Raw genomic sequence first — 56,233 nt, 5'->3', positions numbered from 1 at the left:
GGCAAGGCGATCTACACGCACGGGCCGCAGTCGGTGGAGGCGGCAGGCACGAAACCGGCGCTGCTGGAAAAGCTCAAGGAGATCGCGGGCGCGGGCGGCCTGGCGCTGGAGTCGCGGCCGGTGGACTGGTCGATCTCCGGCCCCGAGGGGGACGCGGTGGCGATGGACCTCTCGGCCGACCCGGGCCCGTGGCTGCTGCGGACGCTGCTGGGCACGAACGCCCGGCGCCTGGCCCTGCTCGTGCCGAACGCGCACCCGGACCTGGCCGACCAGACGTCCCAGGAGGCGCTCGCGTCACTCGTCCAGGGGAAGTACGCGCTGCGGTACCTGCGGAGCACGCCGGACAACCGGCACGCGGTGGTGGTCGCGGAGGCGGTGGCGCACCAGGACGAGGTCCTCACCCGGGCCCACGCCCGCCTGGCGAACGTCTCCCTCGACGTCCCGGCCGACCTGGTGGACCTGCGCCTGGTCGACGTCCCCCGCCACCGCCTGGCGGAACTGCTCTGAACCCGCCGAAGGCGGCCCTCCCAGCAGGAAGGGCCGCCTTCGCGAACCGGGCTCAGTCGGTGACGCCGTCGGCTTCGGCCGCTTTCGCCACCGCGGCCGCGACCTCCGGGGCCACCCGCGGGTCGAGCGGCGACGGGACGATCCGGTCCGGGCCCAGGTCGTCCATCGCCACCGAGACGATCGCCTCGGCCGCCGCCAGCTTCATGTTCTCCGTGATCGCCCGCGCGCCCGAGTCGAGCGCACCGCGGAAGACGCCCGGGAACGCCAGCACGTTGTTGATCTGGTTCGGGAAGTCGCTGCGCCCGGTGGCCACGATCGACGCGTACCGCGCGGCCACCTCCGGGTGAACTTCCGGGTCCGGGTTGGACAGCGCGAACACGATGCCGCCGCCCGCCATGCGGCCCAGCAGCGACTCGTCGATCGTCGCGCCCGACAGGCCCAGGAACACGTCCGCGCCTTCCAGCGCCTCGGCCAGCCCGCCGCGCAGGCCGGCCTTGTTCGTCGTCGCGGCCAGCCGCTCCTTGACCGGGTTCAAGCCCTCGCGGCCGGCGTGGATGATGCCGCGGGAGTCGAGCACCGTGACGTCGCCGATGCCGGCCTCCTGGAGGATCTTCGCGCAGGCCACGCCCGCCGCGCCGGCGCCGGAGACGACCACGCGCTGGTCGGCGATCGCCCGGTCGAGGACCAGGTTGGCGCCGCGCAGCGCGGCCAGCGTCACGATCGCCGTGCCGTGCTGGTCGTCGTGCATGACCGGGCAGTCCAGCGCTTCCTTGAGCTTGTCCTCCAGCTCGAAGCACCGCGGCGCGGAGACGTCCTCCAGGTTGACCGCACCGAACGACGGCCGCAGCCGGACCAGCGTCTCGACGATCTCGTCGACGTCGGTCGTGTCCAGCACGAGCGGGATCGAGTCGAGCCCCCCGAAGGTCTTGAAGAGCACCGACTTGCCCTCCATGACCGGCAGCGACGCGCTGGCGCCGATGTCGCCGAGGCCGAGCACCGCCGTCCCGTCGCTCACCACGACGACCAGCCTGTCCGCCCACGTGTAGCGCTTGGCCTTGGCCGCGTCCTCGGCGATCGCTCGGCTCACCTTCGCCACACCAGGGGTGTACGCGATCGAAAGGTCACGCGGGCTGGAAATCGGGCGGGTGGCCGCCACCGAGAGCTTGCCGCCCTCGTGCCCGGTGAAGATCTCTTCGTCGGTGACCGGCGCAACACCGCCGGTGGGGTCGGTCATGGGGTTTCCTGTCGTCGTTTCCGTCATTCCCCCAGTGGGAATGACGGAACTCGCGGTTCGGACTTGGCTCACTGGAATTTCTCCTGGGCATGCGGCTGGGACCACGGCTTGCAGGGGAAACCGTGGGGGATCCCGGCACGGCAGCCCAGCGCGGTAGCGCCGGCCTGTCGGCGAGGCGTCACGTCGGCCATCGGTGCCGTGGGTCTGGCGATGGCCGCGGACGCGGCGGTTCGTTCATTGTGACAGGTCCCCCGCCGCCGGTGACCCCTCGGTGCGGTTCATGTCACACCGGCGCCGAATTTCCCGGCAATTCCCAAGACGTCCGTCCGGTTTTGTTGGCGCCCGATAAGGTGATGACATGCAATTCCGCCGGCTGAGCGTCCCGGACGCCTACGAGTTCTCGCCCCGGGCGTTCCCCGACGACCGGGGCCTGTTCGTCGCCCCCTTCCAGGAGGAAGCCTTCCGCGAAGCCGTCGGCCACCCGCTGCGGCTCGGCCAGTCGAACCACAGCGTGTCCCGGCGCGGCACCATCCGCGGCATCCACTTCGCCGACACCCCGCCCGGCCAGGCCAAGTACGTCTACTGCCCGCGCGGCTCGCTGCTCGACGTCGTCGTCGACATCCGCGTCGGGTCGCCGACCTTCGGCCAGTGGGACGCAGTCGTGCTCGACTCGCGCGAGTTCCGCGCCATGTACCTCGCCGAAGGCCTCGGCCACGGCTTCGTCGCCCTCGAGGACGACACCGTGATGACCTACTTCTGCTCCGAGCCGTACAACCCGGCGGGCGAGCACGGCATCACCCCGCTGGACCCCGCGCTGGACCTGCCGTGGCCCGCGGACATCGAGCAGGTCCTGTCCGGCAAGGACCGCACCGCGCCGACCCTGGCCGAGGCCGAGCAACAGGGCCTGCTCCCGGTGTACGCCGACTGCGTCGCCTACTACGACAAGCTGCGCTCGGCCGGCTGACCACCACTCCGGCCTCCGGGCCGCTTGCGCATTTAATAAGCGCGCATATAGTCTGCTCGCATGGCACTTTACGAGTACGAGCACAGCGAGACCGCCACCGCCCCGGCCACCGCGATCTGGCCGCTCTGGGCCGACACCGGCCGCTGGCCGGAGTGGGACGACGGCGTCCGGTCGGTGGTCCTCGACGGCCCCTTCGCGGTCGGGACGGGCGGCACGATGACGATGGACGGCATGCCGCCGATCCCGTTCACCCTGACCGAGGTCACCGAGGGCCGGAGCTTCACCGACGAGACCCGGCTGCCGGACGCGTTCCTGCGGTTCGAGCACGTCCTGACCGAGGTCGACGGCGGCACGCGGATCACCTACCGCGTCACCGTCGACGGCCCCGAGGGCTTCGGCCCGCAGGTCACCGAAGACACGCCGGACGCGATGCGCGCGCTGGCCCGCCTCGCCGAAGCTGAGGCAAGCTCACGCGTATGACCGCCCCGGAGTCCCGCCTGCCCGGCCCCGAGCGCAGCCCCGGCTTCCTGCTGTGGCGCGTGACACTGGCCTGGCAGCGGGCGATGCGGGCCGCACTGGCCCCGCACGACCTCACGCACGTCCAGTTCGTGCTGCTGACGACGACGTGGTGGCTCACCCGCGCGGGCGAGCCGCCCACCCAGCGGCAGCTCGCCGACCAGGCGGGCACCGACACGATGATGACCAGCCAGGTCGTCCGCAAGCTCGCCGACCGCGGCCTGCTCGCCCGCGCCGACGACCCGGCCGACGCCCGCGCGAAGCGCCTGGAAGTCACCCCGGCCGGCCTCGAACTGGTCGCGAAGGCGCTGAAGGACGTCGAAGCCGCGGACGCCGAATTCTTCGCGGCCACCGACGACGGCTTCGTCGACGCACTGGCCCGGCTCGGCCCCTGACGAATCCCGGGGCCTCCCTGGGGACGATCCCGGATGTCCGGGACGCGCGGACCGAGCAGGCTCACCGCCATGAAACTTCTCGCTCTGGGGGCGGCCGCGGCCGCACTGGCCCTGCTGCCGGGCACCGCGTCCGCGGACGAACTCCCGACGTTCGACTTCACCGACTGCCCGGCACCGCCCGCGAACGCCGACCCGGGCACGTGGCGCTGCGAAGCCTTTGTCTCCGAAGGAAAGCTGACGATCGGCGGCCAGGAGGTCCCGCTCGGGGAAATGCGGCTGACGTTCAGCGAAGGCCGCGTGAACGGCCAGTACGCGCAGGTGTTCGGCGCGCTGCGGCACGAGCCGGTGCGCGTGCCCGGCCTGGCCGGCACGACGCTCCAGCTGCGCTACGGCGGCTACTCGGACTTCCAGGGCAACGACGAACGCCGCGGCGAGCTGGACCTCTACGCGGTGCTGCGGCACCCGCTGCTGCGCCAGGGATGCAGCATCGGAACGGCGGCCGCGCCGCTGCACTCGGTGGTCCACGACGACCCGGCGCTGCCGCCGACGGTGCTGTCGAAGAACCCGCCGACCTTCCACTTCGGCGTCGTCGACCCGGATCTCGCGCTCCCGGCGACGCAGGGCTGCGGCCCGCTCGGCAAGCTCGTCGACCGGAAGCTGGGCCTGCCGTCACCGGCTGGGCAGAACACGTTCCACCAGACGACGTACGTGCAGTACAAGCAGCTCTAACGCTTCTTCGGCGTCACCCAGATGGTGATCGTCCCGGTGACCACGGGCTTGCCGTGCTGGTCCGAAATGGTCACCGGGACCTCGAGGTCGAAGCCGTCGTCGCCGAACTCCGGCAGCTCCGGCAGCGCGGCGACCGCGCGCAGGCCCGTCTCGGCCTTGGCGACGTACTGGACGTTCATGCCCTTCGGCAGCCAGCGGTGCGTGGTGGGGACGGTCGCCTCGGCGAGCATGCCCATCGCGATCTCGGCGAGGTTGCAGGCGGCGATGGCGTGGAACGTGCCGATGTGGTTGTGGACACCCCACCACTTCGGCGCGGTCACCTCGCAGTGGCCGGGCCGCAGCTCGCGCACCGAGGGCAGCACCGTGCGGAAGTACGGCACCCGCAGGCACATCGCGGCACTGAACAGCTGTTTTCCGCCCGGTTTCCCGGCCAGCCGGTGCCACATCGCGAACGTCGGCGTCTCGGGCATGGGCGCCTCCTCGAACTAAGCTACTGTTCAGTAGCTAAGCAGACGGCCAGCCGCCGCGCAAACGGCCGGGTATGTTCGGCCGCGTGGCGAACCGTCTCTTCCTCCTCCGGCACGGGCAGACCGAATGGTCGCTGAACGGGCGGCACACCGGCCGCACGGACATCCCGCTGACGCCGGCGGGCGAAGGCCAGGCGCGCGCCGCGGGCGGCACCCTCCGCAGCCTGGTGGGCGGCCCGTCGCTGGTGCTCTCAAGCCCGCGCGCCCGGGCCCTGCGCACGGCCGCGCTGGCCGGGCTGCGCGTCGACGAAGTCACCGAGGACCTGGCCGAATGGGACTACGGCGACTACGAGGGCGTCACCACGCCGAAGATCCGAGAGACCGTGCCGGGCTGGACGGTGTGGACCCACCCGATCCCCGGCGGCGAAAGCGCTTCGGAGGTTTCCGCCCGCGCGGATCGCGTGCTGGAGCGCGCCCGGCAGGCCTGCGAGGCCGGCGACGTGATCCTGGTGGGACACGGGCACTTCAGCCGCGTGCTGGTGGCCCGCTGGCTCGGCCTGCCCGCCACCGCCGGCGTCCACTTCGGACTCGACGCGGCCGGCATCGCGGTGCTCGGCGACGAGCGCGGCGAACCCCAGATCGAACACCTCAACCTGCTGCCCGCGGAGGACTGACGTGCCCGACGACCGCATCCGCCGGATCCGCCCCGAAGACGTCGAAGCGGCCGTCGGCCTGGCCCACGAGCTGGCGGACTACGAGCGCGCGCCGGACGAGTGCCACCTGACGCCGGCGCAGCTGCACGAAGCGCTGTTCGGCGCGGAGCCGAAGCTGTTCGGGCACGTGGCCGAAGTGGACGGCGAGGTCGTCGGCTTCGCGGTCTGGTTCCTCAACTTCTCGACCTGGCGCGGGGTGCACGGGATCTACCTGGAGGACCTGTACGTCCGGGAGTCCCAGCGCGGTTCGGGCCTGGGCAAGGCCCTGCTGGCGGCCTTGGCGGCCGAGTGCGTCGCGAACGGCTACGCGCGGCTCGAGTGGTCGGTGCTGGACTGGAACCCCGCGACGGAGTTCTACAAGGCACTGGGCGCGGTCCCGATGGACGAGTGGACGGTCAACCGCCTCACCGACGGGCCCCTGACGGCCTTGGCCGCCCAGGCCTAGTCCTCTTCGTGGCCCTCGCGCTCGGCGCGGCGGCCGGCGAGTCCGCCGCGTTCGGCCGCCTCCGTCTCCGTCTCGCCCTCGCGCAGGCCCAGTGCCCAGGCCCGTGACGGCCGCCGGAACAGCAGGACCAGGGCCACGATGCCGAGCAGCGCGATCGGGACGCCCCACAGCGGCTCGCCGGACGGGCCGAGGAGGTACCAGCCGAGCCCGATCACGATCAGCGCGATCACCACGCCCGGCGAACGCGCCCACGTCTGCCCGAGGACCAGCCCCGCCGACGCGGCCAGGAACGCCAGCGCCACCACGATGAACGTGCCCGACTCGACGAAGACGTTGTTGCCCGGCTGCGCGGGCGCGCCCAGGCCGTTCACCAGCACGACCGCCCCGAACACCAGCAGGGCGAGCGACGGAACCGCGGTGACCACGCCGGCCAGCCGGACCTCACGGGGAGCGGGCGAGAGCTTCACTGCGGCGGCCTTCCGGGGATCTCGGCGGGGTCCTTTGCGGGAGCACAGCGAGCTCGACCAGGGCGAGTCACCGTGCGTGAGGCTCCTGCGATCGTATGCCACCCGGTCGGCCGTTTTCGCGGGGCCGCCCGCGCGTCGAAAATCAAGATGTCGTCGATGAGCGGGCGGTCGGCCCGGGTGCACTTGTCACGACGAGCGGACACTCGCACGTGAAGGAGGACCGCCCGGCACAGGGTCTCGCAGGTGCTGTTCCCCGGGGTTGCGCCCGTCACCATGCGGCGCCGGAAGGTTCTCGGGCCGCCGGAAGTCACTTACTCTGCGGTAATGCGCGCAATCCTCGTCGTGAACCCCCAGGCCACCTCGACCACCGCGGGTGGCCGGGACGTGCTGGCGCACGCGCTCGCCAGCCAGGTCAAGCTGGACGTGGTCGAGACGGACTACCGCGGCCACGCGATGGCCGTCGCGCGCTCGGCGGCGCGGGACGGCATCGACCTGGTGGTGGCGCACGGCGGTGACGGCACGGTCAACGAGGTCGTCAACGGCCTGCTGGCGGATTCCGTGCCATCCGGGGCCGCGCCCCGGGCCGGGGGCTCCGCCACCCGGACCCCCCGAAGCGGTGGTGGCGATCCCTCCGAAATCGGCCAGATCCCCGCGCTCGGCGTGGTGCCCGGCGGCTCGGCCAACGTCTTCGCGCGCGCCCTCGGCATCTCCGCGGACTCCTTCGAGGCCACCCACCAGCTGCTCAACGCGCTGGAGAACGACCGCTCGCGCCGGGTCGGGCTCGGCCTGGCCGACGGCCACTGGTTCACCTTCAACGCCGGCCTGGGCTGGGACGCCGACGTCGTCGGCCGGGTCGCCAAGCGCCGCGGCAAGCAGACCACCGCCGGGCTCTACCTGCGGGCCGCCATCCGCTCCTACTTCCGGCCGCCGCTGGGCCGGCCGCCCCTCACGATCCGCATCCCGGGCGAGGAACCCGCCGAGGCGTTGACCGCTTTCGTGTCGAACACCGATCCGTGGAGCTACCTGGGCGAGCGCGCCATCCACCTCAACCCGGGTTGCTCGTTCGAGACGGGATTGGGTTTGTTCGCGCTGAACGGTCTGGGGTTGCCCACCGTGTTCAAGCATGTACGCCAAGCTTTGGCTACGAAGAGCAACCAGCGCGGCCGGCGTCTCGTGCGTCACGATGACCTGCCGATGATCCGCATCGACGCAGCTGAACCGGTAAACTTCCAGGTGGACGGCGACCTCGTCGGCCAGCGGACTCGGGTGGAATTCTTCAGTGTCCCGAATGCACTCACGGTAATCGTGTGACGACGGGACCGCTGATCGCCTGCGGATAAGTGCAGGATGCCGTTCGTCGACGGAGAAGCTCCACTCAGCGCATCAGCCTTCCCTTCCGGCGGCTGTTTCAGAGAGAAACCGCAGGTCAGAGGGGTCGCTCGGCCGGGTGACCTGACTCACCGATGTTGCGGAAACCCTTGTCGAAAGCGGTGCTTCGTGAAAGCATTCACAAGCACCCAAGAACACGACCGCCATTGACGACTGTGGCGCGGCCCTCCCGCGCCATATGAAGGAGCTCACGAACATGGACTGGCGCCACGACGCGGCCTGCCGAGACGAGGACCCCGAGCTGTTCTTCCCGGTGGGAACCAGCGGTCCTGCTCTGTCGCAGGTTGCTCAGGCGAAGGCCGTGTGCCACCGCTGCCCCTCCGCTTCCGACTGCCTGGCCTGGGCTCTGGCCAGCGGCCAGGACGCGGGCGTGTGGGGCGGTATGAGCGAGGACGAGCGACGCGCTCTCAAGCGCCGCCGTACGCACATCGGCACGCGTACCAACGCCTGAGTTTCTCGAGATCCACCCAAGCCGAACAGGAATTTCACCCGGCGGGCATTCGTCGTGCCCACGCCGTCTGGGGTGATACCTACCCGGCTTGAGCTTAACAACCGAGGCGAAACCACCTGGCGACGGGTGCGGTGAAACCTCACCGGGACTTCAAGTCCTCCCGCGAAGCGCTGAACGGCCCGGCACCACGCACCTGGTGCCGGGCCTTCATCGTGTCGCCCCTCCAATCACGCGAGATACCTCCCCAATCACGCGAGATGCCCCACCAATCACGCGAGTCACGCGCCCAATCACGCGAGTTCCGCCTCCAAGCACGCGAGATCCGTGCGCACTTGACGCGCCGCCGGGCCTAACCCGTGCGCAAACGGGCAGCACCTGTGATTGAGCGGGCATCAAGCGTGATTGCACGGGCATCACGCTGAACGGGAGCTGTCAGAGGCGGCGGGACAGCGGGATGCGCAGCGCGGCTTCCGTCCCCGAAACGCGGGTCGACGACGTCTCCGCCCGCACCTTCCGCAGCGACAGCGAGCCCCGCAGCTCGGACTCCACCAGCGTCCGCACGATCTGCAGCCCCAGCCCGTCCGACCGCTCCAGCGAGAACCCCGACGGGAGCCCCCGCCCGTTGTCGCGGATCACGACGTCCAGCCACCGCGCCGAGCGCTCCACGATCAGCTCGACCTTGCCCGGCCGGCCCGCCGGGAAGGCGTGCTCGATCGCGTTCTGCACCAGCTCGGCCAGCACCATCACCAGCGGCGTCGCGATCTCCGCGACCACCACCCCGAACGAGCCCTTCCGCGACAGCCCGACCTGCGACTCCGCCGTGGCGACCTCGCCGACCATCGGCAGCACGTTGTCGAGCAGCTTGTCGAGGTCGACGCGCTCGTCCACCGAGATCGACAGCGCCTCGTGCACCAGCGCGATCGACGTCACCCGGCGCACGGACTCCGCCAGGGCGAGCCGCGCCTCCTCCGACGACGTCCGGCGCGACTGCAGCCGCAGCAGCGCGGCCACCGTCTGCAGGTTGTTCTTCACCCGGTGGTGGATCTCACGGATCGTCGCGTCCTTCGACAGCAACGCCCGGTCCCGCCGCTTCACCTCGGTGACGTCGCGGACGAGCACCAACGCGCCCGCCGCCTGGCCGGCCGGCCGCAGCGGCAGCGCACGGAACAGCACCACGGCGCCGCGTCGCGAATCGGCCTCCGTGCGGCTCGACGGCTTCCCGTCGAGGGCCTCGATGATCCGGTGGGACACCTCGGTCGCGTCGAACGGGTCGCGGATCAGCGAGCGCGTCAGCGGCGCCAGCCGCGTGCCGACCAGGTCGGACTCGTGCCCCATCCGGTGGTACGCGGACAACCCGTTCGGGCTGGCGAACACGACCGTGCCGCTCGAGTCGAGGCGGATCAGGCCGTCCCCGACCCGCGGGGACGTGTGCGTGTCGGTCGCGTTGGTCCCGTTCGGCGGGAACGTGCCGTCCACGATCATCTGGCACAGGTCGCCGGCGCTGCCCAGGTACGCGATCTCCAACGGCGAGGGCACCCGCGGCGCGGCCAGGTTCGTCTCCCGGCTCAGCACGGCGATGACCTCGTCGTGGAACCGCACCGGGATCGCCTCGCGCCGCATCGGCAGGTCGCGGTACCAGTGCGGGTCCTCCTCGCGGCAGATCCGCACCTCGCGCATGGCCTTCGCCAGCTGCGGGTGCTCCTGGACGGTGAACCGCGTGCCGACGACGTCCTCGGGGTGCGCGGTGGGCGCCGTCGTCGGCCGAGCGTGCGCGACGCAGACGAAGTCGCCGCCGTCCGGCTGCAGCTCCTCGCTCACCGGGACCCAGAGCAGGAAGTCCGCGAACGACAGGTCGGCCAGCAGCTGCCACTCCGCGACCACGGTCTGCAGGTGGTCCGCGGCCTCCCCGGGGAGGCCGGTGTTGTCGGCGAGCAGTTCGGCGAGCGTGGACACGCACCCCATCCAACCAGAGCCGGACGTCATGACACACTTGAGAGGTTGACCAGCTTTGACGACGAGGAGTGAGCATGTCGAAGCGCGCCCGCAAGCGTCGCGACCGGAAGAAGAACGGCGCGAACCACGGCAAGAAGCCCAACGCCTGAGCGTTCGGCATGACGAAGGCCCCCACACCGCGGTGTGGGGGCCTTCGTAGTGCTCGGGCGCGTTATTCGGAGCGCTGCTCGAGGGTGATCTCGGTGCGTTCCACGGTGACGCCACCGCGGGTGGCGACGGTCTGGCGGATCGACGCGCGCAGCCGGCTCTTCAGCTCGGCCGGGGCGTGGTCGCCGCCGCACTTGCGGGCGAGCAGCTGCTTGATGTGCTCGTCGATGCCGTACTCCTCGAGGCACGGCGGGCAGTCCTCGATGTGGGCGCGCAACGCGGCGTCCCGCTCGGGGCTGCACTCGCGGTCGAGCAGCAGGTAGATGTCGGCGAGCGCCTCTTCGCAGCGGACCTTGTCGGACGCGCCTTCGCACATGTCGTTCATCGCCCGGCCACCTCCTCCTGGGCACCCCGGATGAAACCGCGCTCCCGCGCCACGTCGGCGAGCAGGTCGCGCAGCTGGGCGCGGCCGCGGTGCAGGCGGGACATCACGGTGCCGATGGGCGTGTCCATGATCTCGGCGATCTCCTTGTACGCGAAGCCCTCGACGTCGGCCAGGTACACGGCCAGCCGGAACTCCTCGGGCAGCTTCTGCAGGGCGGCCTTGACGTCGGTGTCGGGCAGGTTGTCCATTGCCTCGACCTCGGCCGACCGGAGCCCGCTCGAGGTGTGGCTCTCCGCCTTGGCGATCTGCCAGTCGGTGATCTCCTCGGTGGGCGCCTGCACCGGCTGCCGCTGGCGCTTGCGGTAGCCGTTGATGTAGGTGTTGGTCAGGATGCGGTACATCCAGGCCTTGAGGTTGGTGCCGGCCTTGAAGGACGCGAAGGCCGCGTACGCCTTCAGGTAGGTCTCCTGGACCAGGTCCTCGGCATCGGCGGGGTTGCGGGTCATCCGCATCGCGGCCGAGTACAGCTGGTCGAGCAGCGGCATCGCGTCCCGCTCGAAGCGCTCGGCGCGCTCGGCCTCGGTCGCTTCTTCCGGCGCTGAGTTCTGCGTGCTCGGCAAACCGTTCCCTTCCCGCTCGGCGTCGATGCGCGTGCGCGCATACGGCGGACCCGAGTTTACGCGGGGACCGGGCACGCCGCGGGTCGCCGGTGCCTCGGGACGGCGGCGGCTGCGAGAGCGTGTGGTGGCGAGCGTTGTTGTCACGTCCCGTACAACCGATCGGGGTGATCGGGCATTCCCTAGACTTCCGCCATGGCTGGCAAGGGCACCCCCGCGACGGCGTTGCTGTCGAAGCAGAAAGTGGCGCACACGCTGCACGCTTACGACCACGACCCGCGCGCGGAATCGTACGGCCTGGAGGCGGTGGAGGCGCTGGGGCTGGACCGGGCGCGCGTGTTCAAGACGCTGGTCGCGGAGGTGGACGGCCGCCTGGTGGTGGGCGTGGTGCCGGTCACGGGCCAGCTGGACCTGAAGGCACTGGCGGCCGCGGCGGGCGGCAAGAAGGCGAAGATGGCCGACCCGGCGGCAGCCCAGCGGGCGACGGGGTACGTCCTGGGCGGGATCTCGCCGCTGGGCCACCGGAGCCGCCTGCCGGTGGTGATCGACGAGTCGGCTTCGAAGTTCGAGACGGTGTTCTGCTCGGCCGGCCGGCGTGGGCTGGAGGTGGAGCTGGCCCCGGCCGAGCTGATCCGGCTCACCGGCGCGGCCGTGGCACCGATCGCGGCCTGATCTGCGGGAATGCCGCCCCGAAGAGGATCCAGACTTCCCCCGCCCATCCCGGCAGGGTTCCGGCAAAGTCGTGGCGACAGCGGGGGTCTGCCGACCGGTGCCGGAAGGTGCAGCTGGCCTGGGCGGGTGGCAGGTCGCTTCAGCGGCAAGTAGACGAGTAGGTCGGTGCCCACCACCCCGAAGCCGGGATTGTGACTACGGCCGGCAGTGCCGCGTCAAGGCGGGAAAGCGTGCCTTGACCCGGCACTACCGGCCGTGTTCTGGCTTCGGATCGGGGCGGTGGGAGGGTCTGGGTGGAGTGCAGGTTGGCTGTCAGCGTCCCGTTCGGACCGCACCCGGAGATTTGCCCCTGCTGACCGGCGCCGCGATGGCACCGATCGCGGCCTGAGCTGCGGGAATGCCGCCACAAGAGGGTCCAGACATCCCCCGCCCATCCCGGGGGACGGCCCCTGTCCAGTCTATCGGCAGCAGGACCGCAAAAAGCCCCACAGCGAAATCTGTGGACAGCCGACCCCATTGTGGACAACTCAGGCCAGCGGCCTGAGCACCCGCGACAGCCACTCGGCCGCCGCCCGGGAGATCGACTCCAGGTCCTTGCCCAGGTTGTGGTCGCCGTCCACCAGGACCAGCTCTTGGTGCGGGCCCGGCTTCGGGCGGCCGAACGGGTCGCGCTCGCCCTGGATCACCAGCGTCGGCACCTCGACCGCGTCGAACTCCGGCTGGCGGGTCTTCTCCGGGCGGCCCGGTGGGTGCTCGGGGAACGCCAGGCACAGCACCGCCACCGCCTGGCCCGCCGACGCCGTCCGGCAGGCCACCCGTGCGCCCGATGACCGGCCGCCGAACACGAACGGCAGGTCGTCGAAGCGCTCCGCCAGCTCGTCCGCCACCGTCAGCCAGGCCGTGTCCAGCTGGTTCGCCGGGGCCGGGGCGCGACGGCCCGCCACCCGGTAGGGCTGCTCCACCAGCGCCACGTGCACGCCCGCCGCCTGCGCCGCGCGCGTCACCGCCACCAAGTCCTTCGCCCCGAGGCCGCCGCCCGCGCCGTGGCCGAGCATGAGCACCGCGTCGCCCTCCTCGGCGCAGTGCAGGTACACCCGTGCCGGGCCGTAGACGGTTTCGATCGGGATGGCCGTCATGACTTCGGCGCGTCGAACAGGGCGCCCTCGTGCGCCGGGTCGACCCGCTCCAGCAGCTCGGGTCCGTTGTTGCGGACGTTGTTCACCTTGCTCGAGACCGGCCGCAGCTCCAGCGACGCCACGATCTCCTCGGGCGTCGGCACCAGCAGGTCGGTGACGTCTTCGCGGTCCGGGTCCAGCCAGCCGTCCCAGTGGTCGCGCGGCACGATCAGCGGCATCCGGTGGTGGACGTCGGTGAGCTGGCCCGCCGCGTCGGTCGTGATGATCGAGAACGTGATCAGCGGCGACGCCTTGTCGTCGTCCTTCGGCCGCCAGCTCTCCCAGATCCCGCCGAACGCGATCGACGAGTCGTCCGGCGCCGTCATGTAGAACGGCTCCTTCTCCTTGCCCGTGCGGCGCCACTCGAACCAGCCGTCGGCCGGCACCAGGCAGCGGCGCGACACCAGCGCGCGGCGGAAGGCCGGCTTCTCGGCGGCCGTCTCGGCGCGCGTGTTGATCATCCGCGAGCCGACCGACGGGTCCTTCGCCCAGAACGGCACCAGGCCCCACTTCATCATCCGCAGCGAACGCTCGGCGGGCTCGTCCTCGAGGACCTGGCCGTCTTCGTCACGTGGGTGCCGCTGGACGACCGTGACCACGTTCTTCGTCGGCGCCACGTTGTGGTCGGCGCGCGCGTGGCCCTCGGTGAGGTCGATCGCGTCGAACTCCTCGATCAGCTTCGCCGGGTCCTTGGTAGCGGCGTAGCGGCCGCACATGAGCGCCTCCTAGTACCGGATGAGCCATCGTTACACGCTGGCCAGGGCCGTGGCGAGCGGCGTGGGATCATTCGGGTGGGGCACCGGCGCACGAGAGGACGAGGGTTTGGCGCGCAACGACTGGAGCAGGCTGGACGAGTCCGACGTCCGCGTGCGTCCGGGCAAGGGCAGCCGGCCCCGCAGCAAGCGCCGCCCCGAGCACGCCGACGCCGTCACGGCCATGGTCATCGGCAAGGACCGCGGCCGCTGGACCTGCGCGATCGACGCCGATCCGGCCCGGGTGATCACGGCGATGCGGGCCCGCGAGATGGGGCGGACCCCGGTGGTGGTCGGCGACCGCGTCGCGGTGGTCGGGGACGTCTCCGGCAAGCCGGACACCCTCGCGCGGATCGTCCGCGTCGACGACCGCACCAGCTCCCTGCTGCGCACGGCCGACGACACCGACCCGTACGAGCGGCTGGTCGTCGCGAACGCCGAGCGCCTGCTGATCGTCACCGCGCTGGCCGACCCGCCGCCGCGCACCGGCTTCATCGACCGCTGCCTCGTCGCCTGCTACGCGGGGGGCGTCGAGCCGGTCCTGTGCCTGACGAAGGCCGACCTGGCCAGCCCGGACGAGCTGCTGGCGGGCTACGCGGGGCTCGACATCCCGGTGATCGTCAGCCGGTACGACGAACAGCCCGAAGGCCTCGACGAGCTGCTGAAAGACCGCCTGACGGCGCTGGTCGGCCACTCCGGTGTCGGCAAGTCGACATTGGTCAACCGCCTGGTGCCGGACGCCGCGCTGGCCGTCGGCGTGGTGAGCGCGGTCGGCAAGGGGCGGCACACGTCCGTCGCGGCCGTGGCGCTGCCGCTGCCGGACGGCGGCTGGGTGATCGACACCCCCGGCGTGCGCTCGTTCGGGCTGGCCCACGTCACCGCGGACGACATCGTGGCCGCTTTCGAGGAGTTCGCCGAGGCCGCCGAGGAGTGCCCGTCCGGGTGCGGGCACCTGGGCGCCCCCGAGGACCCGGACTGCGCGCTCGACGACGTCGTCACCGAAGGGAAGGCGAGCCCCGAGCGGCTCGCTTCGCTGCGGCGTCTGCTGGCGTCGCGGGGCGGCCACGATGTGACTCGCGCCACCGATTCCTGAGGCAACGGGGAACCGATCGCGGATCGTCACCGTCGCAGTGGTAACCATTCGCCCGTTCGGACGATATGTCCAGCGGAAGATCCAAATCCTGAGGGGAACTACATTGCGCAAGACCACCCTGGTCGCGGCCGGCGCCGCGCTGGTTCTGACGCTGACCGCGTGCAGTGGCAACTCCGGCACCGCCGAGCCGGCCGCAGCGGGCGGGCAGACCCAGGCCGAGTCGAAGGGCCTCGCTTCGCCGTTCACCGACGCGGTCCAGCTGGCGTCGGCGTCCAAGCAGGGCACCGAGAAGTCCAAGTCGGCGAAGTTCACCATGGAGGGCTCGGCGGCCGGTCAGAAGCTGACCGCCAGCGGCGCGATCGCCATGGACGAGACGGACACCAAGTTCTCGATGACGAGCACGGCCGCCGGTCAGACGACCGAGATGCGCCTGGTCGACAAGGTGATGTACATCAAGCTGCCCGCCGAAGAGCAGAAGCAGGTGGGCACGGACAAGACGTGGGCCAAGATCTCGGCCGACGGCAACGACCCGCTCTCGCAGGCGATGAGCGGCGTGCTGTCGCAGTCGGCGGAGCAGAGCGACCCGAGCAAGATGCTCGACCAGGTCTCCAAGGCGGGCCGGATCATCTCGTCCGACCAGACCGAGCTGAACGGCCAGAAGGTCAACCACTACAAGGTGGAGCTCGACGTCGCCAAGGCGATCGACCAGTTCACCGGCCAGGTCCCGGCCGCGGCGCGCGACAAGCTCACCGACATGCTCAAGGGCAAGGACGTCAAGATCCCGGCCGAGCTGTGGCTGGACAAGGACAACCTGCCGGTGCAGGTCACCATGGACCAGGGCCCGATGATGCAGGCGCTGGGCGCGCCGGCCGGCGACGCGAAGATGACGATGAAGTACAGCGACTGGGGCACCCAGGTCGACGTGACCGCCCCGCCCGCCGACCAGGTCGTCGACCTCGGCGAGCTGCTGAAGAAGGCCGGTCGCTGACCGCACGACGCTGAGTAGCGGCGGCTCCCCCGAACGAGATCGGGGGAGCCGCTGTGTTTTTGTTGCGCCATGCGCAAAGCCGTCGTGGTGCTGCTGGCCGCCCTGCTCGCCGGCGCGTGTTCCGAGCCGCCCCGACGTCCGGCGTTCGAAGACGCGCGAGCCCTGGCGGACGCCGCCACGGCGGCCACGGCGAGCGGCGGCTCGGCGAAGTTCGGCACGGACGTCGCGGTCGGCTCGGTCCGGTCGAAGGGCCAGGGCCAGGCGCGGTTCGGCGCCGGCGGGACGGCCCAGGTGATGACGACGGACTTCCTCGGCGAGCCGGTGGAGCTGCGGCAGGTGGCCGGGAAGCTGTACGCGAAGGTGCCGCGCGACGAGGCGGGCAAGCCGTGGGTGGTGGTCGCGGCGGACGGTACGGACCCGTTTTCCCAGGTCCTCGGCACCGGCTTGACCCAGCTGGCCGCGCAGAACGACCCGGCGCACACACTGGGCGAGATCCGGACGGCGGGCACGATCGTCGCGGCCGAGCGCGGACAGCTGAGCGGCGCACCGGCCGAGCACTACCGCATCGACCTGGACCTGGCCCGGCTGGGCACGGACCTCCCGGCGGGACTGCCGGCGGACGCGGCGGCCCGAGTGGGCGGCAAGTTCCCGGTGGAGCTGTGGCTCGACGAGACGCACCGGCCGCTGCAGATCGTGCTGGACCTGTCGCCGATCCTGCCGGGTTCCGAGGCCCGCATCACGACGCGTTATTCGGACTGGGGAACTCCGGTGGACATCCAGCCGCCGCCGGCGGGCGAGGTGGGGTAGCCGGGCTTCGCGAGCGGCTCGCCTGGTTCGGTAGGTGGCCTGTGACCTCCTCGGGCGGGGTTGAAGCCGCCCTCTCACCGGAGCCAGAGCTCGCCCTCTCGCCGGTAGCCGGGGCCGGGGCCAGGGGCCAGGGGCCAGGGGCCAGGGCCAGGGCCAGGGCCAGGGCCAGGGCCAGGGGGCCGGGCCAGGGAGCCGGGCCAGGGAGCCGGGGGCCGGGCCAGGGGGCCGGGGGCCGGGGCGCGCCCTCTCGCCGCCAGCCGGGGCCGCTCGCTCACCAAAGCCGGGGCCCGCCCTCCCCGGGGGACCATCCCCAAGTCCATTCTACCGGCCCCCGCCGACAAAACCCCAGCTCAGAGCCGGTTGTCCACAGGCGGCCCCCATTGTGGACCGGTGACCCCGCAGCGGACAGCGCCACGTCGCGGCGGGCGACCCCGATGCGGCAGCGACCCGCCGCGGACGCCACCCCGCTGCAAAACGACCTCCGTCATGAACGCCACCCCGCAGCAGAAGACCCCCGCCGCGGATGCCACCCTCGCGCCACTCAGCGCCCCGCCGCAGACGCCACCCTCTCGCCGCTCAGCGACCCCGCGATGCAGACAGCGACCTGTCGTGGCGGGCGCCCCCCAATGCAGACAGCGATCAGAGCAGCTCAAGCAGGAACGGCAGCTCCTGCGGCGCGTACCACGCCAGCTCGTGGTCCTCGGCGTCCCCCAGCGTGAACTCCGCGTCGGGGTCCCCCAGGTCCGCCGCGTCGATCACCGCGGCCGCCGCGGCCACCGCCTCGGCCGCCTCCGGGGCGTCCACGTGGATCGCCGCCACCGCCGACATCGGGATCGGGCCGCCGATGCGGACCACCGGGGCGTCCAGGTCCGGCCGCAGCGTCACGCCCGCCACGTCCGCCGACACCACCACCCGCCGGGGCTCGCCCTTCTCCTCCGCCGCGATCAAGCGCAACGAAGCCCGGGCCGCGTCCAGCAGGGCCGCGTACTCCAGCTCCTCGTCCGACCCGCTCACGTACGCCTCGCGCAACGCCGGTGTCAGCGCGAACGCCGTTCCGCTGCGGGCGCGGAACTCCCCCGATGTCTCGAGGTCGCGAAGCATCGCGATGGTCGCAGGCAGATAGACCCTCACCAGTGCGCACCCTTCAGCTCTTCCAAGGACTCTTCGATCATCCCCGCCACCAGATCCACGTCGAACGCGGCCTTGCGGTCGCCGTTCAGTCCGAAGTAGACGCCGCCGTGGTAGGACGTCACCCCGATCGCCAGCGCCTGGGTGCGCATCAACGGCATCACCGGGAACATCTCGACCAGTTTGGCCTCTCCCGCGTACATCGGCACCTGGGGACCCGGTGAATTGGTCACCATGACGTTGAAGAAGCGCCCGGACAGCGACCCCGCCGCTCGCGCGCCGAGCGAATGGAGCGTAGCCGGGGCGAAGCCGCCCACCTTGAGCAGGCCGCGCGCGGCCACCGAACGGCCCGAATCGAGGTGCTCGGCCATCGCGTGGCCGATGTGCTGGAGCCGCAGGACCGGGTTCGGCTCCCCGACCGGCAGGTCCACCAGGTAGGCCGCCACCTGGTTGCCGACCAGGGCCGGCGTCGAATACTCCGCCGTCTCCGCGTCACGGACCGCCAGCGGCACCAGCGCGCGGATCGTCGTGTTCGGCGTCAGCTGCACCTCGCGCGAAAGGAGCCATTCGCGCAGCGCCCCGGTGATGGCCGCGAGGACGACGTCGTTGACCGTGCCGCCGTGCGCCGCGCGGATCTTGCGGAAGTCCTCCAGCCGCGTGCGGACCACCGAGAACACGCGGCCGCCCGAGACCCGGACGTTCAGCGGCCCGGGTGGTGCCGGGCTCACCAGCGTGCGCAGCGTCGAGGCCACGCCGCCGACGGTCTCGGCGAACTTGCCCGCCGCCGCGAACGCGTCGTTCGCCGCCGAGCGGACGTTCTCCACCACCTCGCCCGGCCGCTGGACGCCCTCGCTGATCGCGTCCAGCACCAGCTGGGTGCGGCTCGGCTCGCGGCGCGGGGTCCAGATGTCCTCGAACGGCTCCGGCTCGGCCGGCGCCGGGTCCAGGATGAGCTGGCCGAGGTCGATCGTGCCGACACCGTCCACAACGGACTGGTGGGTCTTCGTCACCAGCGCCACCCGGTCGCCGGCCAGGCCCTCGATGAAGTACGCCTCCCAGAGCGGCCGCTCCGGCGCCAGCCGGCGCGACATCAGGCGCGCGACCAGGTCGAACAGCTGCTCGTCGCTGCCCGGCTGGGGCAGCGCCGAGCGCCGGACGTGGTAGTTCAGGTCGAAGTCGACGTCGTCCACCCACACCGGCCGCGCCAGGTGGCCGGGCACCTCGAGCACGCGCTGCCGGTACCGCGGCAGGTACGCCAGCCGCCCGCCGATGAGGTCGACCAGCTGCGAGTAGCCGAACCCGGAGCGCGGCCGCTCGAAGATCGCCACACCGCCGACGTGCATCGGGGTCGCGTGGTCCTCGACGTAGAGGAACGAGGCGTCCAGCGCGGAAAGGCGGTCGGGCATGAGCCGATCCTTACACAGTGAAAGACTGCCCGGTGTGGGTGATGAGTCGACTATCTCGCCGAAGGACCGCTTCCTGACCGTGTACGGCCGGAAACCGGTGCTCGAAGCACTGGCTGACGACGGCCTGCGGGTGGACAAGGTGATCCTCGCCGACACCGCCCGCGGCCCCGGCGCGGCGGAGATCCAGCGGGCGGCCAAGGCCGCCGGCGTGCCGGTGCAGCGCGCCAGCGCCCACCGGGTCAAGGTGCTCGCCGGCAACGGCAAGCAGGACCAGGGCGTGCTCGCCGACGTCGTCGCCCCGCGGATGCGAGCGCTTTCCGCGGCGCTGGCCGACCGGCGGCCGCCGTCGCGGGTGCTGCTGCTGGACGGCATCACCACGCCCGCGAACGTCGGCATGATCCTGCGGACGGCGACCGCGGCCGGGCTGGACGGCGTGATCGTGCCCCGGCGCGGCGTCGCGGCGCTCGACCCGCTGGTGGTCAAGGCCTCGGCCGGGGTGGCGTTCCGCGCGCCGGTGCTGCGCTGCGGCTCGGCGCGCGAGGCCGCGGAGATGCTCACCGAAGCCGGCTACGGGCTCTACGCGCTGGGCGCGTCGGCTCGCGCGACGGTGTTCGACGTGGACCTGCCGCAGCGGGCGGCGTTCGTCCTCGGCGGCGAGACGGCCGGGGTCGGGGCGGACGTCGGCGAGCTCGTCACGGAATGGCTGTCGATCCCGATGCCGGGCGAGGTCGAGTCGCTGAACGTCTCGGCCGCCGCCGCGGTGCTGTCGTTCGAGCTGGTCCGCCGCGCGCGCTGACCCTCACCCGGCCGCGAACAGCACGGCGAGCTCGTCCAGCGTCTCGCTGATCGTGCGGTGGTGCACCCCGACCATGCCCGCCTCGACGGCGCCGCGGATGTTCGTCGCGGAGTCGTCGACGAACGCGCAGCGCGCGGCGGGCAGCCCGAGCCGGTCGGCCGCGATCAGGTACACCGCGGGATCGGGCTTGGCCACGCCGACCTCACCGGAAAACACCAGCGCGTCGAAATAGTCGAACATCGTGTTCTTGACCTCGTCCGACGCCCCGGGGGCGTTCGACAGCAGCGCGGTGCGGACGCCGCGCTCGCGCGCGGACGCCAGGTAGTCGTAGAACCGGCCGGCGTCGGGATCGGTGAGAACCCCGGCGAAATCGACCAATAGCCCTTTCAGCACCCGGCACACCATAGCCGGGGCGGCAACGCGGTGTCTCGCGAAGCGGTCGGCTTACCGCATCGGTCGCCGGGAATCCACGGCTTCTCCGGTTCTCGCCCGGATCGAGCGATTCCGGTGTCCTTTTCGGTCCGTTCCCACCTCTAAGCGAAAGCCGAGTCAGGGAGGGCAGAAAATGATCGACGAACATCGGTTGCGGACGCTGGTCCACTGCGAGCCGCCGCCCGGGGCGGCCGGTCCGGCGGAGGTGAGGCGGAGCCGGCACCGCCATCCCGGCGACGCGCGGTGCCCGGCGCCGAGGCAGCTCGAGGCGGGCCTCGAAGCGGACGAGGTGGGCCACCTGCTGAACATGCTGCTGGAGGCCTACGACGGCCGCCGCCCGGCGGCGCAGATCCGCGCATTGGTGGCGCCGGAGGTGTACGCCGGTCTCGCCGGGCCCCGCCGGCCGCGGCCGCGGCACCGGACGCAGACGGTCCACACGTGCACCCCGGCACCGGAGGTGGTGGAGGCGTGCGCCCGCGTGGAGGCGGACGGCCGGTCGTTCGCGCTGGCGGCCCGCTTCACCCGCACGCCGACGGGCTGGCGGTGCGAACGGTTCGCCCTGCTGAAACCGCACCAGCCGGCGATCCGGCGGGCGGCGTGAGGTGGGGCGGCGAGGGCCGGTCGCCACCGCGGGCTGACCCGAGCGCCCCAAGCGGCGGCCCTGGTTGCCCGATGGGAATCGCGCAGCGCGATTCCCATCGGCGGCAGCGCGGCCGCCACGGAACCTAACTGCCGCTCGTGACCGGAAGGGTCGACAAGCCGCGCAGGGTGGTTGTCGGGTTCCACTCCGGCGTTCCCGCCGGCGTCAGCTCCGGGCGGCGGCGGGCCAGCTCGCGGAACGCGATCCGGGCCTCCAGCCTCGCCAGCGGCGCTCCCAGGCAGAAGTGGATCCCCTGGCCGAACGCCAGCTGCCGGCCCGGCTCCCGCGCCGGGTCGAACGAGTCCGGGGCGGGGCCCGTTGCCGGGTCGCGGTTGGCCGCTCCGAGCAGGACGATCAGCTGGCTGCCCGCCGGTACCGGCAGCTCGGCCAGCGTCGTGTCGCGCAAGGCCGTGCGGGCCGTCAGCTGGACCGGCGAGTCGTAGCGCAGCGCCTCCTCGACCACGCGAGCCGCGTTTTCGCCGTCCGAGCCCAGCGGCTTCAGGCCGTCCGGGCCGCGCAGCAGCGCCAAGACACCGTTGCCGATCAGGTTCGTCGTCGTCTCGTGGCCGGCGATCAGCAGGAGCGTGAGCGTCACCAGCAGCTCGCCTTCGCTGAGCACGTCACCCGCGTCGGACACCGCCACCAGCGCCGAAAGCAGGTCCTCGCCCGGCGCGCGCCGGCGCTCGGCCGCCAGCGCGCGGAAGTAGGCCACGAACGACTGCCGCGCCTTCGCCGCCGGTTCGAGCGTCCCGGGGTGCTGCAGGAACGGCGGGTCCAGCGCCCGCGCCATCGCGTGCGACCACTCCGCGAAGCGCTCGCGGTCGTCCAGCGGCACGCCGAGGAGCTCGGCGATCACCTCGACCGGCAACGGCTTCGCGAGCGCCGTCATCAGGTCGAACCCGGCCGGCGCGCGGTCGATGAGCGCGGCCGCGAGCTCCTCGATGCGCGGCGCCAGCCGCTCGACCATCCGCGGGGTGAACGCCTTCGCCACCAGCCGCCGCAGGCGCGTGTGGTCCGGCGGGTTCAGCGAAAGGAAGGCCCGGACCACGCGTCCCGATTCGTCGACCGGCTGGTCCGGCAGGCGGTCCGCCGGATCCAGGTACTCGGGTTCGGGGTGCCCGAACGCCGGGTCGCGCAGCACCTGCGTCGCCTCCGCGAACCCGCTGACCACGAACGTTCGCTCAGCCAGCTCCGCCACCGGCCAGCGCTCGCGCCACCGCCGGTACGCCGGGTACGGGTCCGGCCGCCGTTCGGCGGCGAACAGCGCGAAGAACTCCTGCGGATCCACCAGCTGCTCCCCCTCACGAAAAAGTGCCGGGGTGCGCGCGGACCACCGCACGCACCCCGGCACCCACCCGCGTCAGCGACGCGGGCCCTTCTTGCCCTTCTTGGCGGCGTCACGCTGGGCAGCGCGACGATCCCGGCGCGTACCGCCGGCGCCACCGCCCGCGGCCTGCGGCCCGCCCTCGACGTGGGACTCGACCTCGCCGTCCTCACCAGGACCGGACAGCATCATGCCCGGCTGCTGGCCACCGCCGCCGAGGCCCTTGCCGCGCAGTGCGGCCGGGACGGACTCGGTGTCGGTCGTCGGCGGCTGCGGCGGCGCCGGCCGCGCGTGGCGGCCTTCGGTCGCCTGGCCGTTGCCGGTCGGGACGCCCGTCGGCACCGCCGCGGCTTCCTCGGCCGGCGGGGCCTCGGCGCGCTCGACCTGCAGGTTGAACAGGAAGCCGACGGCCTCCTCCTTCAGCGAGTCGAGCATCGCGCGGAACATGTCGAAGCCCTCGCGCTGGTACTCGATCAGCGGGTCGCGCTGCGCCAGCGCCCGCATGCCGATGCCCTGCTTGAGGTAGTCCATCTCGTAGAGGTGCTCGCGCCACTTGCGGTCGAGGACCGTCAGCATCACCTGGTGCTCCAGGGTCCGCATGCCCTCCGGGCCGACGAGCGCGTTGATCTCCTCTTCGCGCTGGTCGTAGGCGCGGCGGGCGTCGTCGAGCAGCGCCTGGCGCAGGCCGTCGGCGTCGAGGTCGCCGTCGTCCATCAGCTCGTCCCAGGTCACGCTGACCGGGTAGAGCTGCTTCAGCGCCGACCACAGCTTCTCGTGGTCCCAGTCCTCGGCGTAGCCGTTGGCCGTCGCGCCGTCCACATAGGCGTTGACGACGTCCTCGAGCATGCCCTCGATCTGGTCGCGCAGGTTCTCGCCGGCCAGGACGCGGTGGCGCTCGGCGTAGATCACCTTGCGCTGCTCGTTCATGACCTCGTCGTACTTGAGGACGTCCTTGCGCTGCTCCATGTTGATCTGCTCGACCTGGGTCTGCGCGCTCTTGATGGCCTTGGAGACCATCTTGTGCTCGATCGGCACGTCGTCGGGCAGCCGCATGGTGGTCATGACGCGCTCGACCATGGTCGCGTTGAAGCGGCGCATGAGCTCGTCACCGAGCGAGAGGTAGAAGCGGGACTCGCCCGGGTCGCCCTGACGGCCGGAGCGGCCGCGGAGCTGGTTGTCGATGCGGCGCGACTCGTGCCGCTCGGTGCCCAGCACGTAGAGGCCGCCGGCCTCGCGGACCTCTTCGCCTTCGGCCTTCGACTCCGCCTTGACCTGCTCCAGGACCTCGGGCCAGGCGGCCTCGTACTCCTCGGAGTGCTCGACCGGGTCCAGGCCGCGCTCGCGCAGCACCTGGTCGGCGATGAGGTCGGGGTTGCCGCCGAGCACGATGTCGGTACCGCGGCCGGCCATGTTCGTGGCGACCGTGACGGCGCCCTTCTGGCCCGCGCGCGCGACGATCAGTGCCTCGCGGTCGTGGTGCTTCGCGTTCAGCACCTCGTGCGGGACGCTCAGCTTCACCAGCAGCTTCGACAGGTGCTCGGACTTCTCGACGCTCGTGGTGCCGACCAGCACCGGCTGGCCCTTTTCGTGCCGCTCGGCGATGTCCTCGGCGACGGCCTCGAACTTGGCCTGCTCGGTCTTGTAGATCAGGTCGGCCTGGTCGACGCGGATCATCGGCCGGTTCGTCGGGATCGGCACCACACCCAGCTTGTAGGTCTGGTGGAACTCCGCGGCCTCGGTCTCGGCCGTACCGGTCATGCCGGACAGCTTTTCGTAGAGGCGGAAGTAGTTCTGCAGCGTGATGGTGGCCAGCGTCTGGTTCTCGGCCTTGATCTCGACCTTTTCCTTGGCCTCGATCGCCTGGTGCATGCCCTCGTTGTAGCGGCGGCCGTGCAGGATGCGCCCGGTGAACTCGTCGACGATCATGACTTCGCCGTTGCGGACGATGTAGTCCTTGTCCCGGTGGAAGAGCTCCTGGACCTTCAGCGCGTTGTTCAGGTACCCGACCAGCGGGGTGTTCGCGGCCTCGTACAGGTTGTCGATGCCGAGCTGGTCCTCGACGAACCGGACGCCCTTCTCCGTGACGGCGACGGTGCGCTTCCGCTGGTCGACCTCGTAGTGGTACTTCGAGTTGATCAGGTTCGTCTTCTCGACGCGCTCGCGCGACCCCATCGTGGTGGTGTCGATGCCCTGCATCAGCGGCGCGAGCCGAGCGAACTCGACGTACCAGCGCGACGACTGGTCCGCCGGGCCGGAGATGATCAGCGGCGTCCGGGCCTCGTCGATGAGGATCGAGTCCACCTCGTCGACGATGGCGAAGTTGTGCCCGCGCTGCACGCAGTCGTCGAGGCTCCACGCCATGTTGTCGCGCAGGTAGTCGAAGCCGAACTCGTTGTTCGTGCCGTAGGTGATGTCGGCGTTGTACTGGGAGCGCCGCACGTCCGGCTGCTGCTCCGACAGGATCACGCCGACCTCGAGGCCGAGGAAGCGGTGGATGCGGCCCATCCACTCCGAGTCGCGCTTGGCCAGGTAGTCGTTCGTCGTGACGACGTGGACGCCCTTGCCGGGGATGGCGTTGAGGTAGGCGGGGAGGACGCAGGTGAGCGTCTTGCCCTCGCCGGTCTTCATCTCGGCGACCTGGCCGAGGTGCAGCGCCGCGCCGCCCATCAGCTGGACGTCGAAGTGGCGCTGGCCCAGCACCCGCTTGGCCGCTTCCCGGACGACCGCGAAGGCCTCCGGCAGCAGCTCGTCGAGGGATTCGCCGTCGCCGTTCCGCTTGCGGAACTCCTCGGTCTTGGCCCGCAGCTCGGCGTCGGTCAGGTCCTTGACGTCGTCTTCGAGGGTGTTGATGTGATCGGCGATGTTGCGCAGCCGCTTCACCATCTTGCCCTCACCCGCGCGGAGCAGGCGGTTCAGCACCATCCGGTCGACCTCACTAGCTGAATATGAGCGCGCCCAGGCCGGTCCCGGGCAGGTTCTCCCGCGGTGGCGGCCGTGTTCGGCGCCACCTTCCCACCCCCATCGTAGGGAACGGTGGCGCTCGTGTGCACACGCCGTACGTCCTGAGAACCTCATTCAGCCGTCGGCCGGCGCGATGTCACGTAGGTGGACGGCCTGCGGTCCGTAGCGCCGGCCTAACCAGAACAAGGTTCTGACATGCGGAGGGCCCGCACGCGAGCGCGTGCGGACCCTCCGGCAGACCTCCCTTGCGCCCGGCTCAGCCGAGCCGGATCACGCCGTAGTCGAAACCTTTCCGCCGGTAGACCACGCTGGGCCGGCCCGCGTCGGAGTCGTTGAAGAGGTAGAAGTCGTGGCCGACCAGCTCCATCTCGTAGAGAGCCTGGTCCACCGTCATGGGCTCCGCGGTGTGCTGCTTCTCGCGGACGACGCGGCCGGGCTGGTGACCCAGGTCGTCGTCGGCCCAGCTCTGCTGCTGAGGCAGGTGGAATTCTTCGGCACTCGCGAAGCCGTTCGTCTGCGGCTCGGCTTCGGGTGCGTCCAACACCGCGGTACGCGCGGCGGGACTGGCTGCGGCCGGGGATCCACCACCCGGCAGTGCCGAGGTCGCTTCGGCGACCGATTCCGGGCGGCTGCGGCCGTAGTGCACGCGCCTCCGGTCGTGTGTCCTCCGCAGCCGGTTTTCCAGCTTGGTGACTGCGGAATCGAGCGCCGCGTAGAAGTCGGCGGCACACGCTTCGGCGCGTACGGCCGGGCCTCGCCCCTTTCCGGTGATTTCGACGCGTTGGCAGCTCTTGGCCTGGCGCCGGTTGGGTTCGTGGAACAGTTCCACGTCGTACCGGATGACTTTCCTGTCGTAGCGCTCGAGACGGGCCAGCTTTTCGCTGACAAGCGCCCGATAGTGGTCGGGCACCTCCACGTTGCGGCCCTTAACGACGATGTCCATACACGACCTCCCTCGCTGAGATGACTGCGAGCTGTTGTGTTCACACACGGCGCCGGTATTGCGGGGACGTAAGCCCGGATCGCGGGCTGAGAAGGAACTCGGAAACGGTGGACGACGTCTCGTTCCGGTGACCGAGCGCGGACTCAGCGCACCTCCGGCGCCAGGGACATGGGCTCGTCACCTCCCTGCCTGCGGGGATTGCTGATTGCGGAGCACGTTAGCTTCCTCACGCCCGTTACAACAGCCCCCGAGCCGGGGGATGTCAGGAGATGGGACCCGGTCACCCCGCGCAGTGATCGCGAAGTGGGCACCGCAAAACACCCGCTGGTCGGACGCGGCGCGGTCATCGTGCTTTCACACGGACGGCGCAGCGCTGCCTGCCTCTGGACGCCGAGGGTGACGGCCTCATCTCGCACAGCCGCCACCCCGGTGGAGTGGTGTGGCGACCGAGTGATCGTGATCGACACCCTCATGCCCGGACAACGGGCGCCGGTCCGTTCGCGTTCCCGCTTGTTGTCACTCGTGTAGGTGATGGTGGGTTCACCCGGGTGCGAGACGGGGTTCTCGCCGGGCCTTTTTTGGCGCCTGAGCTGGGGAACAGGGCGATTGTGACCGGGGTGCCGATGTTTGACCGGGGTGAGGCGCGGAACCGGTACCACCCGTTTTCGCCGGTGTTCTGCACACTTCGCGGAGAAGGTCCACAGTGGGGTGCCATGGGACGTCCCTTCACGTGTTTCAGCCGGCCGCCAGGAGGGCCAGGACGGCGGAGACGGTAAAGCCCTCCGCGGCCAGCGCGGCGACACAGGCGGCCGCGGTGGCTCCGGTGGTGATCACGTCGTCCAGCACGACGATGGCGAAGCCCGGGGGCGGGCGACCGGCCTCGCGGAATCTCAGGTGGCTCGCCAAATTGGCCCGGCGCTGTTCGCGGCCAAGGCCGACCGCGTCACGGGCCGAGGCCGCCAGGGTCAGGGCCGGGGCGACCGCGACTTCGATGCCTCGCGCCGCCAGGACGCTCGCCGCCTCGTGGACCAGGCGCTCGACGTGCGGGCCTCCGCGGACCCGCGCGGCCGACGGACGGCTGGGCGCCGGGACGAGGCAGATCGCCCGCGGTGCGGGCTTCGGCGGGACGGATGCGGCAGGCGGAGGCGCCGGAGTAGCACGGGCACCGGCCCGTGCCGGGGCACGAGTGACTCCGGCCGGCGGACGCGCCGGAACCGCATCGGCACCAGCCGCCACCGGCGCGAGACCGGGCCCCGCCGAAGCAGCCCGGGCACCGCCCAACGCCGACACAAGACCGGTCCCGACCGATGGGCACGCCGGAACCCCACCGGCGCCAGCCGGCACCGACGCAAGACCAGGCCTCGCCGACCCAAGACCGAGCCCCGCCGGAGTAGCACGGGCCCCGGCCTGTGCCGAGGCGCGAGTGGATCCGACCGGCGGACCCGCCGGGACCCCACCGACACCAGCCCACGCGAAACCGCCCCCTCTCGGCGGATCCGCCGGACCGCCACCCGCCGGCGCCAGTGGCAGCGCCGCCAGCGCCTCCGCCACCGCCCGCCCCAAGGACGGCGCCAGGTCGCGGCGGCCGCGCTCCTTGTAGGCGAGCAGCAACCGGCGGCCCACCCCGCGGTACCGGGCCAGCGCGAACACCCGCACCACCCCCGCCGTGGGTCCGCGCACCACTTCCCGCGCCGCGCCCCACACGCCCTCGCACCGGGCGCAGCACGGCTCGCCCCGGGCTCCGCACGCGGCGCAGCGGCTGGGGATCAGCAGATCGAGCAGTCTCTTCAGCACACCGACAGTGTCACGACCGGCACCGACAGTTTCGAACGTCCGGCCGTCACCCACCCGTGTGAAAAAGATCAGCCCGGGTAAAAGGGATCCGCGTCCTTCATCGTGTGGCTCTGCGGGCGCCAGACCTCGCCGAGCACCGAGGCCGTCCAGAGGCCGTTGGCGTCCGCCACCACGATCGGGCGGCCGGTGGCCGCCGTCACGCCGTGCACCGTCGGGGTCAGGTTGCTGCTGTTGAACGCGTCCAGGCGCTGGCCGTCCACCGTCACCTTGACCACCGGCTGGGACGGCGACTTCGTGGCCGCCACCAGTGCGTCGGGCGCGACCCAGTCGACGTCGACGACGTCCTGGAGGTCGTGCGGCTGGAGGTGACGCGGCTCGCGCAGGGACACCGAATCGCCGCTGACGACCACCGAGGCCACCCACAGCTCGCCCTTGATCACCGCCGCCACGCGGGCGCCGTCGCGGGAGAACCGCAGCTCGGTGAGGTCGCCCTGCTGGGTCAGGTCCGTGGCGTTGACGCTCAGCGCCGTCCACTGGCCGTTCTGGTCGAGCACCATCCGGCCCACCGACAGCCCGTCGACCACCGTCCACAGCTCGCCGGTGCCGGGGCGCCACGTCGGGCGGGTCAAGGTGCTGCCGCCGAGGGTGGTCAGCGCCAGGTCGTGCCCGTAGTCGCCGATCCGCAGGTGTACGCCGCCGCCGCTGCGCTCCACCACCGCCAGGCGCTTGCCGTCGGTCGACTGGGCCGCGCTCACGACGTCGTACGCGCCGTTGCCGACGGGCCCCGGCACCGGCAGGCCCTCGCTGAGGGTCCGGAGCCGGCCGCCGACCGTCATCAGGCCGAGCGCCTGCGGGTTGATCGACAGCGACGCGCCGTACGCGGGCAGCTCGTTCTGGCGCCAGTCCGGGTGGTTCGGCACGAGCGGGGCACCGTCGGCGAGGATGCGGATCCGAGCCGACGTGACGTACTGCAGCGTCAGCACGATCTGCGCGGCGATCAGGTTCCGGATGTCGTCGGGCACCCCGGTGAGCCCGGTCAGCGGCACCACCAGCGTCCCGTCGTCGAGGCTCTTGACGTTCGTGTCGATCTCGATGGGCTCGCCGAGCAGGTTCTTCACCGCGCCGGCCAGGCCCGTCGACGGCCCGCTGACCAGCAGGTCCATCACCCGGCCGGGCAGGCCCGACTGCGGCTTGGCGACGACGTAGCGCCGATCGGGCACGAAGGTCGCCGACGACTCCGAGTAGAAGCTCACCGGCACCGGCGTGTAGTTCTCGCTGAAGTCGGACTCGGTCGCGTACAGCTCGGCCGGCGGGTCGACGATCCGCCACTGGTTGTTCGCCTGCTTGCGCACCTTCACCTGCAGCAGCGCCGAGCTGTAGTCCGGCACGAACGCGCTGTTCTGGTCCAGCGTGCCGATGTCGATCCCGCGCACGTTGACGACCTGCGTGTTCGGGTCCGGCGGCGGGCCGGTGTCGTAGACCGTGCCGAAGGTGTCCTGGATGATCGTCAGGTTGCGGCTCGGCCGCCAGCCCGCCCGGCCCTGTTCGTCGAGGTAGGCGCGCGCGGCGGCGTTGTTCTGCCCCGGCTTGAGCGTCGCCCCGACGAAGGCGCGGACCAGCGACAGCGGGTCGATGTTCAGCGGCGGCTCCGGGATCGCGTCACCGGAGCTCTGCCCCTGGCGCTCGCCGGAGACGACCTGGGGCTGCGACTCCAGCGGCACGTTCGCGCAACCGGCGAGCAACACCGAGCAGAGAGCGAGGAGCAGAAGCCGGTTCAACCGGAGCTTCGCTCCGGGCCGGGGGCTCCGCCACCCGGGCCCCCGGAAAACCTGGTGGTTCACTGACCGATTCCCTCACGTTCCGCGAAGATCGCTTCCGGCGCCGGCGTGACGTCGATGACCCCGAGCGGCACCTCGGCGGCGAACCGGTCGGGCGGCGGCAGGACCAGCGGCGAGTCACCCGCGGGCACGTCCTGGCGACGCGGCAGCAGGAGCCGGAAGCACGCACCGTTGCCCGGCTCGCCCCACGCGTCGAGCTCGCCGCCGTGCAGGCGCGCGTCCTCCTGGCTGATCGCCAGGCCCAGCCCGGTGCCGCCGGTGCGCCGGTTGCGCGACGGGTCCGCGCGCCAGAACCGGTTGAACACCAGGTCCGCCTCGCCCGGCCGCAGGCCGACGCCGTGGTCCCGGACCGTGATGGCGACCGCGGTTTCGTTCGCCCCGACCGTCAGCACCACCGGCTTGCCCTCGCTGTGGTCGACGGCGTTGGCGAGCAGGTTGCGCAGGATCCGCTCGACGCGCCGGGCGTCGACCTCGGCGATCACCTCTTCTTCGGGCAGCACGAGCTCGACCGAGCTGCCCGCGTTGCCGGCGATCACCCGCACCTGCTCGACCGCGCGGGTGGCGATCGGGCGGACGTCGATGAACTCCGCGGCCAGCTCCTCGACGCCGGCGTCGAGCCTGCTGATCTCCAGCAGGTCGCCGAGCAGCGCTTCGAACCGGTCGAGCTCGTCGACCAGCAGCTCGGTCGACCGCGCGAGCCCGGCCGGGAACTGCTCGCGGGACGCGTGCAGCACGTCCGCGGCCATCCGGACGGTGGTCAGCGGGGTGCGCAGCTCGTGTGAGACGTCGGAGGTGAACCGGCGCTGCAGCCCGCCGAACTCCTCGAGCTGGCGGATCTGGCGCTGGATGCTCGCGGCCATCCCGTTGTAGGACACCGCGAGCTTCGCCAGGTCGTCTTCGCCGAGCACGGCGAGCCGCTGGTCGAGGTCGCCGCCGGCGAACTGCTCGGCCGCCGCGGCGGCCTGCCGGACCGGGCGGACCACCTGCCGCGTCACCAGGTTCGTGATGCCCGCCAGCAGGAGCAGCAGCACGAGGCCGCCGACGAGCAGCGTGTTCTGCACCGTCGAGACGGTGTTCTGCTCGGTCGTCAGCGGGAACAGCAAGTACAGCTGCAGCGGGGTGGCCACGGTGCTCAGCGGCGTGCCGACGATCAGGTACGTCGTGCGCCCGCCCCCGACACCGGAAACGGTGTGCTCGAGGAAGCTCATGCGGTCGGCTTCGACGAACTGGCGCAGCCGCGGCGGCACGTTCTCGAACGGGCCGGCGGTCGACACCTGGCCACCGGCCTGGTCGTGACCCCCGCTCGCGAGGACCGGGACGAACGTGCCCGCCGCCGACCCGGCCGCGTCCTGGCTGGTCGGCGTGATCGCGATCTTCTTCAGCGCGTTCTCGAGCCGGTTCCGCAGCGCCTCGTCGTTCTCGGAGCCGAGGCCGACGAGCTCGCCGGCGGCCGTCTCCGCCGCCGCGCGGGTCTGCGCGATGGCCGCCGTGCGCTTGGTGTCCAGCAGCCGTTCGGTGATCTGGTTCTGCAGCACCATGCCCAGCACGAAGACCACGGCCGAGGACAGCGCGAGCGTCGACACGGTGACGCGGAACTGCAGCGAGTGCTTCCAGAGCTCGTTGAACGCGACCGCGCGACGGCGCGCGAAAACGACGACACGCCGCACCAGGCGTGCCGTCGATCGCGCGAACGCGGGGATCCGTCTGCCGGAAGCGAGGGTCATCGACTCATCACGGCGGGCCGGCCTTGTACCCGACGCCGCGAACGGTCAACACCACCTCGGGGTGCTCCGGGTCCTTCTCCACCTTCGAACGCAGGCGCTGGACGTGCACGTTCACCAGCCGGGTGTCGGCCGCGTGCCGGTAGCCCCAGACCTGCTCGAGCAGCACCTCGCGGGTGAACACCTGGCGCGGCTTGCGGGCCAGCGCCACCAGCAGGTCGAACTCCAGCGGGGTCAGCGGGATGGCCTTGCCTTCGCGCGTGACCTCGTGACCCGGCACGTCGATCGCCAGGTCGCCGATGGTGAGCGACTCCGCGGGCTCGGCCTCGGTGCGGCGCATGCGGGCCCGGACCCGCGCGACCAGCTCCTTCGGCTTGAACGGCTTGACGACGTAGTCGTCGGCGCCGGACTCCAGGCCGAGCACTATGTCGACGGTGTCGCTCTTGGCGGTGAGCATGACGATCGGCACCCCGGACTCGGCGCGGATCGCCTTGCAGACGTCGATCCCGTTCATCCCGGGCAGCATCAGGTCGAGGAGGACGAGGTCGGGCTTCAGCTCACGCAGCGCGGGCAGCGCGCGTGAGCCGTCGGCGACCACCGCCGTGTCGAACCCCTCCCCACGGAGCACGATGGTGAGCATCTCCGCGAGAGCTGGGTCGTCGTCGACCACGAGAACACGTGCCTTCATGTCCACATATTCGCACTAGTTCCGGCGCCCGCACGCACGACCCGCGTGTTTGACCTCCAGAAAGATCAAGATCGCGCGCATTCCCTGCTCCATCCGGGTGCCGGTACCGGCCGCTTTGGACGGTCCGTGGAGGCCGCGCCGGAACCCCGGCGCGACCTCCACGGACCTGTGAGGAGGGCTCAGGGAACGGCCGGCACGGGCGCGTCGACGTACACGACGCCGTCGGTGACGACCACGCGGTGGGTCCGCACGGGGTCCTTCGCCGGCAGGCAGGTGGCGGCACCGGTGCGCAGGTCGAACCGCGCCGCGTGCAGCGGGCATTCGACGAAACAGCCTTCGAGCCAGCCATCGGCCAGCGAAGCGTCCTGGTGCGTGCAGGTGTCGTCGACGGCGAAGAAGCCGTCTTCGGTGTGGAACACCGCGATCGGAGCGGGACCGTCGAGGCGGAGGGCCTCCCCTTCGGGCAGGTCGGCGACGGCGCAGGCTCGGATCATCAGGGCCTCCGGGTAACGACTGGCGGGATGCCGGGACGGTACGTGAAAGTTGCGCACTACGAGACGATGTGCTCCTTGCGCAACAATCCGGCTTCGAGGAGGTGCTCGTCAAGAGATTCGCCCACTCAGCCGATAGGAGCCCCCCGAAACGGATACTGTTGCGCCATGCGGAACCAGGACTCGGGCAACGCAACTCAGAGCCAGGTGCAATCGGTCGACCGGGCCATCAGCGTGCTGGAGCTGCTCGCACGCAACGGCGAAACCGGCATCACCGAGATCGCGGGCGAACTGGGCGTCCACAAGTCGACGGCGTCGCGCCTGCTCAGCGTCCTGGAGACCAGAGGCCTGGTCGAGCAGCTCGGCGAACGCGGGAAGTACGCGATCGGGTTCGGCGTCGTCCGGCTGGCCGGCGCCGCCACCGGCCGGATGGACCTCGCCAAGCTGGGCCGGGCCAGCTGCCTGGCGCTGGCCGAGGAACTGGGCGAGACGGTGAACATCGCCATCGCCGACGACGGTGTCGCCATCAACATCAGCCAGGCCCGCGGCTCGGCCGCGATCACCACGCAGAACTGGACGGGCCAGCGCACGCCGCTGCACGCGACTTCGAGCGGCAAGATCCTCTTGGCGCACATGGGCGAAACCGAGCGCAAGCGCGTGCTGAAGCGGAAGCTGGAGCGGTACACCCCGCGCACGACGATCGAGCCGGAAGAGCTGCTGACCGAGCTGGAACGCGTGGTCGAAGACGGTTACGCGGCCTGCTACGAGGAGCTCGAGCTCGGGATGCACGCGGTCGCCGTGCCGATCCACGGCCCGGGCGGGGACGTCGTCGCCGCGATGAGCGCTTCCGGGCCGTCGTACCGGCTTTCGAAGCAGCGGGTGAAGCAGATCGTGAAGCCGATGACCGAGGCGGCGGAGGAACTTTCCGCGCAGCTGGGGTACTTCCGGGATTAGCGGTGGAGCCGCGTCACCGCGCGGATCGCCTTTCCCCGGTGCGCCAACGCGCCGTCGCCGGTTCGGGCGCTTGACACTGCGTCTCGCATGACGCACGTTGTTGCTGAAGACGCAACCGCGCCGAAGGGAGCCGCGACATGGCAGCACGGCTCCGGGTGGCCGGCGCGGCCAGGCTGTCCATTGTGGACGCATCCCTCGGGTCCGCCCGGCCTCCGGGGAGGGCGGCATGACCCACTACGACGTGATCGTCGTCGGTCTCGGCGGGATGGGCAGCGCCGCGGCGTACCGGCTGGCGCAGCGCGGGCAGCGGGTGCTCGGCGTCGACCAGTTCGCGCCGGTGCACAACCGCGGGTCGAGCCACGGCGGTTCGCGGATCACCCGCCAGGCGTACCTCGAAGGCCCCGAGTACGTACCACTCCTCCTGCGCGCCCACGAACTGTGGGACGGCCTCGAGCGCGACAGCGGACGACGGCTGTTCACCCGCTGCGGCGGGCTCATGGTCGGCACGGCGGATTCGCGCACGATCACCGGCAGCGTGGCGTCGGCGCGGGCCTTCGGCATCCCGCACGAACTCCTGGCCGCGACGGAAATCCGCCGACGGTTCCCGACCACGGCGCCGGCTCCGGACGAAGTCGCGCTGTACGAGCCGGGCGCCGGGCTGGTGTCCCCCGAAGGCAGCGTCGCCGCGCACCTGCAGCTCGCCGCGCGGTGCGGCGCCGAACTGCACCACGAGGAGAAGGTGTTCACCTGAAGCACCACGGCAGGCGGGGTGCGCATCGGGACGTCGGACAACTACTACACGGCCGGCCGGCTGGTGCTGTGCCCCGGCGCGTGGGCGGGCGAACTGCTGCAGGGCTTCGGCGTCGCCTTCACGGTCCGGCGGCAGGTGCAGTACTGGTTCGCGCCTTCGGGCGGGATCGCGCCGTTCCGGAACCACCCCGTCTACATCTGGGAAGGCGACGGCTACACGTTCTACGGCTTCCCGGCGCACAACGCGCCCGCGGACGGCGTCAAGGTCGCTTTCCACAGCGGCGGCCGGACGTGCACGCCCGACGGCATCGACCGGACGGTGTCCGGTGACGAGGTGCACGAGATTGCGACCGTGCTGAAGCGGCACCTCCCGACGCTGCCCGGCGCGTTCCTCCGGGCCGCGACGTGCATGTACACCGACACGGCCGACGAAAGCTTCGTGCTCGCGCCGCACCCGGCCGAGGAGCGGGTGGTGCTCGCGTGCGGCTTCTCCGGCCACGGCTTCAAGTTCGCGCCGGTGATCGGCGAAATCCTCGCGGACCTGGTGGTGGACGGCACCACGGCCCACCCGATCGGGCAGTTCGACCCGGCCCGGCTACTGCCCTAGCAACGTCTTCGCCAGCGCTTCGTGGTCCACGCCCGCGACACCGTCCAGGACGTGCCACGGCGCGAGCCAGCCCGAAGCGGCCAGCTCGTCGTAAACGGCCGCGCACCGCTGCTGCAGGCCGTCGTCGGTTTCGAAGGCGTCGCGCTCCCGGCCGGTCTCGGTCTCCGCGCGGCGTTCGGCGCGCTCGGCCGCGACCGCGGGGGCGACGCGCAGCAGCAGGTGCGCGTCCGGGCGGGGCAGGCCGAAGCGGTCGACTTCCAGCTCCCACACCCACTTCACGACTTCGCCGGCCGCGTCCTGCCGCAGGCGCGCGGCCGCGTACGCGGCGTTGGAGGCGACGTACCGGTCGAGCAGGACGACGTCGTGCGCGTCCCGCAGCGCGCGGATCTCGTCCGCGGCGCCGCGGCGGTCCAGCGCGTAGAGCATCGCCATGCCGTACACCGAGTCGGCGAGGTCGCCGTGGCCGCGGTGCAGCGCCTCGCGGACGAGGTCCGCGTGCACGCTTTCGCCGTAGCGCGGGAACGCCAGCGACGCCACGCTCGCACCCTTGGCGGCGAGTGCCGCCGTCAGCCCGTCGGCCAGCGTGCGCTTGCCCGCGCCGTCGAGCCCTTCGATGACCACCAGTCGACCCACGGAGGTCACCCTAGCGATGGTTGACCGGCGGGCTCGGTGGAAGGGGGATCGACGCCGAGCCCGCCGGTTCGTCTAGGCGGCGTGACGCCGGAGGTGGAGCACGTAGCCGGCGCCGCTGATCGCGAGCACGCCGACGAGGATCAGCAGCGGCACCCAGCCGGTGTCGTGGCCGGACGGCGCCGGGCCGCCGTCGCCGCGCGGCATCACCTGCGAGGCGGCGTCGTAGCCGCCGGCCTCGCCGTCGCGGGCGTAGGCCGAGCCGGGGAGCTTGTCGGCGTAGCGCTTTCCGACCGTCTGCTGGTAGCCGTCGACCGCTTTGCCGTCGGTGAGCGACGTCACCCGGCCGTCGCGGACCGCGTACCAGGCGTCGACCTGCGGTTCGTGCAGCAGCTGGGCGCCCGCGGGCAGCTTCCGGGCGTATTCGCCCTCGACGTCACCCGAGGCGATGTTGCCGACCTGCCAGGCGCCGTCCGCGCCGCGGACCGACCAGAGCGTCGCGGTCCGGCCGTCGGAAGCACACGCGGGGATGGCGAAGTAAGCGAAATCACCCGGCGCCGCGCCGGGTTTGCCCGCGACGAAATCCGGCGAAAGCTCGTACACGGGGTAGGCGTCCGGGGCGATCTGCACCGTGACCGGACCCTGCGCGCCCGGCGACTGGGCGAAGAAGCGGACCAGGACGTCCTGGAACCCCGCGGCCGCGCTGTGCGCCGCGGAGGCGTCGGCGCTGCTGATGCCGGCGGCCTGGGCCGCGCCTGACACCGGAGCCGTCATCAGCAGCGCCGTGCCCGTCAGCACGGCGAGCACGAGCGCCCGCCTGCTCATCGGGCGATCCCGGTGAGCGTGTGCGTCCAGGTGAAGGACGGATTCTGCGTGTAGTAGCCGTAGGTCGACCAGTTGTAGCGCTTGGCGGGACCGGGGTCGCCCCAGAACACCCAGCCGCCGCGGTTGTCGTAGCCGTACAGGACGTGCACGTGCCCGCCGCCCGAGCGGTAGCCGACGCGGGTCTCGACCGGCCGGTTCGCCGCGGTCTGCTTCCGGACGTCGGCGTAGGAGATGCGCCGGTCGAGGTAGCGGCCGGGCGAGGTGAAACCGAGCTTCGCGAACGCGCGCTGCGGGTCGGCGAGGGTGCCGGGGAGGTTCGCGCAGTCGGCGCCGGTCTCGTTGTGAGCGAGCTGACAGAACCGCGTCTGGCTGACGGCCACGCCGTGGTAGGCGGCGATCGTGTTGCCCGCGCCTGCCCAGCACCACTGGTTCTTCTGCTGGAGCTGGAGGGCGATCCCGTTCCGGTAGGTCGACGGCACTCCGGGCGCGGCTGCTTGGGACTGCGTCGGCGCGACCAGGCACAACAACAGGCTCACGGCCAGTACGGCGTGGACCTGGCTCGACTTCACCAGCACAGACGGCCTCCTGCGTGGAGTGGGCGAACCAGCGGTGGTCACAACGGTGAACAACGCGGTCACAAGGAGCAAGAACGCCATCCGGAGGAACGGACCGTTCCGGGGCACAGCCGGAACGCGGAACGCTCACCTCAACGAGGCCAACCACCCTGAACGGGGGTCGGCACGCCCACTCTACGCTGCTACCGTGAACGTTCCGCGGTGTTCACGCCCAGCGCACACACTGGTCGGGTGAAGGGACGAGCGGTGGCACAAGACGGGAACCTCCCACTGATCATCGATGGCGCCCGCACGACCCGGGCATCGGTCGCCGAGCTGCCCAAAGAGCTCACCGAAGCGCTCCGCACGGGCGAGTTCCACCACGCGTTGCGGCTGGCGATCGCCTACCGCGGGCTCTCGCTGGCCCGGCTGCGGGCGCACCTCGCGCTGCGCGGCGTCCAAATCGGACAGTCGACGCTGAGTTACTGGCAGCGCGGGCTGCGTCAGCCCGAGGTGCCGAAGGCCCTGCCGGCGGTCCGGGCCCTGGAATCGGTCCTCCAGCTGCCCGCGGACGCACTGGTGGTGCTGATCGGACCGAGGCTGGTCCGCCGCGGCCACCAGCCGGCGGCGTCGTTCCACGACCTGCGTTCCGGCGACATGGGCTCGATCGTCGAGGACCTCCTGGCCGAGCTGGGCGCGTACCCGTCGTCGAACCACTACAACGCCGACCTCGAGCTGCTGTCGGTCCACGACACGATCACGTTCGACGCGGAGCACCGCCAGGTCAGCCTGCGCACGCGGCTGGTCACGCGCGCGCGTCGCCACGGCCCGGACCGGTACCTGACGGTGTACAACGGCGACCCGGGCTGCCGCATCGACGACGTCGAGCTGATCACGGACGAGGGCTGCCGGGTCGGCCGGATGCGCCGCAACCCGGACGCGGACACGATGGCGACGGAGCTGCTGTTCGACCGCAAGCTGGCCGAGGGCGACATCCACGTGTTCTGCTTCGAGGTCCGCGACGACTCGGGCTCGGCGTCGCCGGGGTACTACCGGATGCTGCGGGACCGCTGCGCGAGTTACCTGGTCCAGCTGAGGTTCGACCGGAACGCGCTGCCGGCCAGGTGCACCCGCCAGGTCCGGGCCCGGGACGACGCGCTGCCGGTGGTGGCGGAGGAGCTGGCGTGCGACATGGGTGGCGTGAGCAGCGCGTTCTTCAGTGACGCCGGTCCGGGGCTGGCCGGGGTCGCGGTGGAGTGGAACTGAGCCGTGTCGGCTCCCCGATCACGCGAGTCGCCCCCTCAATCACGCGTGATGCCTCTTCGATCACACGCGATGCCCCGCTGATCACGCGTGATGCCCCTTCAGACACACGCGATGCCAGCTGGGGTGGGCGGCCCGCGTGATCGGGGGCGTGATTCGCGTGTCGGGAGGCGTCACTCGCGTGATTGGAGGCGGAACTCACGTGATCGGAGGGGCATCTCGCGTGATTGGAGGGGCATCTCACGTGATTGGGGGGTCGACACGGTTAGTGGCCGCGGTGTTTGGCTCGTGACTTGGCTTTCGCCAGGGTGCGGCGGCGGGTTGCGTCGGCGGCCGCGCGGCGTTTGCGGGCCGCCTTGTTCTCCGCCGCCCGCTGGGTGACCGCGTCGCGGAGGGCGCGCTGGGCGGCGGTGCCGATTCCCTCGTCTTCCTGGGCTTTCTTCGCCAGCTTCGCGAGACGCTTGGCGTTGAGCCGGGCGGTCGGGCGCCGCTCGGCGGAGACCGGCGGCGCGGCGCGGGCTTCGTCGGCCAAGCGCGCGAAGGCGCGGCCGGCGGCGAAGACCGACAGCTCGGCGTTGGTCGGCTCACTGCCGAAGATGTGGCGTGCGGCCCGGACCAGGCCGTCCTCGTGGATCTCGTAGACGCCGACCCAGAACCGGCCGTCGTGGTACAGCGTGAACACCCCGCTCATCGGGAACCTCCAGGCGTGACGGATCAGCCTGGCGCCACCGGTTTCCTGCCGGAGCGGGACAACGGGCCCTGAGCGAGCCGCCCGGACTACCTACCGGGCCGTGAGGTTCGTGATGCCAAGAACGTCCTCGAGGTTACGCGGACCCGCCGCCGAAGCCGAATCCGTTTCCCACGGGAAGGGCCGCCCCGAATGCCTTCGGGGCGGCCCTGACCGGCGGAACCTCAGTACCGGTAGTGCTCCGGCTTGAACGGCCCCTCGACGTCGACGTCGATGTACTCCGCCTGCTCCTTGGTCAGCTTCGTCAGCTCACCGCCGAGCGCCTCCAGGTGGATCTTCGCCACCTTCTCGTCCAGCTTCTTGGGCAGCCGGAAGACCTCCTTGTCGTACTCCTCGTACTTGGTGAACAGCTCGATCTGCGCGATCACCTGGTTCGAGAAGCTGTTCGACATCACGAAGGACGGGTGCCCGGTCGCGTTGCCCAGGTTCAGCAGGCGCCCCTCCGACAGCACGATGATCGTGTTGCCGTTCGGGAACACCCACTCGTCGACCTGCGGCTTGATGTTCACCCGGCGGATGCCCGGGTACCGCGCCAGCCCGGCCATGTCGAGCTCGTTGTCGAAGTGGCCGATGTTGCCCAGGATCGCCTGGTGCTTCATCTTCGCCATGTGCTCGACCAGCACGACGTCCTTGTTGCCGGTCGTCGTGATGACGATGTCGGCCTCGGGCAGGGCCTTCTCCAGCGTGCGGACCTGGTAGCCGTCCATCGCGGCCTGCAGCGCGCAGATCGGGTCGATCTCCGTCACGATCACGCGGGCGCCCTGGCCGCGCAGGGACTCCGCCGCGCCCTTGCCGACGTCGCCGTAGCCGCAGACCACCGCGACCTTGCCGCCGATCAGGACGTCGGTGCCGCGGTTGATGCCGTCGATCAGGGAGTGGCGGATGCCGTAGCGGTTGTCGAACTTCGACTTCGTCACCGCGTCGTTGACGTTGATCGCCGGGAACAGCAGCTCGCCCGCCGCCGCCAGCTGGTAGAGGCGCAGGACGCCGGTCGTGGTCTCCTCGGTGACGCCGCGGATGCCCTCGCCGATCTTGGTCCACTTGCCCGTGTCGGCCGCGACCGACGCGCGCAGCAGCTCGAGGAACACGCGGAACTCGTCCGAGGTGTTCTCGTCCGGGGTCGGCACGACGCCGGACTTCTCGAACTCGGTGCCCTTGTGCACCAGCATGGTGGCGTCACCGCCGTCGTCGAGGATCATGTTGGGGCCCTCACCGTCCCAGGTGAGCATCCGCTCGGTGCACCACCAGTACTCCTCGAGCGACTCGCCCTTCCACGCGAAGACCGGGACGCCCTTGGGCTCCTCGGTGGTGCCGTGCGGGCCGACGACGACCGCCGCGGCCGCGTGGTCCTGCGTCGAGAAGATGTTGCAGGACGCCCAGCGCACCTCGGCGCCCAGCGCCACCAGCGTCTCGATCAGCACCGCGGTCTGCACCGTCATGTGCAGCGAGCCGGAGACGCGCGCCCCCCGCAGCGGGTAGACCTCCGCGTATTCGCGCCGCAGCGCCATCAGTCCCGGCATCTCGTGCTCGGCGAGGCGGATCTCCTTGCGGCCGAACTCGGCGGCCTCGAGGTCGGCGACGGCGAACTCGATGCCGTTGCGGGTCTCGTGCCGCTTGGCAACGCTTTCGGGGGTCATAGTGGCGATTCCTCCAAGACTCGACAACACCCGAACACTACCGTTGTCCGCTCGACTGTCCCTAGAAGTGTCAGGAGGCCCCTACCGTGCCCATGCCCGGCCCGGACACCCGCGTCGTGGAAATCCGCGTCGCCGGGCTCGTGGGCACCAGCGGGGAAACGCTGCTCGACGCGGTTTCGACCGTCGACGTCGCCGGCGACGGGCTGGGCCGGGTGATCCGCCCGGCGGACCGGCTGCGCCGCCCGGCGCCCGGGCCGGTGCTGCCGGCGCTGGGCCGGTCGATCCCGCGGACCCTCGAGGGCTACCTCTGGCACGGCATGACCTCGGGCGGCGCCGCGAAGGCCACCTGGGCCCTGCTGTTCCCGTTCTCCCTGGCCAACGTCGCCTTCTGGATGCTGCCGCCGGTCCCGCCGAAGAGCCGCCTCGCGCGCGTGCTCGGCGCCGTCTGCCGCGGCCTGCTGCGAGTGGCCGCCCTGCTGCTGACGATGCTGCTGATGGGCCAGCTCGCGGCGATCGCGCTGGACCTGTTCGCCACGCAGTGCCTCGCGCCGGGGTCGGGCTGCCTGCCGGTGGTCCCCGACACCCTCCGCTCGGTGCCCGCCCGGATCGCGGTCGGCGTGCTGCCGCTGCTCGTCGTGCTCTTCGTCCTGTACCGGATTTCCAGCGCGACCTGGGCGGTGCACGCCGACGGCGACCTGACCGGCGGCCCGCTGCGGATGCGCGCCGACCCGGAGACGCCGGCCCTGCGCTGCCTGCACACCGTCGCGGCGCTGGCCTCGGTCGCGCTGCTGCTGCTCGGCGGCCCGTTCCGCGTGCCCGGCGCCCCCGTCGACCTCGTGGCGTGGATCGTCACGCTGGCCGTGGTGCTCGCCACCGTCGTCGCCGCGGCGGTCGGTGTCGACACCGGCCGCTTCGCCCGGCCCGGCGTGCTCGCCTTCGCGACGCTGCTCGTCGTCGTGGCCGCGGTGCGGCTGATGCTTTCGAACGGACCTGGCACGGGCCCGCTGCCCGGCACGAACGGCGTCGTCGAAGGTCTCGGCGCGGCCCTGGTCGCGATCACGGTGCTGTTCGCTCTCTTCCTCGTCCCGGCCGCGCTGCTGGCCCGGCCCGGCTGGAAGCACAAACCGCGGCGGCTGCGGCCGTGGATGGGCGGCTGGGCGGCGGCGCCGGTGCTCGCGCTCGCCGGCCTGCTCGGCGGCGGGTTCGGCGCCGGGCTCGCCGAAGCGCTCCGCCGCCTTTCCGGCGCGGAGCGCCTGCGCGTGCCGGACACGTATCTGCTGGTCACCGTCCTGTGGGGCGCCGGGCTGGCGCTGGCCGCCGTGCTCGGTGTGCTGGGGTTCGCGGTCGCCGTCCCGCTGCGGCGGCTGCGGCGGGGCATCCCCGAGATCGTCGAGCTGATGGAGCACGACGAACGGCAGGAGGCCCAGGCCGCGGCTGCCTGGGCGAGGTCGGCGTGGGAACGGCGGCACCTGCACCACCTGGCGCTGGCCGTCGCGAGCGCGATGTCCGCCGGCGGCGCGGCGCTGCTGGTGCTGCGGTTCGGGTTCGGGCTGGTCCCCGGCTGGTTCGGCCCGCTGTCGGCGATCGGCGTGGTCGCGCTCGGCGCGCTGGCCGCGGGCCTTCTGCGCGTGGTCTACACGGCCGCGCGCACCCCGCAGCGCAGCCGCCACCTCGGCGCACTGGCCGACCTGGTCTGCTTCTGGCCGCGGGCGGCGCACCCGACGGTCCCGCCCTGCTACGCGCTGAAGGTCGTCCCGGAACTGGCCGCGCGGGCGCGGGAGCACCTCGACGACCCCGGCACCCGAGTGGTGCTCTCCGGCTACAACCTCGGCAGCCTGCTGACGATCATGGCCGCCGCCCGGCTGGCGGCCGAACTGCCGGAAGCGGACCTCGAGCGGGTCGGCGTGCTCACCGCCGGGTCCCCGCTGCAGTGGGGCTACCAGCGCGCGTTCCCCGCGCTGCTGCCGCAGGAAGCGTTGGAAACGCTGTTCGCCGACCTCGACGGCCGCTGGCGGGCCCTGTGCCGCGGCACCGACATCTTCGGCGGCGGCGTCACGACCTGGCGGCACTCCGTCGCCGACCGGCGGCTGCACGGCGTCGGCTTCCGGCCCGAAGGCGGCTACGGCCCGGTGTCGGCGGTGGCCGACGGCAACGGCGTGCTGATCCTCGGCGGCGACCACTGGCTGCCGGACCCGCTGCGCGGCCCGACCGGGCGGCACCGCTGGGCGCCGGGGGTGCTCAAGCACCAGGACTACGTGGTGGACGCCGAATGGGACCACGCCGTCGCGATGGCCGCCGGCCTCGGCAAGCCGTCCTGGGGCGAGCAGGGGTCGCTCTTCGGGGACTTCCCCCCGAAACGGTGAAGGCCCCTCGCGCGCGGAGCGAGGGGCCTTCGACCGGGAACTAGCTCAGCTTCACTCGGAAGCCTTGCGGCGGAACTTCAGCAGCGCGAGCAGGCCGCCACCGGCGACCAGCAGCAGGGCGCCGACCCAGATCAGCCAGCTGTTGTCGAAACCGGTGTTGGCCAGGCCGCCGCCGGTGCCCGACTCGTTGCCCGCCGGGACCACGGCCGGCGTGGTGCTGGTCGGCGAGACCGACGTCGCCGAGGTCGCCGGGGTGCTCGGCTTCGAGGTCTCGGTCGTCGGCGTCGACGGCTTGGTGGTGGCCGTCGTCGTCGTGGTGGTGGGCGGCTTCGGCTTGTCGGTCTTCGTGCCGCACAGGAACCACTTGTCGATCTTCGGCTGGCTGCCGTTGAAGTTGAACGGCGCGCGCAGGTCGTTCCACGGCGCGTTCTTGTCGAGCTTCTGGCCCGGCGTGTAGTCGTTGAAGCCGTCGTCGCCGCCGACGACGACGATGCGGGTGACCGTGACACCCTCGTTGACCGACTTGATGTTCAGCCGGGTGCCGTTCTTGGTCAGCTCGGAGACGACGTCCTTCTGGTCGAGGACCTTGCCGTCGGCGCAGGGCGTCGGCTTGCCCGGCGTCGGGTGAGGACGGTTGTCGTCGCTGTAGCAGGCGAGAGCGGAACCGGCGGTCCCGATCAGGGCGGCGGTGGTGAGCGCCAGGACCGCAACGGCGCCGCGGAAGGAACGTCTGCGCATGAGTTCTCCAGTACCGAACGGGGGATGAACGGCAAAATCGGGGGACGTGGCGCCACTGCCCGTGGGAATCACGCGGCTGTAATTCACCCGTCAGTGGCACACGAAGGATCGAAAGGTATCGCACGTCACCCAGCCGCTTACAGGGGGTCCCCCTTTGCGCACGAATCGCAAGATCCTCTTGATCAAGTCGTAACCTCGCATTAAGCAACCAAACGCAAAAAGCCCCGCCGACCTGGGCTTCCAGGCAGGCGGGGCAGTTACCGCGAAAGTCAGGCGTCGGGTGCCTTGACGGGCTCGTCGAGTCCTTCGGCCTGCCGGCGGCCCAGCAGTGAATGCCGGCGGCTGTACCCGAAGTAGAGCACCACGCCCAGCACCATCCAGGCGAGGAACCGCAGCCAGGTCAGCACGGTCAGGTTCAGCATCAGCCACAGGCAGGCGAGGATGGCCAGGATCGGGATCAGCGGCACCAGCGGCACCCTGAACGCGCGAGGCAGGTCGGGCCGGGTCCGGCGGAGGATCAGCACGCCCGCCGAGACCAGCACGAAGGCGAACAGCGTGCCGACGTTGACCATCTCTTCGAGCTTGTCCGCCGGGAAGAAGCCGGCCGCCAGGGCGACCAAGCCGCCGACGATCAGCGTCGCGCGCTTCGGCGTGCCGTGCTCGCCCGTCTTGGCCAGGCCGCGCGGCATCAGGCCGTCGCGCGACATCGCGTAGATGATCCGGACCTGGCCCAGCATGAGGACCATGACGACGGTGGTCAGGCCGGCCAGCGCACCGAAGGAGATGATGTTGGCCGCCCAGTCGACGCCGTTCGCGGAGAACGCCGTGGCGAGGGTCTTGTGGCTGCCGTCGCCGGCCTTCGTCGCGAGGTCCTTGTACGACGTCATGCCGACGACCACCAGCGACACCGCGACGTACAGCACGGTCACGATGGCCAGCGAGCCCATGATCCCGCGCGGGACGGCCTTCTGCGGGTTCCGGGTCTCCTCCGCGGTCGTCGCGACGATGTCGAAGCCGATGAACGCGAAGAACACCAGCGAAGCGCCGGCCAGCAGGCCGAAGACGCCGAACGAGCTGCTCGCGCCGCCCGCGATCAGCGAGAACAGCGACTGGTCGACGCCGGTCTGGCCGGCCCCGCCCGTCTCGCCCGGCGGGATGTAGGGCGTGTAGTTGGCGCCCTTGATGTAGAAGAGGCCGAGGATGATCACGAACAGCACGACGGCGACCTTGATCCCGGTGATCACCATGGACACCCGGGACGACAGCTTCGTGCCGACGGCCAGCAGGACCGTCAGGACCGCCACGACGAGCAGCGCGCCCCAGTCGACCGTCACGCTGCCGATGTCGAACGTCGTCTTCGTGCCCTTGCCGAAGAGGTAGCCGAGCACCGTCTCGAGGTACACCGACCAGCCCTTGGACACCGCCGCCGCGCCGACGGCGAGTTCGAGGATCAGGTCCCAGCCGATGATCCAGGCCATGAACTCGCCGAAGGTGGCGTAGGAGAACGTGTACGCGCTGCCCGCGACCGGCACGGTCGAGGCGAACTCCGCGTAGCACAGCGCCGCCAGCGCGCAGGCGATCGCCGCGAACACGAAGGCCAGCGACACCGAAGGCCCGGCGTAGTCACCCGCCGTGCGCGCGGTCAGCGTGAAGATACCGGCACCGATGACGACGGCGACGCCGAAGACCGTCAGGTCCCACGCGCTCAGGTTCCGCCGGAGCTTGGTGTCCGGCTCGTCGGTGTCCGCAATGGACTGTTCGATCGATTTAGTGCGCCACAAACCCGTTCCGGGCACCGTTGACCTCCTGCGGCTGGCCTGCATGTATCGCAGTAGGTCACCCTATCGGGTCAGACCGGTGACGGCTTGCCGAAGACGGTTCCGGCTACCGCGCGAGGCTGCGGTCGAGGTCCGGCTCGAGGTAGATCAGCTTGGCCACCGGCACCTTGGCCCGGACGCGGGCTTCGGCGTCGTCGATGGCCGTCGCCACCTGCGCGGTGTCCAGCCCCGGCACGAGCGCCAGTTTCGCCGCGACGAGCAGCTCGTCCGGCCCCAGGTACTGGGTGCGGATGTGGATGACGCGCTCGACCTTGCCCGCGGCGAGCTCGTCGACGATCGTCGCGAGCACGCCCTCGTTGGCGCCCTCGCCGATGAGCAGGCTCTTCATCTCGATGATCAGGATGATCGCGATCACGCCGAGCAGCGCGCCGATCGCCAGGGTGCCGACGCCGTCCCAGACCGGGTCGCCGGTGACGACCGACAGCCCGACGCCCAGCAACGCGAAGACGAGGCCGAGCAGCGCGCCGGCGTCCTCCAGCAGCACCACCGGCAGCTCGGGCTCCTTGGCCTGGCGGATGAAGCCCCACCAGGTCGCGCCGCCCTTGATCTTCCTCGACTCGCCGATCGCGGTGTAGAAGCTGTAGCCCTCCAGCGCGACCGCGACCAGCAGGATGACCACCGCGACGAGCGGCGACTCGAGCGGCTCCGGGTGGCCGATCTTGTGGATGCCTTCGTAGATCGCGAAAGCCGCGCCGAGCGTGAAGAGCATCAGCGCGACGATGAAGGAGTAGAAGTACCGGTCGCGGCCGTAGCCGAACGGGTGCTCCTTGTCCGCCTCCCGCTTCGACGTCTTCTGGCCGAGCAGCAGCAGGCCCTGGTTCGTGGTGTCGGCCAGCGAGTGCACGGACTCGGCCAGCATCGAGGACGACCCCGTGACGAGGAAGCCGACGAACTTCGCCGCTGCGATCCCGGCGTTCGCCCCGAGTGCGGCGAGGATCGCCTTGGTTCCGCCTCCAGCTGACACGACCGCTCCCCTGCTGACGTTCCCGAATTGCCGGTTTGGAGCCTAGAGGACCCCGTCCGGTTCCCGCCCCACACCGCCCGGTTTTGTCGGACCCCTTCGCTACGGTGGCCGTTCCGGCACGGGAGGGTGGCCATGGCTCACTTCGGCGTGCTCGGGCCGCTCGCCGTCGAAGGGCCGCCCGGGCACTGGGTCGCGTTGCGCGGCGAGCGGCAGCGCACGCTGCTGGCCGTGCTGCTGCTCAACGCCGGCCGGGCCGTCCCGGTCGACGTGCTGGTCGAGGCGCTGTGGCCGGACGGGCCGCCCAAGTCGGCCACCTCCAACCTGCACACCTACCTCTCGCGGCTGCGCGAGCGGATCGAGGGGCTGCGGGTCGAGCACGGCCCGCCCGGCTACCGGCTGCACGTCGAACCGGAGGAGCTCGACCTGCTCGTCTTCCGGTCCGCCGTCGCCGAGGGGCGGCGGGCCGCGGACCCGGTGGCCGCCGCGGGGCACTACCGGCGGGCGCTCGCGCTGTGGCGGGGGCCGGTGCTGGCCGGGCTGCACGTGCCGCTGCTCGACGCCGACGTCGCCCGGCTGGAGTCCGAGCGGCTGGCCGTGTTCGAGGACTGCGTCGACGCGGAGCTCACCGCCGGGCGGCACGGGGAGCTGACCGGCGAGCTGCAGGCGATGATCACCGAGCACCCGCTGCGCGAACGGCTGGCCGCGCAGCTGATGATCGCGCTGCACCGGGCCGGCCAGCAGGGCAGCGCGCTGGAGGTCTACCGGCGGCTGCGGACCACGCTGATCGAGGAGCTCGGCGTCGAGCCCGGCGCCGAGGCCCGGCGGGTGCACGCGGCCGTGCTGCGCGGCGAGGACCCGGTGCCGCGGCTGCCGCCCGCGGTGTGGCCGGTGTGCCAGCTGCCGCCGGACATCGGCGACTTCACCGGCCGTGAGGCCGAGCTGGCGGAGCTGACCGGCGTGCTCGGGGCCGGCACCGGCGTCCCGGTCGCGGTGCTCAGCGGCGAGCCGGGGGCGGGCAAGAGCACCCTCGCTGTGCGGGCCGCGCACCGGCTGCGCGCGCGGTTCCCGGACGGCCAGCTGTACGTGCCGCTGGCGGGCCGTGACATCGGGGAAGTGCTGGCCGACCTGCTGCGCGCGCTGGGTGTGCCCGGTCCGGCCGTGCCGGACGACGTGCGGGCGCGGGCGGCGGTGTTCCGCGGCCGGCTCACCGACCGGCGGGTGCTGGTGGTGCTGGACGAAGCCGCCGACCCCGAGCACGTCCGCACGCTGCTGCCGGGCACGCCGGGCTGCGCGGTGCTCGTGACGAGCCGGCGCCGGCTGAGCGGGCTGGCGGGCGCGCACCGGCTGCAGCTCGGTCCGCTGTCCGGCGCGGACGCCGCCGAGCTGCTGCACCGCCTGGCCGGGGCGCGGGTGGAGCGGGAGCGCGCCGACGCCGAGCGGATCGTCACGGCGTGCGCGCGGCTGCCGCTGGCGCTGCGGATCGCGGGCAGCAGGCTGGCCATCCGCCCGCACCTGCGGCTCGGCGAGCTGGCCGGCCGGCTGGAGGACGAGGTCCGCAGGCTCGACGAGCTGACCGTCAGCGACCTCGCCGTCCGGAGCAGCATCGCGCTGAGCTACGAAGCCCTGCGGCCGCCCGCGCGGCGCGCGTTCCGGCTGCTCGGCCGGTGCCGCCTGGCCGACCTGCCGGCCTGGGCGGTCACCACCCTGGTCGACGCCCCGGACGCCGACGAGGCGGTCGAAGAGCTCGTCGAGGCGAGCCTGCTGGAGGCCCGCGGCGCGGACGCGACCGGCGAAGGCCGGTACCGGATGCACGACCTCGTCCGGCTGTACGCGGCCGAGCTCGACGAGCCGGCGCCCGGCTCGGGTCTCGCGACCGTGCTGGCGGCCACGCTGGCGCTCGCGGACGAGGCGGCGGCCCGGCTGCCGCGCACGGTGCCGATGCCGCCCCCGGACCACGAACCGCCCGCACAGCCGTTGCCGGCGTCGCTGGTGGAGCGGCTGCTCGCGCGTCCGGACGACTGGTTCGCCGCCGAGCGCGCGAACCTGGTGCTGCTGATCGGCAAGCTCGGCCCCCGGGACGCCCTGCTGCTGCTCGACCGGCTGGGCGTCTACCTGTACCTGCACGGGCAGTACGCCGACATGCGCGCGGCGTACGAGTCGGTGTCGGCCGCGGACCCGCCGCTGGCGACGGTCGCCGAGGCCACGCTGACGCTGCTGCGCCACGCGCGTGGCGAGTACGAGGAGGCGGCGGTGCGGTACCGGGCGTGCGCCAAGGAGCTGGAGGCGCGTGGCGACCGCCGCACGCACGCGTGGGTTTCGGCGAACCTGGCGCACTGCCTGATCGGCCTCGGCCGCGCGGAGGAGGCGTTGCAGACGGCGGCCCACGCCCGCGAACTGTTCACTGTGGACGGTGCGGCGGAGCCGGGCTGGGTCCGGGCGGCGGAGTCGGCGGCGTTGCTGCGGCTCGGCCGGATCGCCGACGCCCGGGAGGTCGACCGGGCGGCCCTGGCATCGGCCCGGGCGGCGGGAGACGCCAGGGTGATCGGCGAAGCGCTGCACGGGTTCGCGTGGTCGTCCCTGCTGACGGGCGACGACCCGGGCGCGGTGGCGGCGATCGCGGAGTCGGTGGCGCTGCTGCGCGGCACGATGGCGCGGTCGGCACTGGCGAAGTCGTTGCGAACCTCCGGAGCGATCTCGGCGGCAACGGGCGCGCGTTCGAAGGCGACGGCGGCGTTCGGCGAGGCGCGCGAGCTGGCCCGGGAGCTGGACGAGCGCCCACGCGAGCTGTCGTGCACCCGCGCACTGGCGGCGGCTTGGATCGGCGAAGGCCGGGCGTCGCGGGCGATCCCGGTGCTGCGGGCGTGCCTGGACGAGTTCCGCGGAATGGGCGGCCGGGCGGCGACGGGATTGACGTGGCTGGTGCTGCACCGGGCGTACCTGGCAACGGGAGACGCACGGGCGGCGGAGAAAGCGGCAGCGGAGGCGGCAGAGCTCCTCGACCCACGAGACGCCAGCGCGGCCGCCCTCCGGCGGGCACTGCTCGCGCTGACCGAACCGGCCTGAGGAGGCTTCGGCGAGGCCGGGCGGTGCGGCCCCTCCCCACACCGACCGACCGGCGAGCCCGGCAGTGCGGCCCCTCACCACACCGCCCGCCTCTGCGATGCGGCCCTCATCGCACCGCCCAACCTCGCCCCCGCGAGACCAAGCGGCGCCGCCCCTCACCGCACCACCCGCCCCCGCGATGCGCCCCTCACCACACCACCGGGCGCGCGAGCGCTTCCCAGCAAGACCGGGCGATGCGCCCCTCACCGCACCGCCCGGCCTCGCCTCGGCCGGCCGGGGGTGGCCGCCGAGGTGGTGCCGCCCCCTCGCGGCACCACCCTCAGCCCACGGGCGCCGGGCGTTTCCGACCGGCGCCACCCCCAGCAGACCGGCGGCGCGCATCAGCGCACCAGGGTCCCCCGTTGGTGTCGATCGTGGCGGACCCCGCCACACGGAACGCACACAGAAAATCCGCGGCCCCCACACAGCCACTCACGTGCCTGGACAGTCGGTTCACAAGCCGCGGCTTCAGGCCGCGAACCGACCCTCCGGGCACACCAGCCGACCCGCCGGGGACGCAAGCCGACCTGGTGGGTACGTGAGGTGGCTGGGACGGGTGTCAGTCCTCGCAGGTGCCGGCCGTCGCGCGGAACAGCTGGGCTCGCTCGCCGCCCAACGCTCGGACGTGGACCGGCGGGTCCGCCGCCGGCAGCCACACCGACTGCCCTCGCCGCAGCTCGACCTTCTCGCCGTCGTCCGCCGTCACCAGCAGGTCGCCCGCCGTGCACAGCAGGATCTGGGGTCCCACGCTGTCGACCGAAATCTCGTCGTCCTGGCCCGCCGCCCACTCCACGCGCGACAGCTCGAACTCCGGCGCGTCGGTCCGGTACACCGCCATGCGGCCGCCGGCGTCGCCGCACTGGACCGGCATCTCGCCGCACGCGAAGTCCACGACCCGCAGCAGCTCCGGCACGTCCACGTGCTTCGGCGTCAGACCGCACCGCAGGATGTTGTCCGAGTTGGCCAGGATCTCCACGGCCGTTCCGTGCAGGTACAGGTGCAGGTTGCCGGCCGGCAGGTAGATCGCCTCGCCCGCGCGCAGCGTCAGGCGGTTCAGCAACAACGCCGCCAGCACGCCCGCGTCGCGGGGGTGCGCCTCACCGAGCTCCAGGATCGTCCGGCACTCGACCGCGAACTCGCCGTGCTCCTGCACGTGGCGGACGCAGGCGTCGAGCACCTCCGGCAGCAGCGAGTCCAGCGACGGCTGCGGCAGCGTGATCCACGTCGTGAACAGCGCCCGCAGCCCGGACGGGTCCGGCTGGGCCTCCAGCAAGCCGGTGTACTTCGCCAGCCCGGGCGTCTCGATGGCCTTCAGCAGCTTCACCGTGCGATCCGGGCTGCGGAACCCCGCCAGCGCGTGGAACTCCGTCAGCGCGCAGACCAGCTCCGGCTTGGCCGTCGGATCCGGGTAATTGCGGTTCGCCGCGTCCCTCGGGATCCCCAGCTTCTCCTCGCGGGCGTGCCCCTCCGCGGCCTGGGCCGCCGACGGGTGCGCCTGCATCGACAGCGGCTCCTCCGCCGCGAGGATCTTCAACAGGAACGGGAGCCGCCCGCCCCACCGCTTCGCGCAGCGCTCGCCGAGCTGGGTCACCGGGTCGGCGTCCACTAGCTCGAGCAGGCTCCGCTCGGTCCCGTCGGGGCCGATGACGTGCGACGGGTCACCCGGGTGGGCACCCATCCACAGTTCGGCCTCGGGGTGCGGCGCGGGTACCGGACGGCCCAGCAGCTCGGGGATCGCCGTCCGCGATCCCCAGGCGTAGGGCCGCACCGCGTTGCGCAGCAGCTCCACTGTCACCTCAACTCCACTCCTTCGGCACCGGCCTGGCCGGTGCTAGGCGGGTCTCACGCCGTCGCGGGGGCGAAGCGACCGGCGCCGCCGATGCTGCCCGCCGCCAGCCCGAGATAGACCGCCGCCAGTTCGAACCGCAGTGCCAGCACCGCGGCCCGCACGATTTCGTCGGCCTCGATCTCCTCGGCCGGCGCGATGACGTCCGCACCCGGCAGCAGATCCTCGGCCTGGTAGCGCGCCGCGTCCGTGGCCGGACCGGTCCGCACCGAGAGCAGCAGCACCCGGGTGGGGATGTCACCAGAGGGATCGTCCGGATCGGCGAAGATGTCACGCTCTCCGCCACCTGATTGCGCCGCCCGCCGCAATGCGGGGCGCGCCAGGGCCTGACGATAGTCCTCGACGTCGCACACCGTGGCCGCGTGGGCCGCAAATGCGTGCGCAGCGTGTTCGCCGACGGCGACCGCGACCGGGTCCAGCCCCCACAGCAGGGGCACGCGGTCGGCGACCCGCAGCGCCAGCGCCTTGGCCGGGTTCGCGAACGACTCCCGGGCCAGGTAGTCCTTTTCGGCTTCGAGGTCCAGCTGGTCGGCGAGCACCTGGACGTCGGAGATCAGCAGGCCCAGCGCGTTCGCGGTGAGCAGCCCGGCGGCCAGGCCGCGCGGGAACGCCAGCTCCGGCGGCACCGGGATCCGCGGCGCCAGCAGGATGCCCTTGCCGGCCACGGCGGCCGCCACCGGGCCCTCCGCCGGCGCGGAGAGCACCACCGAGGCGCCGTAACGGGCGGCGCGCTCCAGCGAAGCGGCCAGCTCGCGGTCTCCGGGGTCGTCGGTGTGCGCGAACACGACGTCGAGCGCGCCGATCCAGCTCGGCACCACTTCGGCGACGACCACCGGAACCGGGCACGACGGTGCCAGCAGGGCGGCCAGAAGCCGCGTGAGCGTGCGGCTCACCCCCGGCCGGTCGATCAGCACGACGGCGCGCGGGCGGCCCATGTCGAGCCGCTCGGACAGCTCCAGCTCCGCGGCCAGCTCGGCGGTGGCCCGCACCTGGGCGCCGGCCATCGCGGCGGCGCGGAGCAACCCCGCGCTGTCGGCCTCGGCCAGCCGCGCGGGGTCGTCGAGGAGCGAGTCGTCAAGCACTGTCGGCATCGGAGTTTCCGTTGTTCCCGGGCAAGGTCGCTTCGTCCAGGAGCAGCACCGGGATGCCGTCACGGACCGGGTACACGCGACCGCATTCCGTGCACGTCAGCGCGTCGGCCTCGGGGTCGTCCGGCGCGCCCGGCCGGAGCGGGGCGTGATCGGGCGACGGGCACGCCAAGATCTCGAGGAGCTGGGCGTCGAGCGTGATGGCCATGGTTCCTCCATACCACGCGGGGGACTGTGTTGAAGAGCACTTCAGGACACAGTTCGGGCCCTACGCGCACTCTTAGGGGTGGGTCAGTTGCGGATGATCGCGAGCACTTCGTCGACCAGTCCCTGCACGGCCTCGGCGTTCGCGGCCTCGACGTTCAGCCGGAGCAGCGGCTCGGTGTTCGACGGGCGCAGGTTGAACCAGGCACCGCCCGGCAGCTGCACGGTCAGGCCGTCGAGCTCGTCGATCTCGACGCCGGAGCGGGTGCCGAAGGTGTCCTTGACCGTCATCATCTTCGCGACCTGGTCGTCGACCGTGGAGTTGATCTCCCCCGAGGCCGCGTAGCGCGAGTACGCGCTGGTCAGCTCGGACAGCGGGCCGGTCTGCTCGCCGAGCGCGGCGAGGACGTGCAGCGCCGCCAGCATGCCGGTGTCGGCGCGCCAGAAGTCGCGGAAGTAGTAGTGCGCGGAGTGCTCGCCGCCGAAGATGGCGCCGGTCTTGGCCATCTCGGCCTTGATGAACGAGTGCCCGACGCGGGTGCGGACCGGCTTGCCGCCGTGCTCGGCGACGATCTCCGGGACGCCCTTGGACGTGATCAGGTTGTGGATGATCGTGCCGCCCGGGTCCTTCGCCAGCTCGCGGACGGCGACCAGCGCGGTGATCGCGCTCGGCGAAACCGGCTCGCCGCGCTCGTCGACGATGAAGCAGCGGTCGGCGTCGCCGTCGAAGGCGATCCCGGCGTCCGCGCCGACCTCGCGCACCTTCGCCTGCAGGTCGACGATGTTCGCCGGGTCGAGCGGGTTGGCCTCGTGGTTCGGGAAGCTGCCGTCGAGCTCGAAGTACATCGGCACGACCTCGATCGGCAGCCCGGCGAAGACGGTCGGGACGGTGTGCCCGCCCATGCCGTTGCCGGCGTCGACGACGACCTTCAGCGGCCGGCTGCCCGACAGGTCGACGAGTTTGCGCAGGTAGGCGGCATAGCCGGCGAGGACGTCCTGCTCGGTGACCGAGCCGCGCTGGCCCTCGAAGCCGGGCACGCCCTGCTCGACGGTGTCGCGGATCTCGGCCAGCCCGGTGTCCTGGCCGACCGGGGAGGCACCGGCGCGGCACAGCTTGATGCCGTTGTACTTGGCCGGGTTGTGGCTGGCGGTGAACATCGCGCCCGGCATGTTCAGCGAGCCGGAGGCGAAGTACAGCTGGTCGGTGCTGGCCAGCCCGATGCTGACCACGTCGAGGCCCTGCGAGGTGACGCCCTCGGCGAACGCGGCCGCCAGCGCGGGCGAGGAGTCGCGCATGTCGTGGCCGATCACCACCGAGGGCGCTTCCGGCTTGATGAGCAGGGCGAACGCGGCGCCGAAGTCGCGGACGAGGTCCGCGTCGAGCTGCTCGCCGACCACGCCGCGAATGTCGTAGGCCTTCACGATGCCCGAAAGGTCTGGCACGCCGTCTCCCCGCGAATAGTCCGTTCCGACGCCCGCTGCGCCGCGCGGAAAGCCTACCGGCGGGGTGAGAGGGTTACGCGTTCAGGCGCGACCGGGCAGGACCCGCAGGTGGCCGCGGCGCCCGGACGGGCCCTCCGGCTCGGGCGCGGGGGCCGGTTTGTCGGAGCGCCCGGCCTCGCGAACGGCCTCGGCCAGCGCGGTCAGCTCGTCGGCCGACGGGTCCGGCGCGGCGAAGGCGCCTTCGTGCCGGACGACTTCCCAGCCCTTGGGGACGGTCAGCCGCAGCGCGTGGGCTTCGCAGAGGTCGTACGAATGGGGTTCGGAGGCGGTGGCCAGCGGGCCGACGACGGCTGTGGAGTCGCTGTACGCATACGTCAGCGTGGCCACAGCTGGCTCGAGACAGCCAGTACGCGAACACTTCCGTACGCTCCGCACGAAACGAAACGATAGCGCGTCGCCGCAAGGTAGTAGGAGCGACACGCGCTGAACGGCGCCGACCGCATAGACTTCCGGACGTGGCGACGGCTCGTGATTACCGACAGCGGCGGCGCTCGCGGCGGGACCGGCACGGCCGGGGCCTGCGCGGGACGCTGTATCCGGCGACCCTGCCCGCCGCCGCGAGCCGCGCGGAGCGGTTCGACGCGCTGGTGCTGGACGCACTGGAGCCGATCGAAGCCCGCTGGCGCCACGAGCTGACAAAGCTGGACGTAGCGGTCGACGACGTGCCAGAGGTCCGCGAGAACGGCCACGCCCCGGCGGACGGCGTGCTCCACGACGGAGCGGTACCGCTGTCCCGCCTGGTCCCGGCCGGCGTGGACCGCACGGGCATGCCGACCCGAGCCCGGATCGTGCTGTACCGCCGGCCGCTGGAGGCCCGGGCGAAGGACCCGTCGGAGCTGGCCGAGCTGGTGCACGACGTGCTGGTGGAGCAGGTGGCGGGGTACTTGGGCGTGGAGCCGGACGTCATCGAGGGCGAGTAGGCGTCGGGTGGGGTTGCGCTGCGAAGCGCACAACCCGCGCGCGTAGGGGACCCCCCGGTTTTTACGTTACCGGCAGGCACCGACAGTTTTTGAGCGAAGCTGGGGCAGGGCCGGGGGCGGCTGCGAACCGGCGGCCGGGTGCGCGGGGACACGCGAACGGGCGGCCGGAAGCGCAGGCCACCACACCTCCCCGAATACCGACCACCCTCCAACCCGGCGGCCGGGCACGCGAGGCAACCAACGACGTCACCAGACCTCCCCCGCCCCAGCCGCGGCAGAACAAAACCACGGCAGAACAAAGCTGCAGCAGAAGTTCTGCCGCAGCTCTAAAGATCGTCCTCGCCGGACGGGCAATACCGCTAAGTTAGTGGGCGGGGTCGAGGAGCTTTATGCGTGCCAGTTCGGTGTATGTCGTGGTGTGATGGTGTGCTTTCTTGGTTGCGTAGTGGCGATGTTTGGTGCGTTTGACGACGCGAGGGCTGCTGCGTTGTCGCCGGGTGGGTGGGTAGGTTCGGTGGAGTATTTCGGTGAGGGTTTCATTGAGTGCTGCGCGGCGGCGTTGAGGGGGAAAAGTCCGCTTGGTTGGTGACCTGGCGGCGGATGATGCGGAGTGAGCGGGTGAAGGAGAGTTGGTCGGGGTCGATGTCGGCTTCGTCGGCGGCTCTGGTCAT

The 56,233-nt window shown here is 71.7% G+C and carries 53 protein-coding genes and 1 pseudogene (1 of these 54 cut by a window edge); 22 read left to right on the top strand and 32 right to left on the bottom strand.

Features of this window, described 5'->3' with window-relative positions:
- Positions 1–507 carry the 3' end of a bis-aminopropyl spermidine synthase family protein gene (locus tag ACWEGE_RS09125; protein ID WP_449659914.1) on the top strand. The gene continues 900 nt to the left of window position 1, outside the view, so 507 of the gene's 1,407 nt are visible here — the last part of the coding sequence; its start codon lies beyond the left edge, outside the window; the stop codon is at positions 505–507.
- A gap of 52 nt (positions 508–559) precedes the next feature.
- On the opposite strand, the gene ACWEGE_RS09120 is transcribed toward ACWEGE_RS09125, so the two are convergent.
- Complete coding sequence (locus ACWEGE_RS09120; protein ID WP_449659913.1) at positions 560–1,741, bottom strand: NAD(P)-dependent malic enzyme; 1,182 nt, start codon at positions 1,739–1,741, stop codon at positions 560–562.
- A gap of 358 nt (positions 1,742–2,099) precedes the next feature.
- On the opposite strand from ACWEGE_RS09120, the gene rfbC reads away from it, so the two are divergent.
- The 4 genes from rfbC to ACWEGE_RS09100 all read left to right on the top strand — a co-directional run bounded on the left by rfbC (position 2,100) and on the right by ACWEGE_RS09100 (position 4,345).
- Positions 2,100–2,705: a dTDP-4-dehydrorhamnose 3,5-epimerase gene (gene rfbC / locus ACWEGE_RS09115; RefSeq protein ID WP_449659912.1), complete on the top strand. Its 606-nt coding sequence runs from the start codon at positions 2,100–2,102 to the stop codon at positions 2,703–2,705.
- Positions 2,706–2,765: 60 nt separating this feature from the next.
- The gene (locus ACWEGE_RS09110; RefSeq protein ID WP_449659911.1) at positions 2,766–3,185 is read left to right on the top strand and encodes an SRPBCC family protein; all 420 of its coding nucleotides are present in this window, start codon (positions 2,766–2,768) and stop codon (positions 3,183–3,185) included.
- On the top strand, positions 3,182–3,616 hold the full coding sequence (locus tag ACWEGE_RS09105; RefSeq protein ID WP_449659910.1) for a MarR family winged helix-turn-helix transcriptional regulator: 435 nt from the start codon (positions 3,182–3,184) through the stop codon (positions 3,614–3,616). Before ACWEGE_RS09110 ends, ACWEGE_RS09105 begins: the two co-directional genes overlap by 4 nt.
- 69 nt (positions 3,617–3,685) lie before the next feature.
- Complete coding sequence (locus ACWEGE_RS09100) at positions 3,686–4,345, top strand: hypothetical protein (protein WP_449659909.1); 660 nt, start codon at positions 3,686–3,688, stop codon at positions 4,343–4,345.
- Here the strand turns inward: ACWEGE_RS09100 and ACWEGE_RS09095 are convergent.
- Positions 4,342–4,815 (bottom strand): hotdog fold domain-containing protein, encoded by a 474-nt coding sequence (locus ACWEGE_RS09095; protein ID WP_449659908.1) that lies wholly within the window; start codon positions 4,813–4,815, stop codon positions 4,342–4,344. The genes ACWEGE_RS09100 and ACWEGE_RS09095 overlap by 4 nt on opposite strands.
- An 83-nt stretch (positions 4,816–4,898) precedes the next feature.
- On the opposite strand from ACWEGE_RS09095, the gene ACWEGE_RS09090 reads away from it, so the two are divergent.
- Together ACWEGE_RS09090 and ACWEGE_RS09085 are read left to right on the top strand one after the other, a co-directional pair.
- A complete protein-coding gene (locus ACWEGE_RS09090) occupies positions 4,899–5,486 on the top strand; it encodes an acid phosphatase (protein ID WP_449659907.1) in 588 nt (195 codons plus the stop codon).
- Between the two features lies 1 nt (position 5,487).
- Positions 5,488–5,970 (top strand): N-acetyltransferase family protein, encoded by a 483-nt coding sequence (locus ACWEGE_RS09085; RefSeq protein WP_449659906.1) that lies wholly within the window; start codon positions 5,488–5,490, stop codon positions 5,968–5,970.
- Here ACWEGE_RS09085 and ACWEGE_RS09080 read toward each other — a convergent pair.
- Complete coding sequence (locus tag ACWEGE_RS09080; RefSeq protein WP_449659905.1) at positions 5,967–6,437, bottom strand: hypothetical protein; 471 nt, start codon at positions 6,435–6,437, stop codon at positions 5,967–5,969. The two genes, ACWEGE_RS09085 and ACWEGE_RS09080, sit on opposite strands and share 4 nt — an antisense overlap.
- 324 nt (positions 6,438–6,761) lie before the next feature.
- Between ACWEGE_RS09080 and ACWEGE_RS09075 the strand changes: the two genes are divergently transcribed.
- Positions 6,762–7,748 carry a diacylglycerol/lipid kinase family protein gene (locus ACWEGE_RS09075; protein WP_449660265.1) on the top strand — a complete coding sequence of 329 codons (987 nt, stop codon included), beginning with the start codon at positions 6,762–6,764 and terminating at the stop codon, positions 7,746–7,748.
- A 274-nt stretch (positions 7,749–8,022) separates the two neighbouring features.
- On the top strand, positions 8,023–8,277 hold the full coding sequence (locus tag ACWEGE_RS09070) for a WhiB family transcriptional regulator (protein ID WP_043777259.1): 255 nt from the start codon (positions 8,023–8,025) through the stop codon (positions 8,275–8,277).
- A gap of 432 nt (positions 8,278–8,709) precedes the next feature.
- Here the strand turns inward: ACWEGE_RS09070 and ACWEGE_RS09065 are convergent, their stop codons facing one another.
- On the bottom strand, positions 8,710–10,230 hold the full coding sequence (locus tag ACWEGE_RS09065; protein ID WP_449659904.1) for a sensor histidine kinase: 1,521 nt from the start codon (positions 10,228–10,230) through the stop codon (positions 8,710–8,712).
- 74 nt (positions 10,231–10,304) lie between these two features.
- Between ACWEGE_RS09065 and ACWEGE_RS09060 the strand changes: the two genes are divergently transcribed.
- Positions 10,305–10,379 (top strand): 50S ribosomal protein bL37, encoded by a 75-nt coding sequence (locus ACWEGE_RS09060; RefSeq protein WP_098515123.1) that lies wholly within the window; start codon positions 10,305–10,307, stop codon positions 10,377–10,379.
- A gap of 62 nt (positions 10,380–10,441) precedes the next feature.
- Here the strand turns inward: ACWEGE_RS09060 and rsrA are convergent, their stop codons facing one another.
- Complete coding sequence (rsrA, locus tag ACWEGE_RS09055; protein WP_003059781.1) at positions 10,442–10,762, bottom strand: mycothiol system anti-sigma-R factor; 321 nt, start codon at positions 10,760–10,762, stop codon at positions 10,442–10,444.
- Positions 10,759–11,382: a sigma-70 family RNA polymerase sigma factor gene (locus ACWEGE_RS09050; RefSeq protein ID WP_364275426.1), complete on the bottom strand. Its 624-nt coding sequence runs from the start codon at positions 11,380–11,382 to the stop codon at positions 10,759–10,761. The genes rsrA and ACWEGE_RS09050 overlap by 4 nt, the downstream gene beginning before the upstream one ends.
- A 192-nt stretch (positions 11,383–11,574) precedes the next feature.
- Between ACWEGE_RS09050 and ybaK the strand changes: the two genes are divergently transcribed.
- Positions 11,575–12,051 carry a Cys-tRNA(Pro) deacylase gene (ybaK, locus tag ACWEGE_RS09045; protein WP_449659903.1) on the top strand — a complete coding sequence of 159 codons (477 nt, stop codon included), beginning with the start codon at positions 11,575–11,577 and terminating at the stop codon, positions 12,049–12,051.
- A 527-nt stretch (positions 12,052–12,578) separates the two neighbouring features.
- On the opposite strand, the gene ACWEGE_RS09040 is transcribed toward ybaK, so the two are convergent.
- Both ACWEGE_RS09040 and ACWEGE_RS09035 read right to left on the bottom strand, forming a co-directional pair.
- On the bottom strand, positions 12,579–13,187 hold the full coding sequence (locus ACWEGE_RS09040; RefSeq protein WP_449659902.1) for an alpha/beta hydrolase family protein: 609 nt from the start codon (positions 13,185–13,187) through the stop codon (positions 12,579–12,581).
- Positions 13,184–13,942 carry an SOS response-associated peptidase gene (locus ACWEGE_RS09035; RefSeq protein WP_449659901.1) on the bottom strand — a complete coding sequence of 253 codons (759 nt, stop codon included), beginning with the start codon at positions 13,940–13,942 and terminating at the stop codon, positions 13,184–13,186. The genes ACWEGE_RS09040 and ACWEGE_RS09035 overlap by 4 nt, the downstream gene beginning before the upstream one ends.
- A gap of 106 nt (positions 13,943–14,048) precedes the next feature.
- Between ACWEGE_RS09035 and rsgA the strand changes: the two genes are divergently transcribed.
- The 3 genes from rsgA to ACWEGE_RS09020 all read left to right on the top strand — a co-directional run bounded on the left by rsgA (position 14,049) and on the right by ACWEGE_RS09020 (position 16,866).
- Positions 14,049–15,071 carry a ribosome small subunit-dependent GTPase A gene (gene rsgA / locus ACWEGE_RS09030; RefSeq protein ID WP_449659900.1) on the top strand — a complete coding sequence of 341 codons (1,023 nt, stop codon included), beginning with the start codon at positions 14,049–14,051 and terminating at the stop codon, positions 15,069–15,071.
- Positions 15,072–15,174: 103 nt separating this feature from the next.
- A complete protein-coding gene (locus ACWEGE_RS09025; protein WP_449659899.1) occupies positions 15,175–16,059 on the top strand; it encodes a hypothetical protein in 885 nt (294 codons plus the stop codon).
- Positions 16,060–16,128: 69 nt separating this feature from the next.
- A complete protein-coding gene (locus tag ACWEGE_RS09020; protein WP_449659898.1) occupies positions 16,129–16,866 on the top strand; it encodes a hypothetical protein in 738 nt (245 codons plus the stop codon).
- Between the two features lie 639 nt (positions 16,867–17,505).
- Here ACWEGE_RS09020 and ACWEGE_RS09015 read toward each other — a convergent pair.
- The gene (locus ACWEGE_RS09015; RefSeq protein WP_449659897.1) at positions 17,506–17,997 is read right to left on the bottom strand and encodes a DUF6912 family protein; all 492 of its coding nucleotides are present in this window, start codon (positions 17,995–17,997) and stop codon (positions 17,506–17,508) included.
- The gene (locus ACWEGE_RS09010) at positions 17,994–19,400 is read right to left on the bottom strand and encodes a WS/DGAT/MGAT family O-acyltransferase (protein ID WP_449659896.1); all 1,407 of its coding nucleotides are present in this window, start codon (positions 19,398–19,400) and stop codon (positions 17,994–17,996) included. Before ACWEGE_RS09010 ends, ACWEGE_RS09015 begins: the two co-directional genes overlap by 4 nt.
- A gap of 34 nt (positions 19,401–19,434) precedes the next feature.
- Between ACWEGE_RS09010 and ACWEGE_RS09005 the strand changes: the two genes are divergently transcribed.
- Positions 19,435–20,196, top strand: a complete 762-nt coding sequence (locus ACWEGE_RS09005) for a TrmH family RNA methyltransferase (protein ID WP_449659895.1) — start codon at positions 19,435–19,437, stop codon at positions 20,194–20,196.
- A 3-nt stretch (positions 20,197–20,199) separates the two neighbouring features.
- On the opposite strand, the gene ACWEGE_RS09000 is transcribed toward ACWEGE_RS09005, so the two are convergent.
- Positions 20,200–20,574 carry an HAD-IA family hydrolase gene (locus ACWEGE_RS09000; RefSeq protein ID WP_449660264.1) on the bottom strand — a complete coding sequence of 125 codons (375 nt, stop codon included), beginning with the start codon at positions 20,572–20,574 and terminating at the stop codon, positions 20,200–20,202.
- A gap of 187 nt (positions 20,575–20,761) precedes the next feature.
- On the opposite strand from ACWEGE_RS09000, the gene ACWEGE_RS08995 reads away from it, so the two are divergent.
- Positions 20,762–21,229 carry an Rv3235 family protein gene (locus ACWEGE_RS08995; RefSeq protein WP_449659894.1) on the top strand — a complete coding sequence of 156 codons (468 nt, stop codon included), beginning with the start codon at positions 20,762–20,764 and terminating at the stop codon, positions 21,227–21,229.
- A gap of 124 nt (positions 21,230–21,353) precedes the next feature.
- Here the strand turns inward: ACWEGE_RS08995 and ACWEGE_RS08990 are convergent, their stop codons facing one another.
- From ACWEGE_RS08990 to ACWEGE_RS08955, 8 genes are all read right to left on the bottom strand, one after another.
- Positions 21,354–22,556 (bottom strand): cytochrome P450, encoded by a 1,203-nt coding sequence (locus tag ACWEGE_RS08990; protein WP_449659893.1) that lies wholly within the window; start codon positions 22,554–22,556, stop codon positions 21,354–21,356.
- A gap of 72 nt (positions 22,557–22,628) precedes the next feature.
- The gene (secA, locus tag ACWEGE_RS08985; RefSeq protein ID WP_449659892.1) at positions 22,629–25,514 is read right to left on the bottom strand and encodes a preprotein translocase subunit SecA; all 2,886 of its coding nucleotides are present in this window, start codon (positions 25,512–25,514) and stop codon (positions 22,629–22,631) included.
- A 295-nt stretch (positions 25,515–25,809) separates the two neighbouring features.
- Entirely contained in the window at positions 25,810–26,496 is a 687-nt protein-coding gene (gene hpf, locus ACWEGE_RS08980) for a ribosome hibernation-promoting factor, HPF/YfiA family (RefSeq protein WP_003085632.1), read from the bottom strand.
- Positions 26,497–27,231: 735 nt separating this feature from the next.
- On the bottom strand, positions 27,232–27,732 hold the full coding sequence (locus tag ACWEGE_RS08975; protein WP_449659891.1) for a ComF family protein: 501 nt from the start codon (positions 27,730–27,732) through the stop codon (positions 27,232–27,234).
- A gap of 626 nt (positions 27,733–28,358) precedes the next feature.
- Positions 28,359–30,068, bottom strand: coding sequence for an LpqB family beta-propeller domain-containing protein (locus ACWEGE_RS08970; RefSeq protein WP_449659890.1), 1,710 nt, complete (start codon positions 30,066–30,068; stop codon positions 28,359–28,361).
- 59 nt (positions 30,069–30,127) lie between these two features.
- Positions 30,128–31,852 (bottom strand): MtrAB system histidine kinase MtrB, encoded by a 1,725-nt coding sequence (gene mtrB / locus ACWEGE_RS08965; protein ID WP_449659889.1) that lies wholly within the window; start codon positions 31,850–31,852, stop codon positions 30,128–30,130.
- Positions 31,853–31,859: 7 nt separating this feature from the next.
- Positions 31,860–32,537, bottom strand: a complete 678-nt coding sequence (gene mtrA / locus ACWEGE_RS08960) for an MtrAB system response regulator MtrA (RefSeq protein WP_005150760.1) — start codon at positions 32,535–32,537, stop codon at positions 31,860–31,862.
- A gap of 179 nt (positions 32,538–32,716) precedes the next feature.
- A complete protein-coding gene (locus ACWEGE_RS08955; RefSeq protein ID WP_449659888.1) occupies positions 32,717–33,031 on the bottom strand; it encodes a bifunctional 3-phenylpropionate/cinnamic acid dioxygenase ferredoxin subunit in 315 nt (104 codons plus the stop codon).
- A gap of 165 nt (positions 33,032–33,196) precedes the next feature.
- On the opposite strand from ACWEGE_RS08955, the gene ACWEGE_RS08950 reads away from it, so the two are divergent.
- Together ACWEGE_RS08950 and solA are read left to right on the top strand one after the other, a co-directional pair.
- On the top strand, positions 33,197–33,982 hold the full coding sequence (locus tag ACWEGE_RS08950; protein ID WP_449659887.1) for an IclR family transcriptional regulator: 786 nt from the start codon (positions 33,197–33,199) through the stop codon (positions 33,980–33,982).
- Between the two features lie 226 nt (positions 33,983–34,208).
- Positions 34,209–35,339, top strand: a pseudogene (gene solA / locus ACWEGE_RS08945) (N-methyl-L-tryptophan oxidase).
- Here solA and ACWEGE_RS08940 read toward each other — a convergent pair.
- The 3 genes from ACWEGE_RS08940 to ACWEGE_RS08930 all read right to left on the bottom strand — a co-directional run bounded on the left by ACWEGE_RS08940 (position 35,328) and on the right by ACWEGE_RS08930 (position 37,369).
- Entirely contained in the window at positions 35,328–35,981 is a 654-nt protein-coding gene (locus ACWEGE_RS08940) for a dTMP kinase (RefSeq protein ID WP_449659886.1), read from the bottom strand. The pseudogene solA and the gene ACWEGE_RS08940 sit on opposite strands and share 12 nt — an antisense overlap.
- A 63-nt stretch (positions 35,982–36,044) precedes the next feature.
- Positions 36,045–36,794 (bottom strand): hypothetical protein, encoded by a 750-nt coding sequence (locus ACWEGE_RS08935; protein ID WP_449659885.1) that lies wholly within the window; start codon positions 36,792–36,794, stop codon positions 36,045–36,047.
- Positions 36,791–37,369, bottom strand: a complete 579-nt coding sequence (locus ACWEGE_RS08930) for a papain-like cysteine protease family protein (RefSeq protein WP_449659884.1) — start codon at positions 37,367–37,369, stop codon at positions 36,791–36,793. Before ACWEGE_RS08930 ends, ACWEGE_RS08935 begins: the two co-directional genes overlap by 4 nt.
- A gap of 246 nt (positions 37,370–37,615) precedes the next feature.
- On the opposite strand from ACWEGE_RS08930, the gene ACWEGE_RS08925 reads away from it, so the two are divergent.
- Positions 37,616–38,614, top strand: coding sequence for a hypothetical protein (locus tag ACWEGE_RS08925; protein WP_003085563.1), 999 nt, complete (start codon positions 37,616–37,618; stop codon positions 38,612–38,614).
- Between the two features lie 262 nt (positions 38,615–38,876).
- Here ACWEGE_RS08925 and ACWEGE_RS08920 read toward each other — a convergent pair whose 3' ends face one another.
- Together ACWEGE_RS08920 and ahcY are read right to left on the bottom strand one after the other, a co-directional pair.
- A complete protein-coding gene (locus tag ACWEGE_RS08920; RefSeq protein ID WP_449659883.1) occupies positions 38,877–39,302 on the bottom strand; it encodes a YjdF family protein in 426 nt (141 codons plus the stop codon).
- 221 nt (positions 39,303–39,523) lie between these two features.
- Complete coding sequence (gene ahcY / locus ACWEGE_RS08915; RefSeq protein ID WP_449659882.1) at positions 39,524–40,996, bottom strand: adenosylhomocysteinase; 1,473 nt, start codon at positions 40,994–40,996, stop codon at positions 39,524–39,526.
- A gap of 92 nt (positions 40,997–41,088) precedes the next feature.
- Between ahcY and ACWEGE_RS08910 the strand changes: the two genes are divergently transcribed.
- A complete protein-coding gene (locus tag ACWEGE_RS08910) occupies positions 41,089–43,359 on the top strand; it encodes a hypothetical protein (RefSeq protein WP_449660263.1) in 2,271 nt (756 codons plus the stop codon).
- Between the two features lie 51 nt (positions 43,360–43,410).
- Here the strand turns inward: ACWEGE_RS08910 and ACWEGE_RS08905 are convergent, their stop codons facing one another.
- From ACWEGE_RS08905 to ACWEGE_RS08895, 3 genes are all read right to left on the bottom strand, one after another.
- Complete coding sequence (locus ACWEGE_RS08905) at positions 43,411–44,097, bottom strand: LPXTG cell wall anchor domain-containing protein (protein ID WP_449659881.1); 687 nt, start codon at positions 44,095–44,097, stop codon at positions 43,411–43,413.
- A gap of 269 nt (positions 44,098–44,366) precedes the next feature.
- The gene (locus tag ACWEGE_RS08900; protein ID WP_449659880.1) at positions 44,367–45,893 is read right to left on the bottom strand and encodes an amino acid permease; all 1,527 of its coding nucleotides are present in this window, start codon (positions 45,891–45,893) and stop codon (positions 44,367–44,369) included.
- Positions 45,894–45,981: 88 nt separating this feature from the next.
- Positions 45,982–46,899 carry a cation diffusion facilitator family transporter gene (locus ACWEGE_RS08895; RefSeq protein ID WP_449659879.1) on the bottom strand — a complete coding sequence of 306 codons (918 nt, stop codon included), beginning with the start codon at positions 46,897–46,899 and terminating at the stop codon, positions 45,982–45,984.
- Positions 46,900–47,031: 132 nt separating this feature from the next.
- Here ACWEGE_RS08895 and ACWEGE_RS08890 point away from each other — a divergent pair, with 132 nt between their 5' ends.
- On the top strand, positions 47,032–49,962 hold the full coding sequence (locus ACWEGE_RS08890) for a BTAD domain-containing putative transcriptional regulator (RefSeq protein ID WP_449659878.1): 2,931 nt from the start codon (positions 47,032–47,034) through the stop codon (positions 49,960–49,962).
- 598 nt (positions 49,963–50,560) lie between these two features.
- Here ACWEGE_RS08890 and manA read toward each other — a convergent pair.
- From manA to ACWEGE_RS08865, 5 genes are all read right to left on the bottom strand, one after another.
- The gene (gene manA, locus ACWEGE_RS08885; protein WP_449660262.1) at positions 50,561–51,790 is read right to left on the bottom strand and encodes a mannose-6-phosphate isomerase, class I; all 1,230 of its coding nucleotides are present in this window, start codon (positions 51,788–51,790) and stop codon (positions 50,561–50,563) included.
- A 53-nt stretch (positions 51,791–51,843) separates the two neighbouring features.
- A complete protein-coding gene (locus ACWEGE_RS08880; protein ID WP_449659877.1) occupies positions 51,844–52,938 on the bottom strand; it encodes a hypothetical protein in 1,095 nt (364 codons plus the stop codon).
- A complete protein-coding gene (locus tag ACWEGE_RS08875) occupies positions 52,922–53,143 on the bottom strand; it encodes a Trm112 family protein (protein WP_364453273.1) in 222 nt (73 codons plus the stop codon). The genes ACWEGE_RS08880 and ACWEGE_RS08875 overlap by 17 nt, the downstream gene beginning before the upstream one ends.
- A gap of 83 nt (positions 53,144–53,226) precedes the next feature.
- Positions 53,227–54,582, bottom strand: coding sequence for a phosphomannomutase/phosphoglucomutase (locus tag ACWEGE_RS08870; protein WP_449659876.1), 1,356 nt, complete (start codon positions 54,580–54,582; stop codon positions 53,227–53,229).
- 81 nt (positions 54,583–54,663) lie between these two features.
- Positions 54,664–55,017 carry a DUF3499 domain-containing protein gene (locus ACWEGE_RS08865; RefSeq protein ID WP_033261311.1) on the bottom strand — a complete coding sequence of 118 codons (354 nt, stop codon included), beginning with the start codon at positions 55,015–55,017 and terminating at the stop codon, positions 54,664–54,666.
- Between the two features lie 80 nt (positions 55,018–55,097).
- Between ACWEGE_RS08865 and ACWEGE_RS08860 the strand changes: the two genes are divergently transcribed.
- Positions 55,098–55,562 (top strand): metallopeptidase family protein, encoded by a 465-nt coding sequence (locus ACWEGE_RS08860; RefSeq protein WP_449659875.1) that lies wholly within the window; start codon positions 55,098–55,100, stop codon positions 55,560–55,562.
- Positions 55,563–56,233: the final 671 nt, after the last annotated feature.

Source organism: Amycolatopsis sp. NPDC004747 (assembly GCF_053601335.1).
Note: the sequence above shows the minus strand (reverse complement) of the source record. Positions and strands in the feature narration are given on the sequence as shown.

Coding starts and splice junctions, on each gene's coding strand:
- ACWEGE_RS09120 (WP_449659913.1), bottom strand. CDS start 1,741: ATGACCGACCCCACCGGCGGTGTTGCGCCGGTCACCGACGAAGAGATC.
- rfbC (WP_449659912.1), top strand. CDS start 2,100: ATGCAATTCCGCCGGCTGAGCGTCCCGGACGCCTACGAGTTCTCGCCC.
- ACWEGE_RS09110 (WP_449659911.1), top strand. CDS start 2,766: ATGGCACTTTACGAGTACGAGCACAGCGAGACCGCCACCGCCCCGGCC.
- ACWEGE_RS09105 (WP_449659910.1), top strand. CDS start 3,182: ATGACCGCCCCGGAGTCCCGCCTGCCCGGCCCCGAGCGCAGCCCCGGC.
- ACWEGE_RS09100 (WP_449659909.1), top strand. CDS start 3,686: ATGAAACTTCTCGCTCTGGGGGCGGCCGCGGCCGCACTGGCCCTGCTG.
- ACWEGE_RS09095 (WP_449659908.1), bottom strand. CDS start 4,815: ATGCCCGAGACGCCGACGTTCGCGATGTGGCACCGGCTGGCCGGGAAA.
- ACWEGE_RS09075 (WP_449660265.1), top strand. CDS start 6,762: ATGCGCGCAATCCTCGTCGTGAACCCCCAGGCCACCTCGACCACCGCG.
- ACWEGE_RS09070 (WP_043777259.1), top strand. CDS start 8,023: ATGGACTGGCGCCACGACGCGGCCTGCCGAGACGAGGACCCCGAGCTG.
- rsrA (WP_003059781.1), bottom strand. CDS start 10,762: ATGAACGACATGTGCGAAGGCGCGTCCGACAAGGTCCGCTGCGAAGAG.
- ybaK (WP_449659903.1), top strand. CDS start 11,575: ATGGCTGGCAAGGGCACCCCCGCGACGGCGTTGCTGTCGAAGCAGAAA.
- ACWEGE_RS09040 (WP_449659902.1), bottom strand. CDS start 13,187: ATGACGGCCATCCCGATCGAAACCGTCTACGGCCCGGCACGGGTGTAC.
- ACWEGE_RS09035 (WP_449659901.1), bottom strand. CDS start 13,942: ATGTGCGGCCGCTACGCCGCTACCAAGGACCCGGCGAAGCTGATCGAG.
- ACWEGE_RS09020 (WP_449659898.1), top strand. CDS start 16,129: ATGCGCAAAGCCGTCGTGGTGCTGCTGGCCGCCCTGCTCGCCGGCGCG.
- ACWEGE_RS09010 (WP_449659896.1), bottom strand. CDS start 19,400: ATGCCCGACCGCCTTTCCGCGCTGGACGCCTCGTTCCTCTACGTCGAG.
- ACWEGE_RS08995 (WP_449659894.1), top strand. CDS start 20,762: ATGATCGACGAACATCGGTTGCGGACGCTGGTCCACTGCGAGCCGCCG.
- secA (WP_449659892.1), bottom strand. CDS start 25,514: ATGGTGCTGAACCGCCTGCTCCGCGCGGGTGAGGGCAAGATGGTGAAG.
- hpf (WP_003085632.1), bottom strand. CDS start 26,496: ATGGACATCGTCGTTAAGGGCCGCAACGTGGAGGTGCCCGACCACTAT.
- mtrB (WP_449659889.1), bottom strand. CDS start 31,852: ATGACCCTCGCTTCCGGCAGACGGATCCCCGCGTTCGCGCGATCGACG.
- mtrA (WP_005150760.1), bottom strand. CDS start 32,537: ATGAAGGCACGTGTTCTCGTGGTCGACGACGACCCAGCTCTCGCGGAG.
- ACWEGE_RS08955 (WP_449659888.1), bottom strand. CDS start 33,031: ATGATCCGAGCCTGCGCCGTCGCCGACCTGCCCGAAGGGGAGGCCCTC.
- ACWEGE_RS08950 (WP_449659887.1), top strand. CDS start 33,197: ATGCGGAACCAGGACTCGGGCAACGCAACTCAGAGCCAGGTGCAATCG.
- ACWEGE_RS08935 (WP_449659885.1), bottom strand. CDS start 36,794: ATGAGCAGGCGGGCGCTCGTGCTCGCCGTGCTGACGGGCACGGCGCTG.
- ACWEGE_RS08920 (WP_449659883.1), bottom strand. CDS start 39,302: ATGAGCGGGGTGTTCACGCTGTACCACGACGGCCGGTTCTGGGTCGGC.
- ahcY (WP_449659882.1), bottom strand. CDS start 40,996: ATGACCCCCGAAAGCGTTGCCAAGCGGCACGAGACCCGCAACGGCATC.
- ACWEGE_RS08910 (WP_449660263.1), top strand. CDS start 41,089: ATGCCCGGCCCGGACACCCGCGTCGTGGAAATCCGCGTCGCCGGGCTC.
- ACWEGE_RS08905 (WP_449659881.1), bottom strand. CDS start 44,097: ATGCGCAGACGTTCCTTCCGCGGCGCCGTTGCGGTCCTGGCGCTCACC.
- ACWEGE_RS08890 (WP_449659878.1), top strand. CDS start 47,032: ATGGCTCACTTCGGCGTGCTCGGGCCGCTCGCCGTCGAAGGGCCGCCC.
- ACWEGE_RS08880 (WP_449659877.1), bottom strand. CDS start 52,938: ATGCCGACAGTGCTTGACGACTCGCTCCTCGACGACCCCGCGCGGCTG.
- ACWEGE_RS08875 (WP_364453273.1), bottom strand. CDS start 53,143: ATGGCCATCACGCTCGACGCCCAGCTCCTCGAGATCTTGGCGTGCCCG.